Genomic DNA, 57671 nt, shown 5'->3' with positions numbered 1-57671 from the left:
GCTATTTATATTAATCTGTTCGATATATTGGGAAGAAAAATAGATACCGTCAAATCAAATTACACGTCGGCCATAATACTAAAAAATAACTTTAGTGCAGGAATATATCTTGCCGAAATATGCAATGGAACGAATACAAAAACCATTAAGCTTATAAAACAATAATGTAATTCTTATTTGAAAAAATTCATCTCATAAAAAAACTGCCCCAAAATAGTGTTTAGCTATCAGGGGCAGTTCCTATTATTAACTTATTACTTCTACTGTATTAAGCCTTTAAGTCAAATCTATCCAGATTCATCACTTTAGTCCATACAGCAATAAAATCATGAACAAATTTCTCATGTGCATCAGAAGCTGCATATACTTCTGCAATTGCTCTTAATTCTGAATTTGAACCAAAAACAAGATCAGCACGTGTTCCAATCCATTTAGGCTGCCCGGTGCTTCTATCGTTTCCTGCATAAAGTTCCTGATCATTAGAAACCGATTGCCATTGCGTGTTCATATCTAGCAGATTTACAAAGAAATCGTTTGTTAAGCGACCTGGTCGAGTGGTAAAAACACCATTTTTGCTTCCGTCAGCGTTGATATCCAAAACGCGAAGCCCTCCTAAAAGCACTGTTAATTCTGGTGCTGTAAGATTCAATAAATTTGCTTTATCTATAAGAAGTTCTTCTGTTAGAACAGATGATTTTGTTTTTCTATAATTTCTAAAACCATCCGCTTTCGGTTCAAGATATCCAAAAGATTCAACGTCTGTCTGCTCAGCAGAAGCATCCATACGTCCTGGAGAAAAAGGAACAGAAACTGAAGCTCCAGCATCTTTAGCCGCTTTTTCAACAGCTGCAGAACCTCCCAAAACAATTAAATCGGCTAATGAAACTTTTTTTCCATTCTGCGCATCATTAAATTCTTTTTGAATAGCTTCTAATTTATCTAAAACCACTTTTAATACAGCAGGATTATTTACTTCCCAGTCTTTTTGTGGTGCAAGTCTTATGCGTCCACCATTTGCACCGCCTCGTTTATCTGATCCTCTAAACGTAGACGCAGAAGCCCAAGCCGTTGAGACTAACTGAGAAATACTTAAACCTGAATTTAATATTTTCTCTTTCAGCTGAGCTACATCTTGATCATTAATTAGTGTATGATTTACTTCTGGAATAGGATCTTGCCATAGCAATTCTTCTGCAGGCACTTCAGATCCAAGATAAAGAGCTCTTGGCCCCATATCACGGTGTGTCAATTTAAACCATGCACGAGCGAAAGCATCTGCAAATTCATCAGGATTTTCAAAAAAGCGTCGTGAGATTTTCTCATATGCTGGATCCAGTCTTAATGATAAATCGGTTGTAAGCATTGTTGGCAAATGCTTTTTATTAGGATCGAAAGCATCAGGAATAATTGCCTCAGCATTTTTTGCGACCCATTGATGTGCACCTGCAGGGCTTTTAGAAAGTTCCCATTCAAAACCAAATAAGTTTTCAAAGAAGTTGTTGCTCCATTGTGTTGGTGTTTTTGTCCAAGTCACTTCAAGTCCACTCGTAATTGCATCTGGACCTTTTCCTGAACCATAACTGTTTTTCCATCCTAGACCTTGCAATTCTAAACCAGCAGCTTCTGGCTCTTTACCTACGTGGTCTGAAGAAGCTGCTCCGTGTGTTTTACCAAAAGTATGCCCACCAGCTATAAGTGCTACAGTTTCTTTATCATCCATTGCCATACGTCCAAAAGTATCTCTAATATCTTTGGCCGCAGCAATAGGATCAGGGTTTCCGTCTGGCCCCTCAGGATTTACATATATAAGTCCCATTTGCACTGCGGCAAGAGGTTTTTCAAGATTTCTGCTATGAATATTTCCATTTGCATCGTCATCTGATGAAACAACACCATGATCTTTCGGAACACCTTCAGAACCATCTTTATAACGTTCATCACCTCCAAGCCAAGTCGTTTCAGATCCCCAATAAACAGATTCATCTGCTTCCCATACATCGGCACGTCCTCCTGCAAAACCAAATGTTTTAAAGCCCATTGATTCTAAAGCAACATTCCCTGTTAGGATCATTAAATCGGCCCATGAAATTTTTTGCCCGTACTTTTGTTTTATTGGCCAAAGCAATCTTCTAGCTTTATCAAGGCTCACATTATCTGGCCAACTGTTAAGCGGTGCAAATCGCTGCTGTCCAGCTCCAGCTCCACCTCGACCATCATGTACTCTGTAAGTTCCCGCGCTGTGCCACGCCATTCTGATGAAAAGTCCGCCATAATGACCAAAATCAGCAGGCCACCAATCTTGTGAATCAGTCATAAGAGCATGTAAATCTTTCTTTACAGCTTCAAGATCCAGGCTTTTAAACGCCTCTGCGTAATTAAAATCCTTATCCAGCGGATTTGACAATACTGAATTTTGTCTCAGGATATTTACCTTTAACTGTTTAGGCCACCAGTCACGATTTTTTGTGCCTGATGCTGCTTGCTTGTCCATGCTCCCATTATGAAAAGGGCATTTGCTGATGTCATTTGATTGATTATCCATAGTTGAAAAATTTTATTTTTGACTAAATTACAAACTAATGAAAGAGAAAATTAAGGCTAAGGATTGTAAATACTACTTCCAAAATAGACAAAATCTATTTTAAAGCTTTTTTTATATTTAAAATCCTTATAACTCAGATAATTTTCTAAAAAAAGATTTCTCTTAAAAAAAGAACTTTTATTGTTATGAGATATTAACTACATAAATTTAATAAAAAGAATCTTTTCATTCATATAAAAATTTAGAGTACAGCGATTTGCAATAAATACTTTAAAGATCCGAGGTTTTTCAAAAGAAAATAAAGCTAAGAATTCTCTCAAAAACATAAGAAAAATACCGCCTGTATTTCTGTGTACGTAAAAACGTACTTTATTACTCCTTCCTAAAAATTATATTCTTCAATTTTACACTTTCGGTTCTCAAATACTACTAATCTATTATTACTAACTATTAATCGTTTACTAACCTTAAAACTAAAAAAATGAAGAATTTTTTAAAATTAACCAGCGTATTATTTATTACAGCATTGGTGCTAAATTCTTGTGAAAAAGAACAAGAAGATTTAAACGGAAAGCAAACTGCTAAAAAAGAAGCTCAACAGCTTGTGAGCAAAGATACTCTCGCATCTAATGCTGCAATTGAAGGCAGTACTACAGCAAAAGGAACTGCTGGAGCAAGAACCATTACCTTGCAGACTAATACATTATCTTGCCCTGGCGGTTTATGTACATCGTATGGCGTTTGGTCAACAGGCGTTTACACGGTTTGGTTCCAAATGAAATTTAATAACGGATTCTACTGGAGCCGAGGCGGAAAATGCGGATATGGTATCTTAATCGGTGACCAAAATACAGGTGGCGATGCGGCATGGGATGGAAATGGAGGAAGTGCCAGATTTATGTGGTACTGCCCAAATGGATCAAACACTGCAAAAGGAAGTGGCGCTTATCTTCAGCCTTATGTGTATTACAGAGATCAGCCAGGACAATATGGAAATGATTTTGGCAAAAAATACTATATTCAAGAAGGTGTGACTTACAACTGCCAAATATCTGTGAAATTGAATACAGGTTCTAATACAGATGGATACGTTAAATATTACGTAAATGGAACGGAAATATTGAATGAAAAAATTCGCTGGGTAACTAACGATGCTAAGCGAAATGTAAACGCTGTAAGTCTTCACACTTTCCGTGGTGGAAGTCAAGATTATTGGACAGCTCCGGTAACAAGTTCTATATATTATCCGAGCGCTTCTTGGGATGCGCTATAATTTATAGACTTTAAAAACAATTTGAGCCGGAAAAATTAAATTGACAACTTCGATGCTTTTTATTATTTGCTAATAACAACATCGAAGTTGTTTTTTATTTAATAATCAAAATAGCAATTCCTTTTTAAAACAAATACTGCTTTCGATTCCAGCATATTGTCCATAATTTTCAATAACTGCATAACCACTTTTATTATATAGCTCTACCGCTTCTACCTGCACATTGCTGGTTTCTAAAACGGTTGATGTATAACTTAATTCTTTTGCCCAATTTTCAAGTTCATTTAAAATTTTACGGGCAATGCCTCTTCCTCTAAATTCTTCGGAAACAAACATGCGTTTTACCTCAACAGATTCGGCATCAAATTGTTTTATAGCTCCACAACCTACTGCAATACCATTAACATAAGCAATAACAACATGTTTGATCGCATCAACCTTATTAAATTGATTAAAGTATTCCTGCATCTCACCATTTCTGCTTGCCAAATTTGCATCTAGTTTTACAATTAAATTTGAGAAATCTGTGTTTTGAGAAGTAGTTCTTTCGAGCTTCAAATCCTCTGTATATCCGTATATATTCATATCAACTAAATCTTTTTCTCTTTTTCTGTAATCTTTCTTTAAAAGTCCTTCATATACAAATCCAGAACGTTCAGCTACTTTAATGCTTGCTGTATTTTCTTCAGCGATTTTCATAAAAAGTCTACCAAACTTCTTTTCTGCAAAACACCAATTTTTAAACGCATTTAATGCCTCGGTTCCATAATTATTACCATTGTGTTGCTTAAAAATAAAATAAGCAAGTTCGCCTTTAGGTATTCTCCAGTCAATTTCTCTCACAGATACATGTCCTATAAGTTCATTGTTTTCTTTTTTAAATATACCACAGGCATAACTTTTATTCTCTTTCCAATCCAAATCTTTCTGCTCGAAATATTTTTTGGTTGATTCCAAACTGTCATTAACCTTTATCATATTAGCGAAATAATCATATAAATGATCGCGATTGTCAGTCAAAGCTTTTAAAAAGTTTTCTGCAACTCCCTTTTCATAGGGTTTCATTATAAGGCGTTTGGTCGTAATCATTATCGGTTTTTATAAATAAAAAAATATCAGATGCTATTTCAGAGGATAAAACTAAACAAAAACCTTATGCCTAAAAATGCTATTTTTTGATTTGTTAATGCTTTTTTCACATCACTATTCTTATGTCTTTTTTAATTTATCCTGTTAAAATAACTTATTAAATAGTTTCTATGCATAACGCGTTCTATTGACTTGGATTTGACTAGAGTTTTTTTTTTCACAAAACCTTATCTTCTTATAAAAAAGAACAATAAAAAGTAATCTGTATACAAAAGGTAAATAAGATTCTATTTAAAGCGTCACTTTCATTATAGTTTTGTTTGTAATTAAATAAAGAGTTGTTTTAAAAGAATCTCAATATGATTGAAAAACCGAAATATACATTAAGTGAATTAATACTATATTTTTTAAAACTTGGCACAATTGGCTTTGGCGGACCTGTAGCTTTGGTGGGTTATATGTACAAAGATTTAGTGGAAAACAAAAAATGGATTTCTGACAAAGAATACAAAGAAGGTTTAGCATTAGCTCAATTGGCTCCAGGCCCTTTGGCTGCACAGCTTGGAATATATGTAGGTTATGTTCATTATAATATTCTCGGGGCTACTTTAGCAGGTTTTGCCTTTATTACTCCGTCATTTCTTATGGTTTTACTTCTTGGAGTAATCTATCAAGCTTATGGAGGACTGTTATGGATTCAGTCCGTTTTTTATGGCGTAAGCGTGGCAGTTATCGGAATCATTACCCTAAGCTCTTATAAACTCACTATAAAATCCATAGGAAAATTGAATGTGAGTTCTTTTAAAGAAAAATGGATCTTATGGTTCTTCTTTGTCTCTGCCATCATAATAACTTACATCACAGAAAAAGAACATATTTTATTATTTGTAGCCACAGGACTCATTTATATGCTAATAAAGGCTCGTCCGCATTTTAAGATTGCCAAAACTACAAATGTATTACTAGTCATTTCGTCTAGCTTTTGGAATTATGAAAGTTCGACATTAATGAAAATTGCCCTTTTCTTTGCTAAAGCCGGTGCATTTGTATTTGGCAGCGGTCTTGCGATCGTTCCTTTTTTACATTCTGGAGTGGTAGTTGAAAATAAATGGCTTACAGAACAGCAATTTTTAGATTCGGTTGCCATAGCCATGATAACACCTGGCCCAGTTGTAATAACTGTTGGCTTTATAGGATATTTGGTAAATGGTCTTTTAGGCGCTATAACAGCGGCTTTAGCCACATTTTTGCCTTGCTATTTTTTTACCATTGCTTTGGCACCATTTTTTAAGAAAATTGTAAACAACAAACCTGTAAAAGCATTTGTTGAAGGAATAACGGCTGCAGTAGTCGGAGCTTTAGTTGGTTCTGTCATTATTATTGCCAAAAGAAGCATTGTAGATGTTTCGACAATACTGATAGCTCTTGCAAGCATCCTTTCTTTAATTTATATCAAGAAAATTCAAGAACCGTATATTATTTTAATCGCTGCTGTCTTGGGCATCTTAATTAAATTATCTTTTTGATAGATATAAAGATTCAATAAAAAAAGCCCTCGTTTCATCAACAGAGGGCTTTTCTTTCTTTATAAAAACTCATCGCCAACCCAAAGCAGGCGCAACGTGTTCTAATATAGAGGATAAAATATGTATATTATAATCTACGCCTAAAGTATTCGGAATAGTCAACAGCAAAGTATCTGCTTCTTGAATCGCTTCATCTTGGGCTAATTCTTCGATCAATTTATCAGGTTCAGCCGTGTAGCTTTTACCAAAAATTGCTCTTTTATCTTGCTCAATATAGCCAAAGCTATCATTGCCTTTTGCTTGTCCTCCAAAATAATATTTGTCTTGATCGTTGACTAAGGCAAAAATCGAACGGCTAACAGATACTCTCGCTTCACGCTGATGTCCTGCTTTTTTCCAAGCTTCTTTGTACAATCTTATCTGTTCTGCCTGCTGAACATGAAACGGCTTGCCATTTTCGTCATATTTAAGCGTAGAACTTTGAAGATGCATTCCGTTTTCAGCTGCCCAAATAGCAGTTGCATTTGATGCTGCTCCCCACCAGATTCGTTCTCTCAATCCTTCAGAGTGTGGTTCAATGCGCAACAATCCAGGCGGGTTTGGAAACATCGGGTATGGATTTGGTTCTGCAAATCCTTCTCCACTCAATTTATCCAAAAATTCTAAAGCTTTTTTACGCCCCATATCGGCATCGGTTTCACCTGCATCTGGTTCGTAGCCAAAATAACGCCAGCCATCAATAACTTGCTCTGGCGATCCTCTGCTTATTCCGAGCTGTAAACGTCCTTCTGATATCAAATCGGCAGCTCCGGCATCTTCAACCATATACATGGGATTTTCATACCGCATATCAATTACGCCTGTTCCTATTTCTATTTTACTAGTCTTAGCACCTACAGCCGAAAGTAGAGGAAAAGGTGAAGCTAACTGCTGTGCAAAATGATGCACACGAAAATAAGCTCCATCTATTCCTATTTCTTCAGCCGCAACTGCCAAATCGATAGATTGCAACAAGGTATCTGCTGCTGTACGAGTTTTGTATGATGGATGATTTGCCCAATGCCCAAATGATAAAAATCCTATTTTCTTCATAATGGCTTTTATTTTTTTATTCTCTCAAATATACACATAACTGAGAAGAAAAAGAAAACCATGTCTTTTTTTAAAAAGTACATGGTTTTGCTTATCTATAAAATTATTAAAGCAGATAATATTGCCTTCCTAATTTTTTAATTATTCTTTAGGATCTACACTCAAAGGAGGCAGCGATAGTTCTTTACTATTCAACAATTGTTTTGCTTGCTCAATCGTTCTGTATTTTCCAATCTCCATTGGTCCGCCATAGGCACCACTCTGCTGTGGTCTTGGAGGAGTTGCTGCATACGTTTTCATCAGCTCTAGAGTAACTTGATCAAAGATAATCATTGTCCAAGTTTTCTCTGTAAAACTATTCATGAATAAATCATAACGCTCTTGAGGATCTTGCCATAAATCATACACAGCAGGAACAGTTGCAATGTAAGTTTGATCGCCTCTCCAACCCAATTGCTGTCCTGGCGTATCGCTTCCAGCCTGAGCTCCATTATCACCACGAGTATTAAATACTGCTTTCCATTTTCCTATACGCACCGCTCCAGGAGATAACTCGTTTTCCGTAAAATAAAACCATCTGTCACGAAGTGGTTTTCCTTTTTTGAATAAAACATTAGACATATCATAACTGTCAAAAACCATAGGTTTACCTTCTCTATCGTTTTTAGGCAATTCAACACCTGCAAGTGCAGCAAATGTTGCCATCAAATCTAAACCTCCCACAATATCGTGGCTTACACTTCCCGCTTCAATTTGTCCTGGCCACCAAGCAATTGCGGGAACTCTACTTCCTCCCTCGCGATCTGTTCCTTTAGATCCTCTAAAAGGAGTATAACCTGAATCCGGATGCACATCTTGCCAAGCTCCATTGTCAACAGTGTAAATTACAATTGTATTATCTGCAATTCCAAGCTGACGAATTTTATCCATAATACGCCCAACATTATAATCCATTTCGACAACCGCATCAGCATATTTGCTTTTTGCAGGTGATTTTCCAACAAATTGTTTTGAAGGTAAATTTGGCTGGTGATTTTTAGCAAAATTAATGCACATAAAAAATGGATCTTTTGATTTACCATATTCGTCCAGCTGTTTAAGATTGTTATCAACCATATTGATATCCAGTTCGGCAATATTTTCTTCTGTTACCGGACTTACTTCTCTCGCTGGTTTTCCTACTTCTCCTTCTAAAATCCCTTTAGTCGATTTTTTGATGTAAGCACTAATCTCAGGAGCCATATCTGGATTCCAAGATGGGAAACAATACGTATAAGCATTTAAATGGTACAATACTACGTTTTGCATCTTATCAAATCCGTGCGCAATTGGCATAGCGTAATCTGCCTCTCCTAAGTGCCATTTTCCTGAAAAGTAAGTTTTATAATTTGCTTTTTTAAGTACAGATGCCAATGTCCACTCAGCAGCAGGAAGTCCTCCTCCTTGCCCCTGAAAAGCAACTGTAGTCATTCCGCTTCGATTTGGTATTCTACCTGTAATCATCGCGGCTCTTCCAGGAGTACAGCTTGGCTGTCCGTAAAAAGACCAGAACTGCATTCCTTCTTTTGCCATTTTGTCCAAGTTTGGTGTAGGCATTCCACGTCCAACTCCTCCACCGTAAACTCCTAAATCTCCCCAACCAGTATCATCTGAAATTACCATAATGATATTTGGTTTCTTTTTAGTTTGTCCATTTATGTTCCCTATCACAGTGCAACATAACAAACTTGCAAAAATTAATTTTAAGGCATTTTTTTTCATGGTTTAAAATTTTAATTAAATATGGTTTGTTTGAAATCTTATCAAAAAAGTTTAGCGAGAAATAGAGCTTTTTAACTTCTCCAAAAACTTTAGAATTGGTAAACTTTTTTGATATCGTAAATTACAACTAATAAGAGAGGAGGTATTTTTAAACTGGTTGCAAATTATAATATGCAACGAGAATACCGTTTTTTTCAAAGTTCATTCTTGAAACATAATTCTTAAAACTTCTAATTTATTTTATGAATTTTCACTTCAATATATTTTATCAAACTTCAGACTAATTTCTTTAAGACTCTAAAAAACCTTAACCATTTCATTCAAAATCCTTAATTATCAAAATGTTAAGTTGCAAGTTTTCTTGTTTCATATTATAACTTGGAACATGTCCACCTTCTATTTTATGCAATTATTCTCACTTTATGGTATATTTTTGAAAGACCTAACAAATCTGTTCTAAAAAACTTCCCCAGTCTTTTTCCTACTCTTACGATTTATATAGTCAATTATTAATAAATCTATACTAAAAACAAATACTTATGGATTGGATTATTACTACATTAAAAGATTATCCCGAATTGGCCGTTTTTCTAACCTTATCGTTAGGCTATTTTATTGGAAAATTTAAAATAGGAAGCTTTTCTTTAGGAACCGTTACTAGCGTTTTACTTGTCGGAGTGTTAGTAGGACAATTAGATATTGCCATTTCTCCCAACGTTAAATCAGTATTTTTTCTGATGTTTCTTTTCGCTGTCGGATACAGTGTTGGGCCTCAATTCTTTGGAGGTTTAAAAAAAGACGGACTTCCTCAAATGCTTTATGCTGCAATTGTTTGTGTGTTATGTTTGATATGTCCTTATGTTATCGGCAAAATTATGGGATACGATATGGGTTTAACTGCCGGAATGCTTGCGGGTTCTCAAACCATATCTGCTGTAATTGGTGTTGCATCCGACACAATCAATCAACTAAATATTCCTGCTGATCAAAAAACGGCTTTAATTAATAAAATTCCCGTTGCATACGCTGTTACTTATATTTTCGGAACTGCTGGATCTGCTTGGCTATTAGCTTCTATCGGGCCAAAATTACTAGGAGGCAATTTAGTAGAAAAAGCAAAAGAACTAGAGATTCAGCTTGGTGGAGATGCTATTGGCGATGATCCAAGTATTGCCTCTGCTTATGATCGTGTTATATACAATGCTTATCAAATTTCAGGATCCTCTTATGCTAACAAAAAAACAGTTACTGAGGTCGAAAATGAATTGGAAAGAAATAACAGACGTTTATTTATACAGCGAATCCGAAGAGGAAAAGAGATCATAGATGCTACTCCAGAATTTGTAATTCAGGAAAATGATGTCGTTGCCTTAGGTGGAAGAAGAGAATACATGATGAACTATGTTGCTGTAAATGAAAAAGAAGTGCTGGATATCGAGCTTCTTAATTTTCCAGTAGAAGTTTTAAGTGTATTAATCGTAAAAAAGGAAGTGATAGGCAAAACTCTTGCTGATTTACGACATGTAAAATATATGCACGGTGTTGTAATAAGATCATTAAAACGTTCAGGAATACAGATGCCTATATTACCCAATACGGTTATGCAAAAAGGAGACATGATCGAATTAGTGGGCATCAAACGAGATGTAGATCAAGTTGCGGTTCACATTGGTTATCCAGACCGTCCTACAAACTCAACTGATATGGCTTTTGTCGGTTTAGGAATAGTTCTTGGCGGATTGCTAGGTGCATTGACCGTTAAAATTAGTGGAGTGCCAATAAGCTTAAGTACCAGCGGAGGTGCCTTAATATCTGGACTTTTCTTTGGTTGGTTGAGAGGTCAGCATCCAACTTTTGGAAGAATTCCAGAACCTGCTCTGTGGATTATGAATAATGTTGGATTAAACATTTTCATAGCCGTTGTGGGTATTACAGCTGGACCAAGCTTTATTGTAGGGTTTCAAGAAGCTGGTTGGGGACTTTTTATAGCAGGCGCAGCAGCAACAGCGATTCCATTAATACTGGGACTTCTTATCGGAAGGTATATTTTCAAATTCCATCCTATCATCAACTTAGGATGCGCTGCTGGGGCAAGAACTACTACTGCCGCCCTTGGAGCTTTACAAGACGCTGTTAAGAGTAAAACCCCTGCATTGGGTTACACTGTGACCTATGCTGTTGGTAATACACTACTCATTATATGGGGCGTCGTCATTATTTTAATCATGAGTTAGTCGAATTTTTTATATAATCTCTAAACATTTTAGTTATGGCAATTGATATTTCAAAAATAAAAACATCAAGAGAGGTAGAAAAAACACTTCAGACCCTCAGCCCATTTGAAATTAAAAATGAATTAATTCATCTGGCAGAAGAAAGCGCGCTTAAATCGACAGCGATAACACTTAATGCAGGAAGAGGAAATCCAAACTGGATTGCTACAGTTCCTAGAGAAGCTTTTTTCCTTTTCGGACAATTTGCATTAGAAGAATGTCGTAATGTTATGGAAGAACAAGGCATTTTAGCAGGAATTGTACAGAACAAAAGTGGAGTGGCTTCTCGTTTTGAAGCATTTTTAGCGAAACATAAAGATACTCCTGCTGCATCGCTTTTAGAAAAAACATATCATTATGGTGTAGACAAACACGATTTTGATGGCGATGCATGGATTCGAGAATGGATCGAAGCTGTAATCGGATTTAACTATCCTGTTCCTGATCGTATGCTAAGTCAGATAGAAATTATTGTTCATGACTATTTGGTGCAGGAAATGTGCGGTATTGGAAACGACAAAGGCAAGTATGATATTTTTGCCGTTGAAGGTGGAACTGCTGCAATGTGTTATATTTTTGATTCTCTAATGCAAAACCATCTTACCGAAAGAGGTGATAAAATAGCGTTGCTTACTCCTACTTTTACGCCTTATATTGAAATTCCGGAATTAGATCGATACAAATTTGATGTCGTTTATGTAGAAGCAAGCGGAGTTGGCGAAAACGGATTCCATACTTGGCAATATCCAAATTCTGAATTGGACAAACTGAAAGATCCTGCTGTAAAAGTTGCCTTTGTTGTAAATCCAAGCAATCCGCCATCTTCTGCAATGAGTATCGATACACTCAATTACATTGCTGATATTGTAAAAAATCATAATCCAGGATTGATGATTATTACAGATGATGTTTATGGAACTTTCGTTAATAATTTTAGATCGTTAATGGCTATTATTCCGCAAAATACCATCACAGTATATTCATTCTCAAAATATTTTGGCTGTACAGGCTGGAGACTTGGAACAATCGCAGTTCATCAAGACAATATTTTCGATAAAAAAATTGCAAATTTAAGTCCAGAACTTAAAAAAGAACTACACGATCGCTATTCTTCTCTGACATTAGAGCCAGAAAAAATCAAGTTTATTGACAGACTTGTTGCAGATAGCCGTCAAGTAGCTTTAAACCACACAGCAGGATTATCGTTACCTCAGCAATTTCAAATGATGCTTTTCTCTGCATTTTGTCTATTAGATACTCAAGATGTTTATAAAACGCTTACACAGTCTATTATTCACAAACGTCTTGGCTTATTATGGGAAGGACTAGAAGTGCCAATTCTTGAAGACCCAATGCGTGCAGGATATTATTCTGAAATTGATGTGATGGTAGCGGCAAAACACTTTTATGGTGATGATTTTGCCAATTGGCTGAAAACGAATTTCGAACCTGTTGATGTTTTATTCCGCTTGGCAGAAAAAACAGCCATTGTACTTTTAAATGGTGGTGGTTTTGCTGGCCCAGAATGGAGTATCAGAGTTTCTCTTGCCAATCTTCCAACTGATAGTTATCTGATTCTTGGAAAAAACATCCGTAAAATTTTATTGGAATATGTAACCAGCTGGGAAAACTCAAAAAAATAGTAGTAATCTGAAATTAAACACATTTGATCTATGAAAAATTTATTTACATTATTATTATCGGTTTTATTAGTAACAGGTATTTATGCTCAAAAATTACCTAGAATCAAAATATTGGCAACAGGAGGAACAATTGCGGGACAAGGTGCATCGGCAGATCGTTCTGCTTATACCGCGGGGCAATTGCCAATTAAGGATTTAATTGCTGCCGTTCCAGGAATTGACAAAGTTGCAGAAATTTCAGGAGAACAGATTTCAAACGTAGGAAGTCAGGATATGACTGTAGATATCTGGATCAAGCTGAATAAAAGAATCAACGAGATTTATAAAAATAACGAAGCTGACGGAATCGTAATCACACACGGAACCGATACGCAAGAAGAAACGGCTTATTTTTTATCGCTAACCGTAAGATCTGACAAACCTGTAATCATTACTGGTTCTATGCGTCCTGCAACAGCCATCAGCGCAGATGGTCCAAAAAATTTATATGATGCAGTAACTCTTGCAGCTTCAAAACAAGCGGCGCATAGTGGTGTTTTATTGGTATTTAACGAATACATTTTTACCGGAAGAAGTGCCGTAAAAACCAGTACAACTCACTTAAATGCATTTACAGCGCCTAATAATGGTCCAATCGGACAGGTTTATGATGGAAAAGTTTCTCTTTATGAAACTCCGGTAAGAAAAGCCAATAAAAATACTCCTTTTGATATTACAGGTTTAACAACTTTACCAGACGTAGCTGTAGTAGAATTGTATGCCGATACGCCTGCAACTGCAATAAATGCGTATGTAGCTTCTGGAGTAAAAGGAATTGTTACGGGCGGTTTAGGTAACGGAAATTTAAATAAAGTAAACTCAGATGCTGCGGCAAGCGCAGTTAAAAAAGGTATTGCTGTTGCAAGAGCTTCTAGAGTTCCATCTGGAAGAGTTACTTTATTTGATGAAACCGATGATCAAAAGCTTGGCACTATAGTCGCAGATGATTTAATTCCGCAAAAAGCCAGAATTTTATTGATGCTTGGTCTTACCCAAACTACTGACAGCAAAAAACTGCAGGAGTATTTCTTTGAGTATTAATCAATTGAAATTGTAAATTATGCGTGTCTTAACTTTTATAATTTTGAGCGTTTTTCTCTCAGCAGGTGCTTATGCACAGCAGGAAAAACAGACCGATACGATTCTAAATCATAAAACTCCTTTAATAAAAGCAACCAAAGTTGATTTGCTTAACAATGTTGATTTAATTTTCAATACTCAAGTAGGTTTTAACACCTATTTTGATGACGGAAATTACACTGGCAGTAAATTTGAAGTAAACCAATTTAGATTGGAAGTAAAAGGTAGAGTATATAAGGATAAAGTCTTTTTTAGGTTTAGAGACCGATATACTAAAGAAACTGAACCACAATCTACAGATAATATCAGTAGTTCTACTGACTTGGCTTTTATTGGATATAAAATATCTGAAAGAACCAGTATTGCAATTGGAAAAATGACTGCCAATTGGGGTGGTTATGAGTTTGATATGAATCCGATTGATATTTATCAATACAATGATATTGTGGATAATTCGGATAACTTTTTAACGGGAGTTCAGGTGAACTGGAAACTAAATGCAAATCATGTTTTTTCTGGGCAGATTTTAAACTCCAGAACGAAAACTTTTTCTGAACTATATCAAAATGTGCCAAATGTTGAAGAAGCCAAATTTCCTGCCGCTTATGTTGGAAACTGGAATGGAAGTTTTTTAGACGGAAAATTTAAAACCATCTATAGTTTCAGTATTTTTCAGGAAGCCACAAAAAATGGAAGACCGGTAAATATGTATTATACAGCATTAGGGAATCAGTTTCGAAGCAAAAAATGGCTTTTTCAATATGATTTCAAATGGAGTAGCGAAGATTTAGACCGTACTGGAGTTGTGAGTACTATTATTCCGGATACTGTTTTAGATCACGCAGCAGAAAATGTATATTATCTGGAACATTGGCTTAGAACTGTATATTCTCTAAATGAACAATGGAAACTTACGATTATCGGAATGACAAGTAAGGCTTCGTGGAAAGATATTCCCGATCCTTCTATAAGCTCGAACCGAATTCGTACTGCATATGGTATTATTCCGACTGTGGAATTTTATCCTATCAAAAACTTCAATTTAAAGTTTTTTGCTACTTATGTGCAGCGATTCTATAATTACAGCGATTATGCTAAAACTGATTTGGGACAATCTAATACCACAAGCGGAAGAATTATGCTTGGTGTAATTTCTCCTTTGGTGGTATTGTAATAATTTAAGTAACTAACTCAATTGGAAATGCTGGGACAAATCGTAAACACGATTTATTCCAGCATTTTTTTATGAGTAGCCTCCAGCTTCAGCTGGAGGTTTTTAATCATCTTAAGAATAAGGCTTTAGCCAAATCACGCATGTTTGGCTAAAGCCATTTCGATTCCCTTTATTTAAACTCCAGCTAAAGCTGGAGCCAATTCAAACTAATAATTGTTTTGTACGTATATCATACGTATCCCCGTGGTTGAAACCACGGGCTATGTTTAAATATTTGTACAATGAATTAATTTGGCCACACTCACAATTCACAATTCACAATTCACAATTCACAATTCATAATTCATAACTCATAACTCTTTTTCAAATATTTTAAGCGAACAAAACAGATTGTACTATAAAAAGCAAAAAGCAGGATAAGATGCAATAAAACAGATGGATTATCCCATAAACTCGCACCTGATTGTACAATGGCAGTATACAGAACAATAAATGGCGTTGTAGGCAAAAGATTAGACAACCACTGCAATGCTAGCGGAAGCGATTCAAACGGCCAGCTGTATCCAGTAATCAAGAAAATTGGATAAGTGGAGAAAGCCATCATCTGCAAACAAAGCAATTGCGATTTGAACAAAGAGCCTATAAACTGCGCCATCGGAATTAAAGTCACGATAAACAAAAGCAATAATAAGCTTAATTCAAAACCGCTGCCTCGCATGGGCAAATTAAGCAGTTTGTAATTTACATTTAAAAAGAAAAAACCATACGAAGAAAAAAGTATCAAATAGAATAATCCTTTTCCCCAAATACCATTAGAAATACCAGAACCGAGCCATTCTCTTAATCGAGAACGCTGACGCTCACCTGCCACACTTTCGCATAAGCCAATTAATAAGGTTTGCTGTAAAATTAAGGCTAACAATCCTGGCAATAAAAATGCGCCATAACTAGATCTTTCATTAAACAAAGGGCGATAGTCCAAATTTACCGGCATCACATTTTCCATCGCAATGGTAGTGCTCATTCCTTCTTTCTTTTGATAATACTGAAGTCTCACTCCTGCTCCAACCGTCAGACATATTTGCTGTACATTTAATAATAGATCGCTCGAAGGCAGAAACCTTGCTGCATTGATCGCCAGTACTACATTGCTTTGTTTTAAACTCAATAAATTGGCTTCTGTTCCTTCTGGAATATAAAAATATCCTTGGCAATTGCCTTGATACATCTGTTCTTTTGCCTGTTCCAAATTAGAAAAATGAATCAATTCAACTATCGGAGAATCGTCTATATTTTGCTGCAGCAAACGCGATAATCTGGAACCATCATCATCAACAACAGCCAATTTTACATCAAATTCTTCTTTATTGATATAAATGCTTCCATAAAAAAAAGCATATAGCAAAGGAGCAATAAGAAGCGTGAGCAGCAAACTATGATCTTTTACTACTTGTGAAGCTTCTCTCATAAAGAGACTAATCAGTGATTGTTGCGGTTTCTTTTTCATCTTTAATCGAATTAAATTGACGCTTAAACAACAACATTGCAGTCGGATACATTACCAAACAAAACAACAAGAGTTTGGCAAATTCGCCTTGAGCATATCTTAAAGGCAAATTCATATAATAAACCTTAAAAAAGCCATCTAAAAAAGCGGTATAAGGCATAATAAGCGCATAATACTGATCGTACCAAGGCATCGCCCATCTCGGAAAAGTAAATCCGCTGAACACAAAAGCGGGTGAAGTATAGAAAAGCGCAACATCTCCCGAAAGCATCACATCTTTAAACAAAGCCGATATAAACATTCCGATGCCAATACATGCCAAAGAAAGCATCGTATATAGTACAAAAAACTTTCCAGTAGCCTCAGGAATGCCAATATCAAAAAAAGGAAAAATAATTCCTGTAATAATGATAAAATTAATCCAGCTAATAACGAGATGCGCAATTGTTTTGCCAATAATTGCAGTAACAACAGAACCTCTTGAAGTATAGTACAGTTCCTGCATCGTTCCCGTAATCCATTCATAATTTAAAGCCAGCATAGAACTGATAATCAGAATCATCTGCATTCCGACTGTTATCAATCCCGGAACCAAATATTCCTGATAATTGTAAGTTGGATTATAAAGCTGATAGGTTCTCAGACTAATCGGATTTGCAATCGCCATTGCCTGATCAGATTTCATTCCCGTTTTTACCAATTTCTGCAAAATTACACCTGTACTTCCTGTAATTACAACTTCGGCGACAGCCTTATAAACTAACTTAGCAGGAACAAGCGCCGCGGCATTGGTGTACAAAGTCACATTACTCGGATGGCGGCTGTAGATATTCTTCTGCAGATTGGCAGGAAAATGTACGGCACCCAGTATTTTTCCTTCTTGAATTAGTTTTTTAACTTCGGCTTCGCTACTTACTCTTCTTGTAATCTGTAAGGTTTCTTTTTGTTCTAATAAAAAAATCAGCTCTCGGCTTATGGCACTTTGATCTTCATCCCAAATTGCAAACGCTAAGTTCTTGGCATCTTGCTTTTGGTAAATAAAAGCATAAAAGAAAAACAAGGCAACAGGAACAACAAGCATTACCAAGTAAAAGACTTTTAAACTCAGAATGCGTTTCCATTCCCTAATAATTATGTTTAGCATCAAAATCATTGAGGAAGAATTAAAGAAGCAGTCATACCAGAACGAAGTCCTTTAATCTGCTCAAGATTCTCTGGTTTCACTTCTATCGTGAAAGTTCTAAGCTCAAATTCTCCTTTATCTTTTGACGGAACCCAATTGGCAAATTCTAATGTTGGCGCAATAGAATGTACAACAGCATCAAACGTTTCAGGTTCACAACCAGGAACTTTAACCGCTGTCTTGCTCCCTACTTTTAGCAGATTTGATTTATCTTGTCTGATATTAAACTTAATTATGGTGGAGTTTTTCTTCTCTATGGTCATAATCGGATATCCTATTGAAATAATTTCTCCCTGATGTGTAACCAAATTAGAAATTACGCCATCTGCCGGAGCATAAACTCTCGTATTATCGCCAAGCGCTTTGGTTAATTCATACGCTTGTTCTGCTTGTTTTACAATAGCGTTTGCGGTTTTTAGCAATTCGGGTCTTGTGCCATTTTTTAGCATCTGAAGATTTAATTGAGCGGTTTCCATTTCCTTTTTCGCCGCTTGAAACTTAAAATAGAAAACATCTTTTTCCTGTCCTGATATAACATCTTCATTATACAATCGTTCCATGCGATCATAAGTCGTGCTAAACAATTTATATTGTTCCTGACTAATTTGATACAGTTTAGAAGTTGCTTCTATCAATTCTGGTCTTGCTCCTTGTGTAAGCAGTTCCTGTTGTCCTTTTGCAGCGTCAATTGCCGATAATGCCTGCGCTTTTATGGCGTTTATTTCGTTAGATCGAAGTACGGCCAACAGTTGTCCTGTTTTTACAGTATCGCCTTGTTTTACAAGCAATGAATCTAATCTTCCTGGAAATTCGGCCGCTACGTCAACACTTGTCGCGTCAACCATTCCTATAAAATTGTTGTCTTCTTTGTTATTGTCTTTTAAGAAAAAAATCAGTCCTGCTATTACTACAAAGATTGGAATGATCAGCGCCCAGTAGTTTTTAAATATATCTTTCATCTATTTAATAAATTGCGTTATTTGACTTGGATTTCCTAAACTATTAAAATATTCAGCTAATGCTAGATAGTATCCTAAAACAGCGGTATAATATCCTTTTTCTATTTCAGTTTCTACCAATAGCGCATCATTAACGTCTTTTGGCGATGATAGCTGATTATTCATTCTCTTGGTAATTAAACTGCTTGTCGTGTTGGCTTCTTTTCTCGCGGCATCCATAGCCATAACATCATTTTGTAGCGAACTCATTTTATTCTTTGCCACTCTTGACTGCACTTGAAGCATTAAACTGGAATTTTCTTCACCTAACTTGGCTTCTTCAATAAGTTGTTTTGCTGCTAAAGTTTTTTTACTTGTCTGTCCGTTGTACAAAGTCCATTGCAATTCCAGTCCTACAAACCAATCTGGAATAGAAACCGGCAAATCTTTTTGATATAAATTGTAATTTCCAATAGCAAAAACATTCGGCAAAGCCATTGATTTACTAATTTTTTCGGCAGTTTCTGCGTAAGAAATTTTATTATTTGCAATTCTATAAACTGGATTGGTAAGCCAATACTCTTTCATAGGTTTCTCTAGATTGATTTCGGCATATCTTAAAGTATCTGAAATCACTATTGTGGTATCAAGATCAACTCCCATCAGTTTATTCAGTTCAAGATGGGCATTTTGTTTATCCATCTTAATATTGTTATACTGACTCTGCGCTTGAATTAAAACCACATTCGTCCAATTTTTTTGGTATGGCGGAAGAATTTTGTTCTTCACAAGTTCTTCGGCATAATTTTTATTTTTATCTAAAGCGTTTACAATCTGCTCTTGTTTTTTTATTAAAGAGTTGAGATATAATATTCTGAGATATTGCACTGCAATTAAAAAATCAACTTCTTTGCCTGCAATCTCAACACCAATTCCCGCCGAATTGGCAACTGATTGAGCCAAATCTATACTTGAATTTATTTTGTTTCCAAGAAAAATTGGCTGGCGAACTCCCACTCCTGCTATAAAATAGGACTGCTTGCTTAAACTAGGATTGTAATCGGGATAAATACCACCTATCACAGTTTTTGACGCATTATAAATACGATCCTGCGCTGCCTGTGATAAATTGTTTCCTGTAATTTCATGATAAATTTCGTTTGCCGTATTCACACTTTGCTTTGATGAACCTTCAACAACTCCGTCTTTAACAGTCTGCAGATTTATCGTAAGCGGATTGCTCAAATAAGAATAACTTGATAAAAGATCTACCTTAGGAAGATAACCTTTCTTTTCGGCCTGAAGATTATACTCTCCTGTCTTTAATGCAGATTTTGCCTGTTTTATGGTAATATTATTTTGCTGTGCTATAGAAAAACATTCTTCCAGAGAAGTGGTCTGCGCTTTTGTTTCCAGACCGAACAAAAAGCAAAACAAAATAAATGGCTTTAGAAAATTTAGTTTTATGTGCATCTATATAATATTCTTATGATTTGAAATTACTTTTAACTAGCGACTTCTTTGCTGTTTAATTAAAAACTGCAGGATAAAATAGAAATGAGATAAAAACTTATTATTCAGATAAATTCTGAAATTGTTTGAATGTATTTAAAATATACTGTTTACGAAAATTTGGGGTTCTTAACTTAAACAGTAACAAAAGCATATAAACTGATATACCAACTAGTTAAAGATAAAGATTTTATTTTATAAGTGCTATTTTAATCTATGGAAAATATAATGCTTTTGGTTTTTATGAAAACAGAAATATGAAACATTTTGGTGTCGCTCCTCTGGAGCTTTTTGTCGCCAAAGAATTGAATTTGCTATAAATATTTTGCTCCGCTGGAGCATTAAATCAATTGCCTCTAACTTTATCTGGTGTTTTTTTATTATTGTAAAATTTAATCTGCTCCCAATAATTTGCTCCGCTGGAACAACAAATCAATTGCCTCCAGCTTTAGTTGGAGGTTTACAGGAATTTCAGCAGATAGGGCTTTAGCCAAATTTAAATTCTTCATCGATATTTTGCTTCGCTGGTGCGCTCAAAGACAACTCTTCTTAATTTTTACTTTTATAGCGCTCTTCTCCATTGGCATATTTCTTGGGAAAACATTCTTCATTATTAACTGATTTAAAACTATTTACCATGAAAGTTACTTACTACGGTCATTCGTGTTTTTCTGTTTATGCCAACGGAAAACATATTCTTTTTGATCCTTTTATTACGCCAAACGAATTAGCCAAAGAGGTTGATGTTGATGCCATAAAAGCAGATTATATTTTTATTTCTCATGCGCATTATGATCATATTTTGGACGTTGAACGCATCGCAAAAAACACGGGAGCAAAAGTTCTTGGGAATTTTGAAATCTATAATTGGCTATTGAAAAACGGAATCGAAAATGCGCATCCCATCAATCCGGGCGGTAAATTTGATTTTGATTTTGGAACCGTAAAATGTGTGGTAGCTCAACATCCAAGCAGTTTTATGGATGGTTCTTATGGAGGAATTGCCTGTGGTTTTGTACTCACAACTTCTGATGGAAATTTCTATTACAGTGGCGATACTGCTCTGACTTTAGACATGCAGCTGATCCCTAAATTTACTAAACTTGACTTTGCGGTTTTCCCAATCGGCGACGGTCTCACAATGGGAATTGAAGAAGCTATTGAAGCCTCAAAACTTGTTGGAGTAAACAAAATATTAGGCGTTCATTATGATACATTCGGTTTTATTGTTATGGATCATCAAAAAGCTTTGGATGCTTTTAAAAATGCCTCTCTACAATTATTTCTTCCTAAAATAAACAGCACAATCGATATATAAATTGGTAATTTTCTTTGCTATATTTCGCTAAAAGCTGTCTTTTAGCGAAATATCATATGTAATTAAAGAATGGTTTATATAAAAAAAGGAATAGCTGCTGACACTATTCCTTTTTGCATATAATTAAGTACTACTGATTGAACTTAAATTATATGTATTCTACAAAATTAATGATATACTGTGCTGTAAGTTCTGGATATTGATGCTGAGGTCCGTGCCCTGTTGCAGAATACACAATCATTTGAGCGTTTGTCATTTGATTGATAATCGGATACCAATTGTCTACGGCAAAACTGATATCATGATCTCCAGAAATTATCAGAATTGGCGTTTTTATCTTCTTAAGCTGTTCTCTGAAATTAAGTGCATCTTCTCTAAAAGTATCTCCGCCGCCAAAATACAACTGAAAAACATCCATTGTAGAAGGAATTTTTTCTACTTCTATTCTCTTATGAATTCTGTCGTGCGAAGCTTTTGCGGCCAATCGGCTAGATTCTGATTTTGGTTCAAAAAATAACACAATTTCATCTTCAAAATCGTTTAATGGTTTTAGCGCGGCATCATAAAATACTTGTTCAATCGGAACCTCATTTTTCCCAGGCGGATTTGTTCCGACTAAAACAGCATGCGTCACTAGATTAGGATACAATAAAGTTGCCGTCTGCGCCACCAATCCACCATAAGACCATCCTAAAACAATAACTGAATCTAGTTTTAAGAAATCGGCTAGATCTTTGACATCTTTGGCTACAATAGTAATATCTGGAGCCAGACTTCCTGTAGAAGAACCAATTCCGGAATAGTCAAATACGATAACGTTGAATTTTTCTGCCATTTTTGCCACAAACAGCGGATCCCAAGTATCGAGCGTTCCTCTAAAACGGTTCACAAAAATTATTGCCTTTCCTTTTCCATATGAGCGATAAGCAATCGTACGATCGCCTAAATCGGCGAAACTTGTTTCTGTGTCATAAATTTTTTCCATAATTATAATTTAAAGATTGAAACCATATTGTTTTTTTGAGGAAGACAAAGATTAAACCAAAACACAGAACCTTTAAAATAAAGGATTTACAAGATTTTTTTTGTTTGGAATTATGATATTTCAAGAATCAAAACTTGTTTTTAACGATATATAATAATTCTGCAAATATCTGCTTCAACAAAGCTTTTATAATCAATGCTTTACAAAAAAGGCACTCCTTTTGTTTTTCAAACTGCATGCCTTTTCTGAAATTAACCTAATAGCTTCGATATGATGTATTTATCTAATAAAAAAACCATTATGTTTATTACTGGAGCTTTTGTAAGCCATACTTGCTGGAAAGAATGGATCGTTTTTTTTGAAAATAAAGGCTATAAAACTGTAGCACCGCCCTGGCCCCACAAAAATGAACTACCTGCCACTTTAAGACAAACACATCCTAATTCAAAAATTGCCTTAAACCGTTTGAATACAGTATTGGATTATTATATCGAAATTATAGACAAACTTCCTGAAAAGCCCATTTTAATCGGCCATTCCTATGGCGGTTTATTGACTCAATTATTGATTCAGCAAGAGCTGGGTTCGGCGGGAATCTGCATGAATTCTACTCCTCCTGGCAATGTGCTTCATTTTGATTTTTCTTTTTATAAAACCATTTTAGATACCTCAGACATTTTCAGTTCAAAAAGCAAAACGTATTTAATGCCTTTTAAAAAATGGCAGTACTATTTTAGCAGTCAAATGGCTTTTGAAGAACAAAAAGAAACTTACGAAACATTCTTAATTCCAGAATCAAAATTAATTATGCTCGATATTTTTAAGAAAACAGGAAAAATCGATTTTAAAAAGAAACACGAACCGCTTCTGTTTATATCGGGTTCTAAAGATGTTTTTACGCCAGCATCTTTAAATTATTTAAACTTCAAAAAGTATAAAAACCATCATTCGATTACTTGTTACAAAGAATTTACCGATTGCAATCATCTTGCTTTCATTGAGAAAAACTGGGAGACTATTGCTGAATTTATAGCAAATTGGCTAACGAAAATTACTTAATACATTGCTAATCATTTTAAACACATAGAAACATAGTTTAAATAAACTTAAAAAAGGCGTTTCACTAATTTAAATGCACATAGCAAACTATGTGAAAGAAATATGTTTCTCTTTGCCAACTTTTTATGCATCAAAATATATAATCTATGTTTCTATGTGTTTATTTTTTGAGATAAGGCTTAAATAATCCCTTTCTTAATTTCTAGCTTTTTAATTTTAGAATTCAATGTAGAAGGATGAATATCTAAAATTTCGGCCGCGCCTCCAGCTCCAGAAATCTTTCCGTTGCATTTTTTAAGGATGTAAAGGATGTAATCCCTTTCGTTTTCTAATATTGTTTTTATCGAAAATGATTCCGTTGGCTGTTCAGGATGCATTTTTGAAGACATCGAAAGTTCAATTTCTTTAATTGTGTTTCCTTCTGTCAATAGAATAGCGCGTTGCATAACATGTTCCAGTTCACGAATATTTCCTGGCCAATTATAATTCATAATCTGCTGTAAAGCTGCATCAGAAAGAATTGGCGCTTTTCTGCCCATTTTATCACTGTAAATACCAATAAAATGATTGGCCAAATCGGGAATGTCTTCTTTTCTCTTTTTTAATGGCGGAACCATAATTGGGAAAACGTGCAGACGATAATACAAATCCATTCTAAACCTTCCTGCTGCCACCTCTTCTTCAAGATTTTTATTGGTTGCCGCAATGATTCTAACATCAACTTTCATAGGAGAAGTACCGCCAACGCGTTCAATTTCTCTTTCCTGCAAAACACGCAGCAATTTTACCTGAAGTTCAAGAGACATCTCTCCTACTTCATCTAGAAAAATGGTTCCTCCATCAGCCAACTCAAACTTTCCGATACGTTTATCCAATGCCCCTGTAAAAGCCCCTTTTTCATGTCCAAAAAGAAGCGATTCTGCAAGATTCTCAGGAATTGCACCACAGTTGATAATAACCAGAGGCTTGTCTTTTCTTGGAGATAAAGCATGAATGCTTTGAGCAATTTTCTCTTTTCCTGTACCACTTTCTCCTAAAACCAAAACCGAAGTATCTGAAGGCGCTACTTTTCGGATATAATTAAAAACAGAATTCATTTGCGAACTATTGCCGATAATACCTCCGAAATCTTCTTCGGTATTGACAGGCTTTGCGTTTTTTATTTCAACTGTTTTCTGTGGCAGATTTAAATTTTCTTTCGAATAGATTTTAGCCACAAACTGGCAGAAAACAGGTTCAAGCGAATTCAAAATGCGCAAATGCTCCGGAGAATAAACATTCAGGTTACGGCTGTAAAAAGTAAAATGATAACGCTGCATTTCAGAAATCAAAAGCGGAAAAACCAAATACGATTTTATTCCGAAATTATGAGCAATTAAAGCTTTCATCGGAGCTTCTTGAAGATTATTTATCAGTGTTTCTGCACTATAAATAATAGGTTCTTTATCTGTTTTAGATTTTTTGTAGGTTTCATTTATTTCTTTCTCAGACAATTCTGTTATCTGAGTCAGTTTCTGCAGGTTAATAATCTGATACTGATCTATATTTCTACGTACAATGCCAAGATTATCATATTGTGCTGTTGTTACAAAACCCGTTTCTAAATAATCAAAAGGAATAAAAGTCTGAACCGCTTTTGCAAAAGCCAATAAAGCTTCTTCTTTTTTTACATCTGAATTTATAATTTCTGAAATTGATTTCTGAAGCTGAAATTGCTGTCTCAACTGGCTTTCTAAACTATATTGCTGACGATAAAAAGCAATTTCAAGAGTTGTGAGAACATCTTGAGCTCTAAATGGTTTTACAATAAATCCGTATGGCTGTGTGGTTTTTGCTTCGTCTAAAACACTTTTGCTGGAATTGGCCGAAATAAATATAAATCCAATATGTTTTTCTTTAAGAATATGTGCTAATTCTATACCATCTCGCTTGCCTTTTAGCATGATATCCAAAAAAACAAGATCAGGTTTTTCAATCTCAATCTGTTCTAAAGCCTGCTCTACCGATCTCGCAATTCCTGTAACTTCATAATTGGCTTTTTCAAGAATAAGCTGTAAATCATGTGCTTCAATAAACTGATCTTCAACAATTAAAATTCGTTTTTTTAATGCTGAAATTGCAGCTTCATATCCGTTATCGGCAGACTTTTTCATAAGTGATTAAATTTTGTCTTACATTACACTTAACTCATTGATACAAAAATAGTTAATTATCACAATTAAAATTAAGCGTTTCCAAATTTAGCTAAATAAAAATCACATTTTACCATAATTTTGGCGTTATTTTGCAATCCAAACCAAATTGTTTCTCTTTATATTTGTTAATTAAACACTTACTAAAATTTAATTCTAAATAAATCTATGAAGCTACTGTACTCTTTTTGTCTGCTGTTCTTTATAACCCTGAATTCTAAAGCGCAAAATCATCCAGCAACAGTAGGTTATGATTTAAAAAAGAAGCGTTTATTAATACAAACCTGCTCTTCTTATTTATACAATTCAAATCAAGGATCAATAGATGCCGACAGTGCTGTGGTTTTAGCCTGCAAAGCCTACAAATTGCCAGTTTCTTTAGCTTACAATGAAGGCTTTAATGATGGTTCTTATCTAATTGGAAATGATTTAATTGAAAAAGGAAATATTGAGGCTGCTAAAAAACTTTATCATAAATCAAAAGACGTCGATAGAATAAAACTAGCTCTGCAATTGGGAATTTTTTATTTGTTTAAACCTTTTACCAAACCAGATGACATTAAAAATGCAAATTTTTATATCACAGAAGCTGTAAAAATTAGTAATGAGCTAAAAATTCAAAAATGGCAACATCAGAGTTTAATGCTTTTGGGGAAGTTTTATTTCCAGATCAACAATTATCCTGAAAGCAAAAAATGCTTTTCGCAAGTAGTAAATGAGTGCCGAAAACAAAATGACAAAGCCGCACTGGCTGATGCGTTATTCTATCAGGCAACAAATCAGTACGATTTAGATCCCGAAAAAGAAAAAATTCTAAAGGAAGCCGAAGCTTTATACAAAACCCTAGGCTCTGAAGAGAAAAGAATAATCACAAAAGCAAGAATTTGCACCATCTATTTCTGGCATGGAAAAATAAACGATGCCAAGAAAATACTGTATCAAAACACTGCCGATATGCGAAAAATTGGTTTCAGGCAGCAGCAATACATTGAAACTACAATTGCTTATATTGAGGGCGTGCAATTTAATATTAAAAGTGCACTTTATTATGCTTTAAAGAGTGTAGAAAGCATGGAGTCTACAAATGATTACACTTTTGCTGATATTTTTTATATGCGCTTGGGATTGGTGTATTTACAAATGGGACATACAGACGAAGCTATAAAAATGTCTGAAAAAAGCATAAGGTATGGGCAGAATATTTTTAGCAGCGGCTCATGGTACAAAAGTTTTATGACCGCAACAGCCTCTTTGTCAATGAAAGGAAAAAACAAAGAAGCCATAGAATACATGAATTCTATTACGAGCCATTATCCCCCGCCGAATAAGTTTGATAATATGCTTATGAATTATGGTTACGGAAACTGTTATTGGCGAATTAAAAATTATAGCATGGCCGAAAAGTTTTTTATAAAGGCTGGAGAAGCTGCAGATGCCTTAGATTCACCTCAAACCTATAGAGATATCTGCAACACATATTCGTCGATTGCTTTGTTTTATGCGAACCGTAATAACCTACAGAAAACAAAGTTTTATACAGATAAAATTGAAGCCATTTCAAAAAAATATAAAAAGAACTACAATTCAGAAGCACTGCAGATGTCTTTGTATAAACTAGATTCGCTAAGTGGCGATTTCAGATCGGCATTGGAGCATCATAAACAATACAAAATACTGAGTGATTCTCTTTTAGATTATTCAAAAAACAAACAGATTGAAGAGCTTAAATTTCAGTACGAAACAGAAAATAAAGAACAGAAAATCAAATCATTAAACCAAGAAACTCAATTACAAGAAACGGCATTAAAAAAATCAAAACTATTAAACACCGTTTCCATCTCAAGTTTGGTTTTATTGGTTCTTTTAATTGCGTTATTGTACAATCGATATCGTTTAAAACAGAGAACTAATGCTGAACTTGAATTGAAAGAAAAGGAAATCAATCAAAAAAATATCAATTTGAGACATTTGCTTGATGAGAAAGAATGGCTTTTGAAAGAAATTCATCATCGCGTAAAAAATAATCTTCAAACCGTGATCAGTCTTCTCAATTCGCAATCGGCTTATTTGGAAAATGATATGGCGCTGTCGGCCATTAAAAATAGCCAGCATCGTATTCATTCTATGTCTCTGATACATCAGAAATTGTACAATTCGGATAATATTTCGACGATTAATATGCCGAATTACATCAAAGAATTGGTGGAATATTTGAGAGAATCTTTTTCGCTTGGGCAGAAAATCCGTTTTGAACTTAAAATCGAACCTTTAGAATTAGACGTTGCACAGGCCGTTCCGCTTGGACTTATTTTAAACGAATCGATTACCAATTCCATAAAATATGCTTTTCCAGATAATCGAACTGGGATGATATATGTGACGTTGCAAGCTAAATCTGAAAACAAATATCTTCTCACTATTGCAGATAACGGAGTTGGTTTTGACATGAATATTAGCGATAAGAAAATCAATTCATTCGGATTGAGTCTTATAAAAGGTTTAAGCGATGACTTGGATGCGACTTTTTCTATGGAAAACAATAACGGAACAATTCTTAAAATTGAATTCTCAAAAGAGTTTCCAATCAATGACAAAAGAGGATAATTTTAAATTGATTTATAGCGAAATCTCACTAATCTAAATTTATTTAGCGATATATAACATTTAAAAATCAACAAGTTGCACTAAGAAACCTTATTATTAAACCATACTTTGGCGTGGCATATAAATTGTTTTTTTGAGGGAAGGTTAATTTTTTAAAAAATTCCAAAAGAGAAATTTTCAAAGAGATTCTAACATTAATCAAATAAAATCATGTCAAAATCAAAAACGATTGTGCTTATTCACGGAAATTTTGTCAATGACAAAACTTGGGCCGATTGGAAAAAGTACTATGAACAGAAAGGTTATACTGTTTATTCTCCCGCAAATCCTGGACACGATGGAAATCCTGCTGATTTAAGAGCAAAAGTTCATCCAGATTTAACTAAAACCGGATTTATAGATATTGTCAATAATATCAGTAAATTAATAGATACTTTACCCGAAAAGCCTTTGGTAATTGGGCATTCAATGGCTGGTATGGCTACATTAAAATTGGTCGAATTGGGCAAAGCAGCGGCTGGAGTAAGTATTGATGGTGCGCCTCCAAAAAATGTGTTTCCGCCATTTCAAACTTTAAAAACGGTAATTCCAGCTTTTGGCTTTTTCTCTTCGGCTAAATATTTTATGGGAAGCCGAAAATGGTACGATTATGCCTTTTTTAATACCATTCCTGAAGCACAAAAAAGTATTGCTTTTGAGAAATTTGCTGTACCAGAAAGTTATAAGGTAAGCCGCGAATTGGTTTTAAATTCATTCTCTAATATTGATTTCAAAAAACCGCATGAACCAATTCTATTTGTTGGCGGTGGCAGTGATCATATTTTTCCTCCTAGCTTAACAGAAACAATTGCCAGCAGATACAAAGAAAATGCAGGACGTGTAGATCTTAAAATATTTGATGGTAAAAGCCATTTTATTTGTGGAGAACCTGGCTGGGAAACTGTTGCAGATTATATTTTGGATTGGTATGAAAAACTATAAAAAAATGTAAAAAACATTCCGTAGGAATGTCTCATTGGTAAAATTGAGGTTAGACGTTCCTTAGGAACGTTTGATTAATTGTCGGACATATTTCATTCGCAAAAAAACAGGTGTCCCTACGGGACACATGCCTAATGACATCATTTTTTTTCTACCGATCAGATATTCCTACGGAATATTAATGAAAATTAATATTGTTCCTTTTTAATCTGTTCAATTCCGTTTTTATAGTTTGTCACCTCAAAATCTGGAAAACGCTTTCTAAATTTTGAGTCATCAAAAATATTATCGTGTTCATATCTTGGAAGCAGTTCTCGTAATTCTTTTGCTTGTTTATTAAAAAGTGCTCCTATTGCAAAAACAAATTTTGGCATAACCTTATATTTTAACTCTTTCCCATATATTTCAGAAGCCAAGGCAACAAACTCTTTATAATTAATGTGGCTTTCATCAACAGGCAAATGCCAAGTTTGGCCAAAAGCATCTGGCGTATTGCCTATTAATGCTGTTGCACGACTTGCATCAGGTGTCCAAATTAGGCTTCGTTTTTTAGTATCGCTCAAAGGTACTTTCAGCTTTTTGTTTTCTTTAATAGCATTGAATATTAAAGTATTGGTAATGCTCTGCGTTTTGGCAGGGCCATAAAATTCTGGTGCACGGCAAATTACCGCTTCCAACTGACCTGATTTTATTTCGTTTAAAACCATCTCAGCCATTTCTTTTCTAACTATTCCTTTCCTACCGACAGGTTCAAAAGCAGTTTCTTCAGAAAGAACTCTGCCATCTTGGGGATACATATAGGTATTGTCAAAAAACACCAATTTCGTTTTATTTATTTTACAGGCTTCAATGACATTTCTTAAAATAAGCAGAAATTGCTTTTCCCATAAATCAGAGTCCATAGGAAGTCCTAAGGTAAAATATGCAATTTCAGAGCCTTTAACAGCTTCTATTGCTTTTTCTTTAATAGCTAAATCTGCTGAAAAAACAGTATCTGTATCATTTATTTTTTGTGCTTTGCGACTTACAATTCGAATATCTGAAGTATAATTTCTTTTTAGTTCTCTCGCCAATTCTTCGCCAATCTGCCCGTTTGCTCCTAATATTGTCTGCATATTTTAGCTTATTTCTATTAATCCGCTATTCGTTTTGTTTCTCTTGTGAGCTTCTAAATTATGGAAAATTGTAACAATATCTCCAAAACTTTAGTTCGTTTATATTGTAATTATTGCTAATTTAGAACTTGCTATAAATCAGTTAATTTACTTCTAAATTACAACAAAAAACGATATGCAGATTTTGCCATCCGCCAATTTAGCGCCTTTTATCAAGAATTACACTGTTGTGACAATTGAAAAAGATCTCAACAATGAAGTATTTTATCCTAGCGGATATGTCGATTTGATTGTAAATATTTCTGGAGGATTTGCAGCTACTATTATCAACGGAAAACAAAAAGATACTCCTGCAATAGAATTACTGGGACATCTCACGCTTCCAACACGTCTTTCTGTAGCAAAAGGAACATCTGTACTTATAGCAAGAATTTATCCGCATGCCAGCGCATTGTTTTTTTCAGATCCATTATCAGAATTTACCAATTATGCTACTGATATGTATGATGTAGCATTGGGAGAGAATAGGGATTTATATGACCAGATTATGGAAAAGGACGATTTATTGTCTAAAATCAGTGTTTTAGAAACGTATTTTCTTCAAAAATTAAAGAAGAATGAAACTCGTCTAAAGAAAGTTTCAATAGTACAGAATCTAAGCCAGGAGCTTTTTCGCAATCATCAGCAATTGGACTTACCTTTCCTTGCCCGCAATTCAGGTTTATCAGAAAGGTATATCCAAAAACTTTATTTGTCTAATATTGGCATCAGTCCTGCTGCCTTTACTTCTGTAATCCGATTTAACAAAAGTTTGGATTTAGTGCTCAATACAACAGAATCATTGACTACCATAGCTTACGATAATGGCTATTATGACCAAGCTCATTTTATTAAAGAGTTTAAGAAATTTACAGGCATTACGCCATCGGCATCCAGAAATTCGATGCTAAAAAACGATACCGATTTACAGCAGGCTGTCAACATTGGTTTTTAGCCTTGTTTTGCAGGATGATTGCTGCTAAACATATCGCGATGCATCTTCCAGCCTTCTTTGGTTTTCTTCCAGATTACGATTACTTTTCCGTCATCTAGTTTTTTGCCATTCATATCAGTCATTTCATAAAAACTCTCTTCTGTAACGGCTGTTTTTGCGTCGCCGTAAAGATGCTGAATTGTGAATACAACATGCACTTGAGGTCCGCCTCTAAAAAAGGAATCAATTTGTTTTGCTCCGCATTTTGGCTCTCCATTTGGCGGAAATAGACAAGCATCATCCGTATATCTTGCAACAATAGAACCGTCGTTCTTGTTGGTAAAATCGGAGAACGTTTTGTTGCTGGCTTCAATAACTTTTTTTACCTCTTTTAAAGCAGGATCTGTCGTTTGGGCATTACACCAAAAAGTAAGCATCAAAAATGTGCTTAAAATGATTTTTGTTTTCATGGTTTATATATTTTTTTACAAAGGAAATTATTCATACAAGGCAAAAATTGTAAAATAACGAACAACTTTTTCTAATTCCTTTTACCTTTGAATACAATTCAATCTAAAATGAACCTAAATCACATTGAAATACATCGGGATGAAATGAAAACCATCGGGATTGATATTATTCCGATTGGAGCATTTTCAGAGAAAGCGCAGGCGCCTCATCGTGATGACCATTATATGTTTATTGTGCTGACTCAGGGTATTTTTGAATTGGAACTGGATTTTAAACACATTACAATGTCCAACCATTGTGCTTATTATGTTGCGCCAGGACAAGTGCATTCTTACCTCAATCAGAACAATTGCAAAGGATGGTATATTTTTATGGATTCGCTTTTGATTTCTGAGAAATACACTCAAATCTTAAATACGCATTTAAACAGCAGACAAGGAATACAGCTGACATCTGATAATTTAATTCTTTCTACTATTCCGATACTTGAAAATCTGCTAGAACAAAAGAAAGAATTCTTTCAAGATCAAACCGAATATTCACTGGCTGATGCTTTTTTGGGATTTTTTATCGGAGCACTTATACAAGAAGATTCTGCTAAAGAACTTATTGGCGGACAAAAGTATCAGACCGTTAATGCATTTAAACAACTTGTGCAATCAAAATTTAGAGAATGCAAGCAAGTTAAAGATTATGCTGCTTTACTAAATATAACACCATTGTATTTAAATGAAATTGTAAAACAAGTTACGGGTTTCACTGTAAGTTATTGGATACAACAAACAATTGCACTAGAAGCCAAACGTTTATTGTATTATACAGAACTAGATATTAAACAAATCGCTTTTGAATTAGGTTATGAGGATCATGCATATTTTTCGCGTTTTATGAAAAAAAATATCGGAATGACTGCATCTGAATTCAGATTAAAAAACCATGATTTGTCCAACAACATCCCTGCTATAGACAACCATTAAAACGTAGCGCAGGCATAATTTTGCCTTTGTAAAATTATTAATATACAAAGTAAAATTATGACAGAAAGTACAACTACAAACAGTACTCCCAAATTAAACTCTGAATCGAATACCAAACTTTTAATTCCTATTGTGATAACGGTTTTGGCCGTTTATACCACAATTGGCATTTCTCTAGGCATACTTCCAAAATTCATAAAACAAGAATTAGGATTTGGCAATCTAGCTGTTGGTTTAGTTATAGGTTTACAGGCATTCGCAACACTAATTACACGCGCTTATGCAGGAAAGACAACTGATGTTTTAGGTTCAAAAATCAGTACAACACGAGGCATTTTACTGGTTCTATTGGCTGGTGTTTTATATATGTTCGCTTGTTCATCAGTTTCAGTTCCTTTATTATCGCTTTCTTTATTGCTATTGTCCAGAATCGTTCACGGAATAGCCGAAAGTTTTCTGGTAACAGGAATGCTTACTTGGGGAATTGGACTTTTAGGACAGCAGAATTCGGGCAAAGTTATGACGTGGAACGGAATCGCCATGTATGCCGGAATTGCAATTGGCGCTCCTTTTAGCCTGTGGATTGTCCAATTTGGAACTACTCTAGCTTTTTCCTCAATTATCGTTCTGGCATTTATCAGCTGGACAGCTTCTAAAGGATTGCCAATAGTTCCTATACACAAAGGATATTTAAGAACTCCTTTTTATAAAGTAATCGGAAAAGTGTTTCCGCAAGGAATTGCGCTTGCCTTCTCTTCTATTGCTTTTGCTTGCATTGCATCGTTTATCGCTTTATTGTTCAGCCAGAAAAATTGGGATGGAGCTTCTCTTGGATTTCTGTTCTTTGGAGGCTCATATATTTTGACCCGCGTATTTTTCTCTTCTTATCCTGATCGTTTTGGTGGGTTTAAAGTTGCTATGATTTCCTTTTTGATTGAAATTGCTGGGCAGTTATGCATAGGTTTATCCACTAACGGCTGGACAGCCATTTTAGGATGCGCTCTTACAGGCATTGGATTTTCGCTTGTTTTTCCATCTTTAGGGGTATTGGCAATACAAAAAATAACGCCTCAAATGAGAGGAACTGCGTTAGGAGCTTATGCCGCATTTTTGATCTTTCGCTAGGAATTGCAGGGCCAACGGCAGGTTTAATTGCGGGATGGTTCAGTTACCAATCCATCTACTTTTTCGGGGCATTAAGCTGTGTTATTGCCATTGCAAGTCTTCTTCAATCTGAAAGAAAAGAAATTCAGGCAATTGTAAACTAAAACATTAAACGAATTATGGATAAACCAATACGAAATACGGCACGTTCTCTTTTTGTAGTAAAAGAAAAAGTGTTCATTACTCCACATTACATCAGAATAACTTTTATAATGTCTGACGAACAAGTAAATCTATTTCAGAATATGCGTTCTGGAAGCAATAATAAAATTTACATTCCTTCTGAAACCGCCATGTATTGCAACGATTATGAAGAATCCATCTGGAACTCTGACTTTTTTATAGCGATGCGAACGTATACTACACGAAACATTGATTTAATTAATAAAACTCTCCAAATCGATTTTGTCGCGCATGGCGATAACGGCCCTGCTTCTAAATGGGCAGAAAATGCTAAATCCGGAGATTTTCTTGGAATTGCAATGAAGGAAAGCCAAAAACCGCTTGTTCCTTCATCTGAAAATTATTTTATTGTTGGAGACAGTACTGCAATTCCTGTTATTTCAGTTATTTTAGAAAGTCTGACTTCAACTTCAAATGTTATGCTTCTGCTTGAAGTGAGTTCTTACAGAGATGTATTTGTTCTAAATACCAAAGCCCATCTCAATGTAAAATGGATCTATAATCCTTCACCATTAGACGGAAGTAAACTAGCTGAAGAATGTATAGCTTTATTAGATAAAGAAAAACAGCAATATGCATTTGCCGCAGCAGAATTTGAAACAATTCAGAAAATAAAAAAACATCTGAAAGAGGAGCTTCAATTGGAACGTGACTGTTTTTATGCTGTTTCATACTGGAAACGCGGAAGTTCTGAAGAAGAATCAAATCAGGAAAGACAAAAACAGCGAATGGAATAATACAAAAAGCCCTGTATCAAAAACTATACAGGGCTTTTTTGCTCAAAAAAACAACACATTGTTTATTTCACATCAAACCATAATTTGGTTGTCAGTAAATCTTTTCCTTGATCGGCAACAGCAGCTTGATAACTAGCACCGTTAAGAGATTGTTCTGTACCAGGATAGAAAAGACGCGAAGGAATTTTTCCGTCTAAAACAGTAGCTGGACCAGCTTTTAATACTGGATAATCCAATCTTCTCCATTCTGTAAAAGCATCAAGACCTTGTCCGAAGAAAGCAATCCATTTTTGCGTACCTATTGATTTAGCATAGTTTGAAGCATCATATTTTACACTTGCCTGATTCAGATAAGTTGAAATAGTTGTTGGATTGTTAACTCCAAACTGAATCAATGATGCTGTAATAGCATTTTTGTAATACTGCTCTGCATCTCCAGAAATATATCCTCTTGCTGCAGCTTCTGCCAAATTAAATAAAGTTTCAGAATATGAAGCAATTACCGCAGGTGAAGCTGATGTAAGAAAATAGGTTCCAGGTTTTGATGTTTTTGCAAAACCTTGGCTGTTTGCCTCACTGTTTGATAATCCGTTTGCACCTCCAACATATTTTCCAACGCTTGCGTCTGATGGCAATTGAGCAAAAATCGGCAAACGCGGATCTGATAATGCATATAATTGATCCACCATAGTTTTTGAAATACGGAAATCGTCTCTCGTTTCAAACCAAGCCGAAGCAGGGTTTTGCTGTGGCGAACTTGTATAAGTAAACTTAAATGTTTCACTTTCGCTACTGATTACTCCTGCTGCATCAGTTGTTGCGTCAATTGCAGCTTGTTTCGCTAATGCAGGTTCTCTGTCTGAGATTCTTAAAGCAATACGTAAACGAAGCGAATTCACAAATTTTTTCCATTTTGCTATATCGCCTTTATAAACTAAATCTCCAGTAATAGAACCGTTTGCAGTATTTAATAAAGATTGCGCCTGTTTCAAATCTTCAAGCAAACCTGTGTAAACTTCTTTCTGCGTATTATATGCAGGCGTTACATTTTGACCTGCTTCTTTGTATGGAATACTTCCGTAAGCGTCTGTAAGCAACAAGAATGTCCAAGAACGTAGCGTTAAAGCAATACCTTTATAATTAGAGTTTGCCTGCGCTTCTGGAAATTTTATAATCGTATTCAAATCTGTAATCAGAGTCGCATATCCTGTATTCCACAATGAAGTAAACGAAGTGTTTGAAACATCATATCGATCTGGTTCTGTATATTGGATTTTTGCCCAATGCTGCGCAAATAACAAAGTCGAGTTAAAGTTATTTGCGTCTCCCCAATACAAATCTGCACCTTGTTTTAAAGTTCCCGTTAGCAAATAAGGCGCTAAAGGAGTTTCAGTTGCATTTGGGTTTTTATTTATATCGTCTAAAGTATCACTGCAAGAGCTCAGTGCCAATGCAAACAGTATTGTATATGATAGTTTTTTTAGCATGATTCCGAGTTTTTAAAATTTAACATTAAGGTTAAGACTGTAGTTTCTTGTTGTTGGCAACGCTAAACTCTCTAATCCTTGTGCATTTCCTGTATTGAAAGCCGTTTCGGGGTCAATATTTGGTGCATCTTTGTAGATAAAGAATAAGTTACGACCAGCAGCAGTAATGCTTGCTCCTTCTAATCCTAGTTTTTTAACCAGCTTTTTATTGAAATTATAAGTAAGCTTGATTTCTCTCATTTTTACAAAAGTTGAACTGTAGATATATGCTTCGCTAATGTTGTATGACGCTTTATAATATTCCTGCGCACTAATTACTTTATTATTAGGCGTTCCGTCTGCAAATACACCTCCGAAAATCATTCCGTCATCATAAACTGTCACACCGTTTGGAGCGGTTCCGCCAGTTACCAAAATTTTTGGATTAGCAGTATTATCTCCTGGATAATAGTAACTTAAACCACCGTTTTCAGCACCACGCCCTGGAAGAGTCTGTGCTAAAACTCCTGTATAGTTTCCTGTTCTGTTTGTTCCAGAGAAAAGTTCTCCACCAACGCTAGCATCAACAAGGAATGAAAGTTCAAGATTTTTATAAGTCAACGTATTTGTAAGACCTGCTAAATAATCTGGCGTATAATGTCCTAAAACTCTTTTTGTCGGATCAGCTTTTGGAAGTCCGTTTGCTCCTACTACAATGTTACCGCTTGCATCACGCTCATAAGCTGTTCCATAAAGTGCTCCGTAAGCTTGTCCTACAGAAGCCAATACATCTACACCTCCAGAAGAACCAATTGTATAGTTTTTAATATCTCCTGCGTAATCTAGAATTTCTACTTTACTCTTATTTTTTGAATAATTTAAAGCCACATTCCATTTGAAGTTTTCAGTTTGAACTGGATTTCCATCCAATTGTACCTCTATACCTTGATTGTTTATTTTACCTGCATTGATTAACTGCGAATTGTAACCGCTTGATGCTGTAGTTTTAATTTCCAAAATCTGGTCGAAACTATTGGTGTTGTAATACGCTACATCAAAATGAAGTCTGTTTTTCCAGAAAGAAGCTTCAAGACCTACCTCTGTAGAACGAGTCGTTTCTGGTTTTAAGTTTTCATTTAATTTCTTTTGAGAAGAAGTCTGGATTGGATTTCCGTCAAAAGCAGTTTGGAAATTGTAAACCGTAGCCAATTGGTACGGATCTGCATCATTACCAACTTCAGACCATCCACCTCTAACTTTTAAGAAATCAAGTGTACTACTCTTAATATTCAATGCATCTGTTAAGATTACACTTCCGTTAAAAGAAGGATAGAAATAAGAACGATTGCTGCTTGGCAATGTCGAAGACCAGTCATTACGCGCTGTAACGTTTAAGAAAGCATAGTTTCTAAATCCTACCTGAGCAGATGCGTACAAACTATATACTCTTAATCTTGACAATGAGTTTGATGATGTCAACGGATCTCTAGAATTGGTTAAAGTATACAAATCTGGAACTGCTAAACGTGGCGCTTTCTGATAATTGTTAGCATCGCTATGGTTACGGATATTGAAACCTGCAAGTGCATCTAAACTGAAATCATCATTAAGCTGTTTGGTGTATTGAAATATACCCTCAGTATTTTGCTCATTTACAGTGTAAGCATCTTCTGCATACGATCCGAAAGGAGTTCCGTTTGTACCATACTTAATAGTATATTTTCTGCGGTCATTATAATAATCAACACCTGTACGGAATCTGAAATTCAATCCTTCTGCCAATTTCGCATCTAAGTGAACATCTCCAATTATACGGTTACGCTGTTGGCTTGTTGTATTGTAATACGCATTCCAATACGGGTTGCTATAGTAACTATTGTTCCAGTTAGTTGTCCAGTCTTTATCAAGCTGATTGATATCAACCTGACGTCCGAACCAAAGAAACTGAAGCATTACACCCGCCGCACGTCCACCAGATGGACCTCCTGGCAATTGTGGAGCATTTGTTACAATATAATTCGCATTAACCCCAACTTTTACATTCTCAGAAATCTGATAATTGGTATTAACTGTAAAGTTTGTTTTGTTTATTTCGCTGTTAGGTACAGTTCCAAGCTGTTTTTGATTGTTTACACCTAAACGGAAATCTGATTTTTCGTTAGATTTTGCAATAGAAACACTATTGTCGTAAGTAAGTCCGGTGTTAAAGAAATCTTTCACATTATTAGGGTGTGCAACAAAAGGAACTGCTTCGCCTTTAGAGTAAAACTGCGGAATAAGACGACCATCCAATCTTGGTCCCCAGCTTTCATCAACACCATCATTCACTCCTCCTCCTTTTCCGTCTACGTAACTGAATCTTCCATTAGAACCTTGTCCGAAACTATTTTGGAACGAAGGCAAAGTAGCTACTTGAGAAACGGTTATACCAGTATTAAAAGTAACCCCATATCCTGATTTTTGCCCTTTTCCAGATTTTGTTGTAATAAGAACCACACCATGCGCAGCACGCGATCCGTAAAGCGCGGCAGCATTTGGCCCTTTCAAAACAGTCAAAGTTTCAATATCCTGCGGATTTAAATCGGCAATTGCATTTCTAAAATCACGTGTAGCTCCTCCATAGTTCAATTGTGAGTTATCTACAGGAACTCCGTCTACTACAAAAAGCGGCTGGTTGTTTCCTGCAATAGAAGTTTCTCCACGAATAATAATACGCGAAGATCCCATATCTCCTTGTGAATTGGTAATACGAACACCCGCCAATTTACCCGAAAGTCCATTCAAAAAGTTGGTTTCTTTTGTAGTCGCCAATTCTTTTCCTTTTAATGCCTGAGTCGTATATCCTAGAGATTTCTTTTCTTTAGAAATTCCAAGTGCCGTAACCACTACTTCAGATAACGCATTCTGTTCTTCGCTAAGAGTAATAGTTATAGCGTTTTTATTTACTACAACTTCTTCTTTTTTATATCCTAAATAACTAATTAAAAGTGTATAAGGGAATTTTTGTCCTGTTTGGAAGAAAAATTTTCCATCTGTATCTGTGATAACACCATGTGTCGTTCCTTTAATGGTTACTGAAGCCCCGATAATTGGCTCTTTTGTAATGGCATCTACTACTGTTCCTTCCAGTTTTGACTGAATTAAAGGCTTAGTATCTTGAGCTTTAACTCCTATGGAAATCAATAAAATACATAGCCAAGCATATCTTTTTAATTTTATTTTCATTACTTTGTTTTAGTTTAATAAATAAGGCGAGCCTGGAACAGTTTTATACTATTCTTGCTTTCCTTTTAGAGATGACAATTTCTTTAAACTCAGACCATTTCTGCTGCAACAGAAATGGTTTTTCTTTTTATCTGCAGCACATTCGTTTTTTCATTTTTACTTTTTTTAGATTATTATTTTATTTGGCCTATACAATTTTTATCCTTGTTCAGGATAGTGTTATTAAAAATTTATAAATGAATTTAAAAAGAGGAATTTTAACCGTAGTAATGCATAAAGTGTAAATGTCTTATGCTTTTATATTTCTGAAAATGAAATGGTAAGGTTTTAATCTCTGTATTTCTAATTAAATTTTAAACTCTACTAATTTGATAGAACAAAAGTATGTTAAAATTTTTAGTTCCCAAATTTTAATTAAACTTTTTGCAAAAAAAATGTTAATCTGTTTAAGCAAAAAACCTTAAACAATTAAAAATAAAATAGTTATAAAGAATACAGTTTTTTACCGTTTTATAAGAATTGTACTAAAAGCAGAATATTTCCCAACGATTTAGTTCAAGTATATAAATAAAATAGGATAACTTTAATCTGCATAAATCTGATGAAATCTGCGAGAAATATTTTAATACAAATGATGGAAATAGACAAAAATAGTAGAGTTTTATCTATTGCCCCTAGTTTCAACTAGCGGATTTTTTGAAGGATTGCCAGTTTATGGCTTTAGCCAAAATCGCTTTTCTTTGCATTTCTCTGGTTGAAACCAAAGGATATGTTTTAAACTTTGAGAAATTTGGCTAAAGCCATTTCAGGCTTATTTTTTCTACCTCCATCTAAAGATGGAGGCAAATTAATTTTTTATAAAAAAAAACTCCAAGATCATAAGACCTTGGAGCTTCTATATTTAAATTGTTGAAATATTACAATTCGTTGAACTCGTGTAAAGATTTCAATGTAGTTTCGTAAAACAAGATGGCTGCGATAAGATTACCTTTGTCAGAATATGGCATCATTTTTCTTTGAAAATCTACTGTAGTATCTAAGAAAACAGTTGTTCCCTCAGCTTGTCCATCTAAGATTTTTTTATTCTCGCCAGTGTCTGGAATACCTAAATCTGCCATTGTTACACCAGGTTTAGTAACCAAAGCAATATAAGGAAGTGTTTTTACTAAAACTTTAATACGTTCAATGTACAATTCTAAAAGCTCTCCTTTTTGCATACCACTTAATTCTTTTTGATCATGGTATTTACGAATTAAAGCTGTTGTACTAATGATACTTCTTGGTGCATTTTTTGCCTGTGCAGAAACGGCAGCAGTCGTCAAGAAGAAAAGGACACATAATAAAATAATCTTGCTCTTCATTTTCTTAATAGATTTGGTTCTTGAATAAAAACAAAAATATATAAATTATGTTAAATTGCAACTTTTATAATTTCTTTTTCACAATAAAATTATAATTGTTACGTTGCGATAAGGAAAAGGTTACTGTAAAACCACTGTTTTAGGCTATTTCAGCGCATTTTACCAAAAGTTAATTTTACTGTTTTATGACTTAATTATTCTGAAACGACTTGGATATTTAATCCACAAGCTCTTTTTGTTTCCATAATAGTCCATAAATTCTCCGCAGACAAAAACAGCATGCACTTTTGACCAAGCCACAACACCGCAATAGTCTGTTCCTGATTCTTTTTTAAGCTTTTGAATCTGTTTTCCTAAAGCAAATCCTAGGTATTTGTAGATAGTTGGAGTATAAACTGTACCGTCTTCTAAATCTTCCAATGCTTTATCAAAAGTAGATTCTTTATCAATTATTTGCTTGTACTTTGCCATTACAGCATAAGTCAATTCTGCATAATCGGTAATTTTTTCGCTATCGCAATTGTCTTTAATATAAACAAAACCCGCTGATTGTTTTGCCTTATTTATTTCACTGCTATTCAAATTGAATGAAGCGTTGTTTTTTAAAGTAATTCTATATAAATCTTCGTTTAGCTTTTCGCTTATAAAAAGATTATCTAATCCGTAAACATTTAAAGAAGCTTTGATAAAAGCAATAGATGAACAATTGGTGCGTTCACCTTGTTTAAAACTTTCGAATATTTTATCAGAACTCAATTGAGAGTAAGCGTTTGAACAGATAAATATTAAAAGTAAAAAAACTGAAGTAACCGATTTCATGCCTTGTATTATATATTGTTTCTCAATTACTATTTGAGAGATTATATTAGATTTTTACAAATCTATAAAAATCAAGTCATATTTTTTACTTCTTCAGCTTTATCTCTTGAAAAAAGTCATTATAAAAGCATAAAATGAATCTTCAGAGAAGAAAGTAGCACAAAAAAACGCCTCAAACAAACTTGAGACGTTCTCACATTATTTTTTTCTTCATTATTCAATTTATCATCAAGTTTAGGTTCTTCTCCTTTGAACTTTTTGGTATCGACATCATAATTTTTTTATCATTTGTCAAAACTTCATATCCAATAAAACTCTGGAAGTCACACCTTATAAAGATTAACGTTTTATTCTGACATCATTTAGTTATTTTTGCACTTTTAAAACAAGCTACAACAAAATATGTGGACTATATGCCATGAATGCCAAGGACAGGGCAAAATAAATCGCGGACTCAGTAAAAAAGCGCAACGCCTTTATAAAACGGAATTGGCTGCATACGAGAGCAAGCAGAGTAACATTGCTCCAATACGTCCGAAGGCGCATCTGCATCTGTGCACAAATTGTTCAGGATCAGGATTAATTCAATCGGAAAAGTATCTTAAACCAGATCTCACAAAACCGCATGTTGCCATTATTGGCGCTGGTATAGGCGGTGTTGCCTTAGCGGTGGCTTGTTTACACCGTGGAATTCCTTTTACAATTTATGAAAGAGATAGCGATTTTGATGCAAGATCTCAAGGTTACGGACTTACCTTACAGCAAGCCAGTAAAGCTATGAAAGGTTTGGGAATTACTTCTCTAGACGGCGTAATTTCGACAAAACATATCGTACACAATACCGAGGGAAAAATATTAGGCGAATGGGGAACTAGAAAATGGTTGGAAACCGCCATTAAATCTCCCACAAAACGTACCAACATACATATCGCAAGACAATTACTTCGATTGGCTCTTTTGGAACAGCTTGGAGGAAACAATGCTGTAAAATGGGGACATCAATTAGTAAATCTAAGAGAATCTGAAGACGGTGTAGAACTAAACTTTCAGACAAATGAAAATATAAAAACAGTAAAAGCCGATCTTGTTGTAGGTGCAGATGGCATTCGCAGTGCTGTTAGAAGACTCATAATTGGCGAAGAGACCACACCACTCCGTTACTTAGATTGCATTGTAATCTTAGGAATTTGTCCTTTAAGTGCTCTAGAAGGACTTTCTAATGATTTGCTAGATAGTAAAACAATATTTCAGACTGCCAACGGGAATGAACGTATTTATGTAATGCCCTATACGGCAGATTCTGTGATGTGGCAGCTTAGTTTTCCGATGTCTGAAGAAGAAGCCAAAGAATTGAGTTCAAAAGGGCCACAAGCCTTGAAAGAAGAAGCTTACCGAAGAACGCAATGGCACACTCCTATCCCTCAGATCTTGGAAGCAACGCAAGAAAATTTAATTTCTGGATATCCTGTTTACGATCGTGAATTATTGAGTGCAGCATTATTAGAAAAGAATCAAAATATCACTTTAATTGGCGATGCGGCACATCCGATGAGTCCGTTTAAGGGACAAGGTGCTAATCAAGCTTTATTAGATGCCTTAAAATTAGCTAGAAAAATTTCGAAAGGTTGCAACGTTAAATCAAAATGGAAAGAAAGAGGATTGAGAGAATGCGTATTAAACGAATTTGAAGCTGAAATGCTCGAACGAAGTGCAGCAAAAGTACAAGGTTCTGCAGATGCCGCACAGTTCTTACATTCTGAAATTATACTTCAAGAAGGCGATGAACCCCGAGGAAGATGCCTCAAAAGAAAAAACAAAAAGCATTAAATGCAAAAAAGTTGCCTCAAAAATACACCCATTTTGAGTTAACAGGATATCTATAAAATTATTATATCTGCAAACTCCAGCAGGGTAAAATATTTATAGAATTTCAATAAGACAAATAAAAAAGCTCCAGAGGAGCGACATATATTGGATTGTGAAAAATATGTCGCTCCTCTGGAGCTTTTTATATTGTAAAATAACCCCTTGGCTATAAATATTTAACTTCTTCGAAGCTTAAAAAAATAAAGAGTTGTACTTTGACAGCTTTTTTATAGAGTTAGTTTTCAATCAAATACATGCAAATTAAACAATAATTTAATATTATTTTATAATTAATTCTCATTGGTTATTTCTACTTTTATAATCTCATTTACAAACAATTACAAATAATCACATCATGAAAAATTTACAAATAAATTTCAGTCCAAACAATGAAACCTGTACAGACCGAACTTTGGTTTGTAATGGTGATAATAACGAATTAATATTCCGTAAAACTTATGTAGGAGATTGGGGAGATTGGGACGAGAAACCAGCTGATGCTATAGAAGACAAGCCTCTTTATCTGGATCAAAATACAAGTTTTACAAGTGCAATTTAAATCTGCGATATTAAGCACTACAATTGTACAGTTCTATCAAATTATGCTAGAACACTAATTGTATTGCTTAAATTTTCTTTGTTTATAAAATCTAAAATAAATTCTTTTACTTCATTGCTTGCTTCTGTTTTGGTTGCAAACGAATTAATGTAAAATTCATCGTCCTTATCGCTAATATGGATAATTTCTGTGTAGCCTTTGGTAATTAAACTGCCTTTGAGCTTAATTACATTTACTTGCTGCTTCCCGTCAAGCTCCTTGCGAACCTGTAATTTTATAGCTCTTTCCATATTCAAATAATTTTAAATAACTAACTATCATTCAGTTACTAAATTTAAAACATTTAATCTATCGAAATCAGATTTTAACACAATCAGCAACGTATTATTTATCAACATATTATAAACATTTCTTCTTTTTTATAAAAGAAATGCCAAATGCCAGTAAATTCAAGCGTTTCGAGATTAGTTTCCTGTAAATTCTTTGTCGCTCAGGGTTTTCATAAATGCAAGAAGATTCTCTTTTTCTTGTTCGGTAAGCGGAATTCTATTTCCATTATTTTTAAAAATAGGATCTAGATTTTCTGCTGCCAAAACACCATTATCAAAATAATCCAAAACAGATTTTAGAGTCTCGAACTGACCAAAACTTCCGTAAGGTGCTGTATATTCGACATTACGCAAACTTGGAACTCTAAAGCTCATAAAATCAGACGGAATTCCTGTTACTCTTCCTCTTCCCGCCTCGTTAGAATCTGTGTTTAGCGGAAAACCAATATTTCTAAAACTCTGGTCTGTAAACAATTCTGTGCTATGACAGCTGGCGCATTTCTGCTGAAATGTTGCATAACCTGCCGCTTCGCTTTCTGTAAACGACTGACCTTCTTTTCGTTTTACTTTATCGTATTTACTATTAGCAGAAATTAAAGTGTATTCAAACTGAGCAATACTTTTATAAATTCTATCAGCTGTAATTTCCTGATCTCCAAAAGTTTTTTTAAATAAGTCTTTATAAGAAGCGTAGTCTTTAATTTTTCCGATCACTTCCAGAATTGAAGAATCCATTTCTTCGTGGGTAATAATTGGAACGAGTGGCTGCGTTTCCAACTGGAGTCTGCTTCCATCCCAATTAAAGAACTTTAAAAACATCAAATTCTGAAGCGGTGGTGCATTTCTAAGTCCGACTCTTCCTTCAATGCCAATTGCTCGCGCATTATGATCGGCAAAAGCATTTCCTTGAATATGACAGGTTGAACACGAAATCGTATTGTCTTTACTAAATCTTTTATCAGAGAACAGTTTTTCTCCCAATTCAGCTCCGTATTTTGTAGGCTTGTTCAAACTCACATAACTGTTTACCTCAGGAAAATCAGTCGGAATATGCAATGAAAGCTCAGGATTATCAAAATAAGTTTCATCAGAATCGCTACTGCTGCAAGAAGCGAAAATGATTACGATTATGATAAAGCCAAATATTTTTTTCATTTTAATGAATTTTAAAATAGAGTCATCTTTTAATTTCAGACGGCTCTGATATATGATTTAAATCAATAGGTTCGATTTAGTTTTTCAATAGCCCCTAGTTTTAACTAGGGGATTTAAAAAATGTAAATGAACTAGGCTTTAGCCAAATTAACGCGTTTAGGCTAAAGCCCTAATTTTGCTAATTTATATACCTCCATCTAAAGATGGAGGCAATTAATTTTGTAAATCAAAGTTTAATTTAGTTTTCTACACTAGTTACAGAAAACATTCCTGAAATATCATTTGTTCCGTTTCCTCCCAGATTGTCCACAAATTTTACCATCTGAGCAGCAGTATGGACATTTGGAGTCGCGTTATCGCTCATTCCTGTTCCTGTTGATAATGTAATTGTATTGATTTTTCCGCTCAATAATTTGTCAAAATCAGCTTTAATTTTGATTTTCGGAGCCTTATTTCCTACGATTGCATTTGTCGTAAGGCTTAACGTAATATCTCTATAAGCATTTACACCTTGCGTATAAGCACCTTCTGTTCCAGCAACCGTACTTCCGGTATGAATAGACATTACTTTATTATCCGTATCATAAAAGCCTTCTACTTTTGTAAAACGGTATCCAGTTCCCCATTCCCACATCATTGCTGTATCATTCGCTCCAGCTGCGGCATAAAATTTAGGAAACCTTGTTTGGTCTAATGTATTTTGCTCCGTTTTAATTCCTAAACCAAATTTAATTTGCTTGTATGTTGCAGATGGCACATTACTCAAAACATAGCTTAATGATGCTGTTTTTGCCTGATCGATTACAGCTGCACCTTTATCTAAATCATTTACATTGTAAGGCACTTCGCTCCCATCATCTTTTATTAGACGAATGTTACTGATTACATATTTTACTTCAGAAAAATGATGAATTTGTCCTGCTGCAGAAGTGTTTGTAGTTGCAGAAGCTGATGTTGCATCTCCTAAAACAATTGTTTTGTCTTTAAATGTATTGTTGAATTCCAACGTTAGATTGTTTGCTGCGGGACTATTATCATCATTTGAACATGATGCAAATGTTAGTGCCGCGGCCGATAATAAAAGGTATTTTTTTAAAGTTTCCATATTGTGATTTTAATTTATTGTGTTTAAATTTAATTTTGATGTTTTTCTAATTAGAAATTCAATTTTAAAGACGTGAAAATATTGCGTCCCATTCTTGGAATATTTCCCCAATCGGCATACGTGCTGTAATATTCGTTTAATAAATTCTCTGCGCCAATCTGTATCGTGCTTCTTACTTTATTGATTTTAAAAGAATAATCGGCAGAAATATTCCAAATGGCATAAGCCGCAGTCAAATCTTCTCCATATTCCGGACTATAATTAATCTGTTCAAAATCGCCATTTACAGAAGTCTGGATTCCGAAATTTTTATACATATAATGCAATGAAGTCAAGTAACTTAACGGACGTATGAAAGGCAGATTTCCTCCTTTATTGTCCATTCCGCGAGCATAAGTCAGCGTACCTTTCCAATGCAGATGTTCCAAAATATCGTAACTCACATTGGCAGACATATTCAAAAGTGTTGCATAATCTAGCGAAGTATATCCTTTTACCCCAACCGATTGATAATTCATTGGACTTCCTAAACTCAAGATTTTACCAATAATATAATTATCAATGTAGAAATAGTTTATTTTTCCTTGAATGCTTAATCTTTCGTTTTTAAAACCTGCACTAGCATTTCCTTCATACGAAATTTCATTTTTCAGATTTGGATCTCCGATATAATCGTAACGGTCAAAACTATTATAAATATAATATCCGTAACCTTCAGAAACAGAAGGCGCTCTATGACCGTAACCTGTTCCTACAGAGAAATTAAACTGATCTATATTTAATTGGTAACTAGCATTTACACTTGGCAGAAATCTCGTTTTCTCTTGAGGCGCTCCCGGATGAAAAATCCAGTTGAACTCTATATATTTAGAATAATTGTAATTCACTCCTAAAGAACCTCCCAAATTCACAGTGCTTTTCTCAGAAAGTTCCCAAGAATTATTCATAGAAAGTCCAGCAAAACGAGTAGTTACCCAAGGCCAGCTATAAGCAAACATCGTTCTTTTACTTCTGTCTTGCGGATACATACGCATTTCTGCAATCGACAAATTATCGTAAGCATTCAGCTGAATTTCAGACGAATAACTATTCTTTCTCAAATTAGCCTTAGAAACCAATCCGTAAGTTGTACTCCAACCTGGCATATCCATGTGAACCAAATTTTCAGGACGTGTAGTGTCATCCATATAATGCTCAATAGCATTAAAATATACTTTTGTGTCAACCACTCTTACCAATCCTTCTTCAAACAATTGTTTATACGAAGTCGAAGTAATCAGCGCACGCGAAAGCCACAAATCCATTGGCAGAGCAGGATAACCTACATCTTTTGCCACATCAAAAATCGCGTCTAATCGCAATGATGATAAATCGCTAGTTTTATAAGCTAATCCTAATGAAGTGTTGAATTTATTGTATTGCGAATGCTTTACTTCATTGTTATTTCCGTCAGAATAATTATCGGCAGTTCGGTACGAAATGCTTCCGTCTGCCACAAATTTAGCTCCCGAATAAGAGACATTTCCTAAATTGAAAAACTGCTTATTATTAAACTCAAATCCTGTCTGATAAGCTCCATTCCATTTCTTTTGAAGACCAAACGGCGTGCTTTTTCTTTTTAAATCAATGCTTCCCGCAATGGTTGATCCGTGAAGACTTCCCTCCTGTCCCGATTTAATATCGATTGCCGAAAGATTATTGCTTTCTACATAAGACGTAATTGGGTCCATTTTATCAGTACAAGCGCCAAAAACATGCATTCCATCAATAGTAACTGTAGAACGTTCTGTGCTCATGTTGTTCAACAAAGGTTCCCACGCATAAGCTCCACGCTTTATAAAACTGATATTCTCCGATGATGACAAAAATTCATCAACAGAAACGGCCATTTTCATTTCTGTCTCAATTTTCTTTTTCGTCCTATTTTTTACGGTTACTTCTTCTAAGTTTTTAATACTGTCGTGATGTGCATGCTGATTTTGAGCTGTTACTGACATTCCCAAAAAAAGCAGCATTATAATATATTTCATGTAATTAGAATAAAGTATCAATATATAGTTCGCTTTTTACGCCTTCTACTCCTGGCGTATGATCAGTTGGAACTACGGTTCCTTTTACGATTAAACCGTTTTGGTTCATCATAATTAAATTTAATGTCCAATTTCCTGTCATTGTATAATTAACCACGCCGTGATATAAACCGTTATTTCCTTGTGTCAAATCCTTGTTATTTGGAGAAGAATGATTTCCCATAGAAGGTTCAGGCATTCTAGGATCTAGCTTTAAAGTATAACCCACCACTTCTGAGTACGAAAACTGAGTTGGATCTGGAAAAGTTCCAGCAGGAGTTGTTGGTTTATTGTATTTGTAAACCCCAGCCACAAGCGGATTTTCTGAAACTGTAGGCTTTTGAGGTGAAACGAGTGCGATTACATATTGTTCTCCATCACTTCCTGCAAAAGCTGTCATATTAAGATTCTTATTGGTTTGTTTTTCAACTGCTACGTCTTTATTGATCTCATATTTTTGGTTATCAGCCGTAAAACTGATGTACAATTTCCAGCTTGCCGTAGTAGAGCTTTCGCCAGTAAAAACAGAATATCCAGCGTAGTATTTATTTGCAGAATCGTATGCTACATTATATTCATGTGGACATGAACTTTTGCTTCCGTCGGCATTACTTAGAATAGGCAAAAAAGTTACAGCAGATGAAGTCAGCTCTTGATTGTTTTGAGTATTGACAATTTTCAAGTGAAGCTGATTATATCCTTTATAAAATGTTCCGTTTAAGGCATCTATAGTTATTTTATAGTTACCTTTGGTAAACGAAATCGCTTCTTTAAAAATTTGATTTTCAGGAACCTCAGAACCGGTTTCGGCTTCGTAATCTGTTTTATCAATTGTACAGGAAGTAACCGCAAACAATAGTGTGACTATCCAAAAATTAAAAGATTTCATTTGATGATGTGATAAAAAAAAGTTTAAACTGTAGCATTTTGCTATAATTTTTTGAATATCAAAAGAGAGTCAAAATGCTGTGAATACCCCAAAAGAATGGCAACGTAACTGAAAACAGAAGAGTTTTCTTTTTCAATTACAAAAGAAGGTCAAAATCAGTTTTAAAAGAAAAAACAGATTGTAAAAAGCCAATCCAAAACTAGAATTTGGAACTTGGCGTTTAAAATATTAGAATTTAAAAACTAAATGACCTCTACACTGTATAGAGCGGAGGATGAAAAGTAAGATTAGAAGCCCCGATTGGTTTCTTTTCAAATAATATAGAAGTATTCTCTTTTGATTCAATAACAGAAATTACGCTAAGATTAATTTCAGCAGTATTTTGAACATACACAAGCTCTAACTTATCTTTTAGAGTATCCTGCATTTTTCGTTCGTTATCTGAATATTTTTTAATGCTTTTTTGAAGTTCACAACGACCATTACAGCTATTAAAAGCTTGTTTGCGCTGAACACAAATGTTTTTTGCTATTTCTTTCTGATTGATTTTAAAAGAAGCATAAACAAACAAGCTGCCAAAAGATGGCGACAAAATTAAAATAGAAAGCGCTATGATTATTACTCTTTTCAATTGCTTGTTCAATAGTTGCTGGCAAAAATACATACTATTTTGTATTTATTTTAAAGCATTTATCATTTTTTATTTGATAAAAACTATTCAATCCAGTTTGTTGAAAAATGAACTCTTCATGAATTAACGAAATATCGTAAATAAAAAACTCCCTCTTTTTCGATAAAGCCTTTAAAATAAAGACATTGCAAATAAGGCACGTTAATTGGCTAAAGTCTGGCATTATTAACAAATATAAAAATACGAAATATGCCAACTAATAAAAATCCTCCAGTATACAAGCGTCAGCGTATGTTAGACACAAAAAAAATCACTTCTTAATCTAGATTAACCAATTCAGATTTCACTCTGCAATACATTTGCAGTGTAATCATAACAAAACAAAACTCAATACCATATATAAGTTTAAATTTTAAACCTATAAATCCATTTAAATTAAAAATACAAACAAATATTAATCTTAAAATCGAAAACCATGAGCACATTTACAGTAAAAGACGGAGCAGAAATTTATTACAAAGATTGGGGAAAAGGACAGCCAATTGTTTTTCACCACGGATGGCCTTTATCAAGCGATGATTGGGACGCACAGATGATGTTTTTTCTTCAAAAAGGATACAGAGTTATTGCCCATGATCGCCGCGGACACGGACGTTCAAGCCAAACTTCTGAAGGAAACAACATGGAAACTTACGCGTCAGACATTGCACAATTAGTTGAGGCTCTTGACTTAAAAGATGCAATTCACGTTGGTCACTCAACAGGAGGCGGTGAAGTAATTCGTTATGCAGCAAAATACGGAAAAGGGCGTATCTCAAAAGCTGTAATCATTAGTGCTGTACCGCCGATTATGGTTCAAAGCGAATCAAATCCTGAAGGTGTACCTTTGTCTGTTTTTGACGAAATTAGAAAAGGAACAGCTTTTACTAGATCACAATATTTTTATGATTTTCCAATTCCTTTTTATGGATGGAACCGTGAAGGCCAAACAGTTCAAGAAGGAATTAAACAAAATTGGTGGCGTCAAGGAATGATGGGTTCTGTTTTGGCTCATTATGAAGGAATTAAAGCTTTCTCTGAAACCGATTTTAGAGAAGATCTTAAAAGTTTGGATATTCCGGTTCTTGTTTTGCACGGAGAAGATGACCAAATAGTTCCTTATCATCAAGCACCAAAATCGGCTGCGTTGCTGAAAAACGGAAAATTGATTTCTTACCCAGGATTTCCTCATGGAATGCCAACTACAGAAGCAGAAACAATCAATAATGATATTCTAGCTTTCATAAAATAACTCTTAAAACATAGCTGTCTGCAAAAATTCTTTGCAGACAGTTTATAAACTCTCTAAACCATGAGTTCACTACAACAACCCTATTTTGAGACCGTTACAGAAGCTTTGCAATGGCTGAATGGACAAGGTTTTACAGAAAACTTTAATCTCGATTCAGATTGCATACGGTACAATAACAATACGCTTAGTATGTCTCCTGAAGATTTCAAAATCGAATATTTATTTCGTTTTGAAGGCGATACTGATCCTGGCGATGAAGACATTGTGTACGGCATAATCTCTGACGTCTACAATGTAAAAGGTGTTCTAACCAGTGCCTTTGGAATTTATGCAGATTCTATTTCTGCCGAAATGATTAAAAAGCTGTCTACACATTAATATAAAAATAACAGCATATCGCAAGAATAACGATATATCGCTAGTTCTCTCAGAAACTAAAAAAATCCTTTACCTAATTATAAATCTAAAAAATAATAAACATCATGAAACCATCATCTAACTTATTAACTCCAGATAATCACGCTTTAGTCTTAATCGATTTTGAAGGTCAAATGGCTTTTGCTACAAGCAATCTTCCTATAAACGAATTACGCACAAATGTGGCCATCGTTTCTGGAGCATCAAAAATCTTTGATGTGGCAACAGTTGTAACTACAGTTGCAGAAGAAAGTTTCTCAGGCCCTGTTTTTCCTGAAGTTGAAGAATTTTATCCAATTGCAACTTCTGGATATATTGACAGAACGACAATGAATACTTGGGAGGATGAAAATGCTTATAAAGCTATTGTAGCCAAAAACAAAAAGAAACTCGTTCTAGCAGGCTTATGGACAGGAGTTTGTATCGTTGGTCCAGCTTTGTCTGCTATCGAAGAAGGTTACGAAGTTTACATTATTACAGACGCTTGCGGTGATGTAAGCAAAGAAGCTCATGAACGTTCTGTACAGAGAATGGTACAAGCCGGTGCAATTCCGATCACTTCTATTCAATATTTGTTAGAACTTCAAAGAGACTGGGCGCGCGAAGCTACATATGGTCCTGTAACTTCTTTAATGAAAAAATATGGCGGTTCTTACGGTTTAGGCATTCAGTACGCACACACGATGCTAAAACACTAATCAGAAAATCCAAATTTAATATCAATCTCTTACGCTTCATTATGTTGGAATCATCAAAATCCATATCGCCAAAATTCCTCTTGTTTGTTATTATCTCTTTTCTTTTAATGGGAAACATATCATCATCTCAAAATTTTAAACTCTTGCGTTATGATGAAAATTACGAATTCTTAAAAGATTCAAATCGAAACTTTTATGAACGATTAAAATACATTCCTTTAAATCAGAAGAAAGACATTTATATGTCAATTGGCGGAGAAGCTCGATATGAATACGTTGATTTCAATAATGAAGATTGGGGAAGATTTAATGTCGGACATAACAATTTCCTACTCCAACGCTACGATCTTCATGCAGATATTCATTTAGGAAAAAACTTTAGAATATTTGCCCAATTAAGAAGTGCCTTAGAAGATGGCCGTACAAATGGAGCACGCGGGATAGACGAAGATCAGCTGAATGTTCAGAATTTATTTTTGGATGTGAATGTCTGGCAGCAAAAGGACAAAAAAGTAACGATTCGTGTTGGAAGACAAGAACTAGATTATGGCTCTGGAAGATTGATTTCTGTTCGAGAAGGTCCAAATACAAGACTTTATTTCACTGGAGGAAAACTAATGTATACTTCGTCAAGAGTATCTGTTGATGCTTTTGCGATGATGGCAGATACTGTTTATACAGGCGTTTTTGATAACAAAATGTCTAAACAGCTTAATCTTTGGGGAGCTTATTCTAAAATAATATTTCCAAAAGCAGGAAATCTCGATCTGTATTATCTCGGGTTCAGAAGAGATGCTTCTGTTTTTGAAGAAGGAATTGCTCCCGAAAGACGCCATACAATAGGTACCAGATTATGGAAATATGGCGGTGGTTTTATTTACAATCTCGAAGCAGCTTATCAGTTTGGAACATTCGGATCTGGAAATATCAACGCTTGGACAGGATCTATTGATATTGGATACATGTTTGAAAATGTAAAATTCAAACCGACCATAAACCTTCGAAATGATTATATCTCAGGAGATAAAAATCAAGGCAACGGAAATCTCCAAACTTTTAATCCGCTATATCCAAAAGGAGGTTATTTTGGTTTTAGTCCGCAAGTTGGCCCAGTAAACCTAATCGATATTCATCCGTATGCCACATTTGATTTACTTTCAAATTTAAAGATGCAGGTCGATGTGGTTTTAAACTGGAGATATTCAACACAAGATGGAGTTTATAGACCAAGCGGAATACTAAACCTTCGCGGAAGCGATTCTGACGAAAAATATATAGGAACGGCTTATCTCGCCAATTTTACATACGGCATAAACAAATACATTTCGGTGGTCAGCGGTATTCAGTACTTCAAAACAGGTGCTTTTATCAATGATGTGATTCCGAATTCTAAAGACGGTGTTTTCTTTAATGCCAGATTAACATTTAAATTTTAATAAAAAATATACTGACGCTAAATTAGGACACTGATAACGCGGATTTGCTATCGCAAAGACGTTGAAAAAAACGGATTATTAAATAAAATCATAAAAAAATCTGTGTAAATCCGCGCTTTTGCGATAGCAAATCCGTTATATCCGCGTCAAAATTTGTGCACATAAAAAAATAAAAACAACACTAAACCCTTAACCATGAAAACAAACACTTCAACATACAGAATTAGATTTTCGCATCTACTTCTTTTACTTATAACATTTGCAGGCTCTCTTTGTAACAACGCATTTGCACAAACCGCTTCGATTGGTTCTACAGTAACTTGGGGGAAAGTAGACGGAATTGCAGTAAACGGATTGGTTCAGGGACCATCTGCAGCAAAAGCTGACTTACAAGTTGCCTGCGTTTTTGAATATACAGAAGGTGATATTTTTAATCCTCCTGCCCTTCCTGCAAACCTAAACGGAATGGTGCATTTAGATGATGCGTTGAAAGGTATTATTACAGAATTACGCAAAAGCGGTAAATTTACAGGCCATACTCTAGAAACCTTATTGATTACGCCACCAAAAGGCACTTTAGCATCAAAACAATTATTATTAATCGGATTAGGAGACCGCAATAAATTTACTCCCGATTTAATGATTAGCGTTGGAAGCACTGCCATGCGTGAAGCTTTACGTTTAGGCGTTTCAAATTATTCTTTTGCAAGCGATATTAAAGATGCGGGAATCGATTCTCCAACTGCTTTAGTTGCCGAAAATGTAGTTTTAGGTTCATTTGAAGCCTATAGAACTCAATCTTATTTAAAAGAAAAAAAGTTAACGGATTATAAGCCTTTAACAAAAATTATTCTTCTTGCAGGCCCTGCATATTATACTGTTGCAGGAGAAGGAATTAAAGAAGCAATTGCAAAATTAAACTCTAAATAATTTAATTATGAAAGCAGATTTAATTTTATTCAACGGAAAAATTCATAGTTTCAATCCAGAAACTCCAAATGTTACAGCAGTTGCGATCAAGGACGGAAAATTTATTGCCGTTGGAAATGACAGCGACATTATGAGTTTTGCTTCTGAAGAAACCAAAATAATAGATCTTCAGAATAAAAGAGCTGTTCCTGGAATCAACGATTCTCATATTCATCTTATTCGCGGCGGATTAAATTATAATTTGGAATTGCGTTGGGATGGCGTTCCTTCCCTAGCCGATGCGCTTCGAATGCTAAAAGAACAAGTAGATCGTACTCCAAATCCGCAATGGGTTCGTGTAGTTGGCGGTTGGTCAGAATTTCAATTTGCCGAACGCAGAATGCCGACTTTAGAAGAAATCAATGCGATTGCGCCAGATACTCCAGTTTTTATTCTGCATCTGTACGACAGAGCCATTATGAACAGAGCCGCGTTGAGAGCAGTTGGATACAACAAAAATACTCCTGCTCCACCGGGCGGACAAATAGAACGCGATTCTAACGGAGAACCGACAGGGCTTATTATTGCAACACCAAATGCGATGATTTTGTACTCGACTTTGGCTAAAGGTCCAACGCTTTCGTATGAACATCAAATCAATTCGACTCGTCATTTTATGAAAGAATTGAACCGCTTCGGAATCACAAGCGTAATTGATGCTGGTGGCGGATTTCAGAATTTTCCAGACGATTACAAAGTGGTGAATGAATTAAATGAAAAGAACCAATTAACAGTAAGAATTGCGTACAATCTTTTCACTCAAAAACCAAAACACGAATTTGAAGATTTTTCAGATTGGATTGATACAGTAAAACTATATCAGGGAAATGATATGTACCGCCACAATGGTGCTGGTGAAATGCTAGTTTTTTCTGCCGCCGATTTTGAAGATTTTCTGCAGCCAAGACCAGATCTTCCAGAAAACATGGAAGCAGATCTAGAAAAAGTAGTTCGCCTTCTGGTAGAAAATCGTTGGCCTTTTAGATTGCATGCAACTTACAACGAAAGTATTACTAGATTTCTGAATGTCTTTGAAAAGATTAATCAAGATATTCCTTTCAACGGACTTCCTTGGATATTTGATCACGCAGAAACTATTGATGAAAGAAACATTGAACGCGTAAAAGCTTTAGGAGGTGGAATCGCGGTTCAAAGCAGAATGGCTTATCAAGGTGAATATTTTACAGATCGATATGGTGCAAAAGCAGCAGAAAACACACCGCCAATTAAAAAGATGCTTGAAATGGAAGTTCCTGTCGGCGCGGGTTCAGACGCTACACGTGTGAGCAGTTACAATCCGTGGGTTTCTATGTATTGGATGACGGTTGGAAAAACGGTTGGAGGATTGCAATTGTACAACGAAACCAGATTGAACAGACAAACTGCTTTAGAATTGTATACCAGAGGAAGCGCTTGGTTTTCGCAGGAACAAAATAAAAAAGGAGATATCAAAGTTGGAATGTTTGCTGATTTAGTGGTTTTAGATCGAGATTATTTTACGATTGACGACGAAGACATTAAAAAAATCGAAGCAGACTTGACTATTGTGGACGGAAAAATTGTGTATGCAAATGGAGATTTTTCTTCATTCTCCCCTCCCCATATTCCGATTTTACCAGATTGGTCGCCAACGAATATTTATAACGGATATCCTGTTAGAAGCGGTCTGCAAAGTGCTATTGAAAAAAATGCAAAAGCAGATGCAAAACCAAAACTGACTTCGCAAATTCATAGCTGTTCAGGAAGTTGCGATGTTCATTTACACAATCATGACGCTGCACGATTGAGCAATGTTCCAGTTAATAATTATAATGCATTCTGGGGAGCTTTGGGCTGTTCTTGTTTCGCATTTTAAATCTCAAAAAATGATTGATATTATAAAACAAATCCTTTATTCCGATTTAGGAACATCATTCAACAATGCAGCACTTTTGTTTTTTAGAGTTCTGCTTGCTATTGAATTATTCAGAGTACACGGAATGAAGAAATTCAGAG

General features: G+C 35.0%; 46 protein-coding genes (2 of these 46 cut by a window edge). 24 read left to right on the top strand and 22 right to left on the bottom strand.

Annotated features, from left to right (window positions below):
* On the top strand, positions 1-165 hold the final stretch of the coding sequence (locus tag DMA14_RS11190) for a heparin lyase I family protein (RefSeq protein WP_111424756.1). It extends 3426 nt beyond the left edge of the window; only the last 165 of its 3591 coding nucleotides appear in the window; its start codon lies beyond the left edge, outside the window; its stop codon occupies positions 163-165.
* 103 nt (positions 166-268) lie between these two features.
* Here the strand turns inward: DMA14_RS11190 and katG are convergent, their stop codons facing one another.
* Positions 269-2542, bottom strand: a complete 2274-nt coding sequence (gene katG, locus DMA14_RS11185) for a catalase/peroxidase HPI (protein ID WP_111424755.1) — start codon at positions 2540-2542, stop codon at positions 269-271.
* 481 nt (positions 2543-3023) lie between these two features.
* On the opposite strand from katG, the gene DMA14_RS11180 reads away from it, so the two are divergent.
* Positions 3024-3815 carry a polysaccharide lyase gene (locus DMA14_RS11180; protein ID WP_111424754.1) on the top strand — a complete coding sequence of 264 codons (792 nt, stop codon included), beginning with the start codon at positions 3024-3026 and terminating at the stop codon, positions 3813-3815.
* Between the two features lie 105 nt (positions 3816-3920).
* Here the strand turns inward: DMA14_RS11180 and DMA14_RS23105 are convergent, their stop codons facing one another.
* Positions 3921-4880 carry a GNAT family N-acetyltransferase gene (locus DMA14_RS23105; RefSeq protein WP_162536287.1) on the bottom strand — a complete coding sequence of 320 codons (960 nt, stop codon included), beginning with the start codon at positions 4878-4880 and terminating at the stop codon, positions 3921-3923.
* Positions 4881-5263: 383 nt separating this feature from the next.
* On the opposite strand from DMA14_RS23105, the gene DMA14_RS11170 reads away from it, so the two are divergent.
* On the top strand, positions 5264-6430 hold the full coding sequence (locus DMA14_RS11170; RefSeq protein ID WP_111424752.1) for a chromate transporter: 1167 nt from the start codon (positions 5264-5266) through the stop codon (positions 6428-6430).
* 69 nt (positions 6431-6499) lie between these two features.
* Here DMA14_RS11170 and DMA14_RS11165 read toward each other — a convergent pair whose 3' ends face one another.
* Together DMA14_RS11165 and DMA14_RS11160 are read right to left on the bottom strand one after the other, a co-directional pair.
* Positions 6500-7522: an LLM class flavin-dependent oxidoreductase gene (locus DMA14_RS11165; RefSeq protein ID WP_111424751.1), complete on the bottom strand. Its 1023-nt coding sequence runs from the start codon at positions 7520-7522 to the stop codon at positions 6500-6502.
* Between the two features lie 141 nt (positions 7523-7663).
* Positions 7664-9283, bottom strand: a complete 1620-nt coding sequence (locus DMA14_RS11160) for an arylsulfatase (RefSeq protein ID WP_111424750.1) — start codon at positions 9281-9283, stop codon at positions 7664-7666.
* Positions 9284-9822: 539 nt separating this feature from the next.
* On the opposite strand from DMA14_RS11160, the gene aspT reads away from it, so the two are divergent.
* The 4 genes from aspT to DMA14_RS11140 are packed head-to-tail and all read left to right on the top strand — an operon-like array spanning position 9823 to position 15492.
* On the top strand, positions 9823-11517 hold the full coding sequence (gene aspT / locus DMA14_RS11155) for an aspartate-alanine antiporter (protein WP_111424749.1): 1695 nt from the start codon (positions 9823-9825) through the stop codon (positions 11515-11517).
* A 35-nt stretch (positions 11518-11552) separates the two neighbouring features.
* On the top strand, positions 11553-13199 hold the full coding sequence (aspD, locus tag DMA14_RS11150) for an aspartate 4-decarboxylase (protein WP_111424748.1): 1647 nt from the start codon (positions 11553-11555) through the stop codon (positions 13197-13199).
* A gap of 30 nt (positions 13200-13229) precedes the next feature.
* Complete coding sequence (locus DMA14_RS11145) at positions 13230-14279, top strand: type II asparaginase (protein ID WP_111424747.1); 1050 nt, start codon at positions 13230-13232, stop codon at positions 14277-14279.
* A 43-nt stretch (positions 14280-14322) separates the two neighbouring features.
* Positions 14323-15492 carry a porin gene (locus tag DMA14_RS11140; protein WP_238989955.1) on the top strand — a complete coding sequence of 390 codons (1170 nt, stop codon included), beginning with the start codon at positions 14323-14325 and terminating at the stop codon, positions 15490-15492.
* A 343-nt stretch (positions 15493-15835) separates the two neighbouring features.
* Here the strand turns inward: DMA14_RS11140 and DMA14_RS11135 are convergent, their stop codons facing one another.
* The 4 genes from DMA14_RS11135 to DMA14_RS11120 are packed head-to-tail and all read right to left on the bottom strand — an operon-like array spanning position 15836 to position 20593.
* Entirely contained in the window at positions 15836-16999 is a 1164-nt protein-coding gene (locus DMA14_RS11135) for an ABC transporter permease (protein WP_111424745.1), read from the bottom strand.
* Positions 16968-18143 carry an ABC transporter permease gene (locus DMA14_RS11130; protein ID WP_238989954.1) on the bottom strand — a complete coding sequence of 392 codons (1176 nt, stop codon included), beginning with the start codon at positions 18141-18143 and terminating at the stop codon, positions 16968-16970. The genes DMA14_RS11135 and DMA14_RS11130 overlap by 32 nt, the downstream gene beginning before the upstream one ends.
* A 5-nt stretch (positions 18144-18148) precedes the next feature.
* Entirely contained in the window at positions 18149-19141 is a 993-nt protein-coding gene (locus DMA14_RS11125; RefSeq protein ID WP_111424743.1) for an HlyD family secretion protein, read from the bottom strand.
* Complete coding sequence (locus DMA14_RS11120; protein WP_111424742.1) at positions 19142-20593, bottom strand: TolC family protein; 1452 nt, start codon at positions 20591-20593, stop codon at positions 19142-19144. It lies immediately after the preceding gene.
* Positions 20594-21269: 676 nt separating this feature from the next.
* On the opposite strand from DMA14_RS11120, the gene DMA14_RS11115 reads away from it, so the two are divergent.
* Positions 21270-21950, top strand: coding sequence for a metal-dependent hydrolase (locus DMA14_RS11115; protein ID WP_111425034.1), 681 nt, complete (start codon positions 21270-21272; stop codon positions 21948-21950).
* A 148-nt stretch (positions 21951-22098) separates the two neighbouring features.
* Here the strand turns inward: DMA14_RS11115 and DMA14_RS11110 are convergent, their stop codons facing one another.
* Positions 22099-22935, bottom strand: coding sequence for an alpha/beta fold hydrolase (locus tag DMA14_RS11110; RefSeq protein WP_111424741.1), 837 nt, complete (start codon positions 22933-22935; stop codon positions 22099-22101).
* A gap of 270 nt (positions 22936-23205) precedes the next feature.
* Between DMA14_RS11110 and DMA14_RS11105 the strand changes: the two genes are divergently transcribed.
* Positions 23206-23994 carry an alpha/beta hydrolase gene (locus DMA14_RS11105; protein WP_238989953.1) on the top strand — a complete coding sequence of 263 codons (789 nt, stop codon included), beginning with the start codon at positions 23206-23208 and terminating at the stop codon, positions 23992-23994.
* A gap of 179 nt (positions 23995-24173) precedes the next feature.
* Here the strand turns inward: DMA14_RS11105 and DMA14_RS11100 are convergent, their stop codons facing one another.
* Positions 24174-26147 (bottom strand): sigma 54-interacting response regulator, encoded by a 1974-nt coding sequence (locus DMA14_RS11100; RefSeq protein ID WP_111424740.1) that lies wholly within the window; start codon positions 26145-26147, stop codon positions 24174-24176.
* Positions 26148-26354: 207 nt separating this feature from the next.
* Here DMA14_RS11100 and DMA14_RS11095 point away from each other — a divergent pair, with 207 nt between their 5' ends.
* Positions 26355-28790 (top strand): sensor histidine kinase, encoded by a 2436-nt coding sequence (locus DMA14_RS11095; protein ID WP_111424739.1) that lies wholly within the window; start codon positions 26355-26357, stop codon positions 28788-28790.
* A 210-nt stretch (positions 28791-29000) separates the two neighbouring features.
* On the top strand, positions 29001-29771 hold the full coding sequence (locus DMA14_RS11090) for an alpha/beta hydrolase (RefSeq protein ID WP_111424738.1): 771 nt from the start codon (positions 29001-29003) through the stop codon (positions 29769-29771).
* A gap of 188 nt (positions 29772-29959) precedes the next feature.
* Here the strand turns inward: DMA14_RS11090 and DMA14_RS11085 are convergent, their stop codons facing one another.
* Positions 29960-30886, bottom strand: coding sequence for an NAD-dependent epimerase/dehydratase family protein (locus DMA14_RS11085; RefSeq protein WP_111424737.1), 927 nt, complete (start codon positions 30884-30886; stop codon positions 29960-29962).
* 175 nt (positions 30887-31061) lie between these two features.
* Between DMA14_RS11085 and DMA14_RS11080 the strand changes: the two genes are divergently transcribed.
* Entirely contained in the window at positions 31062-31880 is an 819-nt protein-coding gene (locus DMA14_RS11080; protein WP_111424736.1) for a helix-turn-helix transcriptional regulator, read from the top strand.
* Here DMA14_RS11080 and DMA14_RS11075 read toward each other — a convergent pair.
* Positions 31877-32329 carry a YybH family protein gene (locus DMA14_RS11075; RefSeq protein WP_238989952.1) on the bottom strand — a complete coding sequence of 151 codons (453 nt, stop codon included), beginning with the start codon at positions 32327-32329 and terminating at the stop codon, positions 31877-31879. The two genes, DMA14_RS11080 and DMA14_RS11075, sit on opposite strands and share 4 nt — an antisense overlap.
* 108 nt (positions 32330-32437) lie before the next feature.
* On the opposite strand from DMA14_RS11075, the gene DMA14_RS11070 reads away from it, so the two are divergent.
* From DMA14_RS11070 to DMA14_RS11055, 3 genes are all read left to right on the top strand, one after another.
* The gene (locus DMA14_RS11070) at positions 32438-33307 is read left to right on the top strand and encodes a helix-turn-helix domain-containing protein (RefSeq protein WP_111424735.1); all 870 of its coding nucleotides are present in this window, start codon (positions 32438-32440) and stop codon (positions 33305-33307) included.
* 57 nt (positions 33308-33364) lie between these two features.
* Positions 33365-34432, top strand: a complete 1068-nt coding sequence (locus DMA14_RS11065; protein ID WP_111424734.1) for an MFS transporter — start codon at positions 33365-33367, stop codon at positions 34430-34432.
* Between the two features lie 158 nt (positions 34433-34590).
* Positions 34591-35391, top strand: coding sequence for a siderophore-interacting protein (locus DMA14_RS11055; RefSeq protein ID WP_111424733.1), 801 nt, complete (start codon positions 34591-34593; stop codon positions 35389-35391).
* Positions 35392-35453: 62 nt separating this feature from the next.
* On the opposite strand, the gene DMA14_RS11050 is transcribed toward DMA14_RS11055, so the two are convergent.
* From DMA14_RS11050 to DMA14_RS11035, 4 genes are all read right to left on the bottom strand, one after another.
* Positions 35454-36878 (bottom strand): SusD/RagB family nutrient-binding outer membrane lipoprotein, encoded by a 1425-nt coding sequence (locus tag DMA14_RS11050; protein WP_111424732.1) that lies wholly within the window; start codon positions 36876-36878, stop codon positions 35454-35456.
* Positions 36879-36890: 12 nt separating this feature from the next.
* The gene (locus DMA14_RS11045; RefSeq protein WP_111424731.1) at positions 36891-40082 is read right to left on the bottom strand and encodes a SusC/RagA family TonB-linked outer membrane protein; all 3192 of its coding nucleotides are present in this window, start codon (positions 40080-40082) and stop codon (positions 36891-36893) included.
* 917 nt (positions 40083-40999) lie between these two features.
* Positions 41000-41443 (bottom strand): hypothetical protein, encoded by a 444-nt coding sequence (locus DMA14_RS11040; protein WP_111375968.1) that lies wholly within the window; start codon positions 41441-41443, stop codon positions 41000-41002.
* Positions 41444-41626: 183 nt separating this feature from the next.
* A complete protein-coding gene (locus DMA14_RS11035; RefSeq protein ID WP_111424730.1) occupies positions 41627-42262 on the bottom strand; it encodes a hypothetical protein in 636 nt (211 codons plus the stop codon).
* Positions 42263-42664: 402 nt separating this feature from the next.
* Here DMA14_RS11035 and DMA14_RS11030 point away from each other — a divergent pair, with 402 nt between their 5' ends.
* Together DMA14_RS11030 and DMA14_RS11025 are read left to right on the top strand one after the other, a co-directional pair.
* Positions 42665-44089 carry an FAD-dependent oxidoreductase gene (locus DMA14_RS11030; protein ID WP_111424729.1) on the top strand — a complete coding sequence of 475 codons (1425 nt, stop codon included), beginning with the start codon at positions 42665-42667 and terminating at the stop codon, positions 44087-44089.
* 394 nt (positions 44090-44483) lie between these two features.
* Entirely contained in the window at positions 44484-44687 is a 204-nt protein-coding gene (locus DMA14_RS11025; RefSeq protein ID WP_111424728.1) for a hypothetical protein, read from the top strand.
* A 41-nt stretch (positions 44688-44728) separates the two neighbouring features.
* On the opposite strand, the gene DMA14_RS11020 is transcribed toward DMA14_RS11025, so the two are convergent.
* From DMA14_RS11020 to DMA14_RS10995, 6 genes are all read right to left on the bottom strand, one after another.
* Complete coding sequence (locus DMA14_RS11020) at positions 44729-44977, bottom strand: hypothetical protein (RefSeq protein ID WP_111369468.1); 249 nt, start codon at positions 44975-44977, stop codon at positions 44729-44731.
* 174 nt (positions 44978-45151) lie between these two features.
* A complete protein-coding gene (locus tag DMA14_RS11015) occupies positions 45152-46171 on the bottom strand; it encodes a cytochrome-c peroxidase (RefSeq protein ID WP_111424727.1) in 1020 nt (339 codons plus the stop codon).
* Positions 46172-46409: 238 nt separating this feature from the next.
* Complete coding sequence (locus DMA14_RS11010; protein WP_111424726.1) at positions 46410-47276, bottom strand: MbnP family protein; 867 nt, start codon at positions 47274-47276, stop codon at positions 46410-46412.
* Positions 47277-47326: 50 nt separating this feature from the next.
* Positions 47327-49306, bottom strand: a complete 1980-nt coding sequence (locus DMA14_RS11005; RefSeq protein WP_111424725.1) for a TonB-dependent receptor plug domain-containing protein — start codon at positions 49304-49306, stop codon at positions 47327-47329.
* Between the two features lie 4 nt (positions 49307-49310).
* Positions 49311-50234 carry a hypothetical protein gene (locus tag DMA14_RS11000; RefSeq protein ID WP_111424724.1) on the bottom strand — a complete coding sequence of 308 codons (924 nt, stop codon included), beginning with the start codon at positions 50232-50234 and terminating at the stop codon, positions 49311-49313.
* A 253-nt stretch (positions 50235-50487) separates the two neighbouring features.
* The gene (locus DMA14_RS10995) at positions 50488-50865 is read right to left on the bottom strand and encodes a hypothetical protein (protein WP_238989951.1); all 378 of its coding nucleotides are present in this window, start codon (positions 50863-50865) and stop codon (positions 50488-50490) included.
* 475 nt (positions 50866-51340) lie between these two features.
* Here DMA14_RS10995 and DMA14_RS10985 point away from each other — a divergent pair, with 475 nt between their 5' ends.
* The 7 genes from DMA14_RS10985 to DMA14_RS10955 all read left to right on the top strand — a co-directional run.
* Complete coding sequence (locus tag DMA14_RS10985) at positions 51341-52156, top strand: alpha/beta fold hydrolase (protein ID WP_111424722.1); 816 nt, start codon at positions 51341-51343, stop codon at positions 52154-52156.
* 60 nt (positions 52157-52216) lie between these two features.
* Complete coding sequence (locus DMA14_RS10980; RefSeq protein WP_111424721.1) at positions 52217-52534, top strand: phosphoribosylpyrophosphate synthetase; 318 nt, start codon at positions 52217-52219, stop codon at positions 52532-52534.
* Positions 52535-52638: 104 nt separating this feature from the next.
* Positions 52639-53271, top strand: a complete 633-nt coding sequence (locus DMA14_RS10975) for a hydrolase (RefSeq protein ID WP_111424720.1) — start codon at positions 52639-52641, stop codon at positions 53269-53271.
* Positions 53272-53378: 107 nt separating this feature from the next.
* Positions 53379-54707 carry an alginate export family protein gene (locus DMA14_RS10970; RefSeq protein WP_238989950.1) on the top strand — a complete coding sequence of 443 codons (1329 nt, stop codon included), beginning with the start codon at positions 53379-53381 and terminating at the stop codon, positions 54705-54707.
* A gap of 195 nt (positions 54708-54902) precedes the next feature.
* Positions 54903-55637 carry a M17 family peptidase N-terminal domain-containing protein gene (locus DMA14_RS10965; protein WP_111424718.1) on the top strand — a complete coding sequence of 245 codons (735 nt, stop codon included), beginning with the start codon at positions 54903-54905 and terminating at the stop codon, positions 55635-55637.
* Between the two features lie 7 nt (positions 55638-55644).
* Positions 55645-57531, top strand: a complete 1887-nt coding sequence (locus DMA14_RS10960) for an amidohydrolase (RefSeq protein WP_111424717.1) — start codon at positions 55645-55647, stop codon at positions 57529-57531.
* Between the two features lie 10 nt (positions 57532-57541).
* On the top strand, positions 57542-57671 hold the start of the coding sequence (locus DMA14_RS10955) for a DoxX family protein (protein ID WP_238989949.1). 305 nt of this gene lie beyond the right edge of the window; 130 of the gene's 435 nt are visible here — the first part of the coding sequence; its start codon is at positions 57542-57544; the stop codon falls past the right edge of the window.

The sequence above is a fragment of the Flavobacterium sharifuzzamanii genome (assembly GCF_003254585.1).
Taxonomy (GTDB): domain Bacteria; phylum Bacteroidota; class Bacteroidia; order Flavobacteriales; family Flavobacteriaceae; genus Flavobacterium; species Flavobacterium sharifuzzamanii.
This window is presented reverse-complemented; position numbering and strand designations above follow the sequence as displayed.

Excerpts from the sequence above, each read along its gene's own strand:
- DMA14_RS10970 (WP_238989950.1), top strand. The coding sequence starts at position 53,379 with ATGGGAAACATATCATCATCTCAAAATTTTAAACTCTTGCGTTATGAT.
- DMA14_RS11160 (WP_111424750.1), bottom strand. The coding sequence starts at position 9,283 with ATGAAAAAAAATGCCTTAAAATTAATTTTTGCAAGTTTGTTATGTTGC.
- DMA14_RS10960 (WP_111424717.1), top strand. The coding sequence starts at position 55,645 with ATGAAAGCAGATTTAATTTTATTCAACGGAAAAATTCATAGTTTCAAT.
- DMA14_RS11005 (WP_111424725.1), bottom strand. The coding sequence starts at position 49,306 with ATGAAATATATTATAATGCTGCTTTTTTTGGGAATGTCAGTAACAGCT.
- DMA14_RS11125 (WP_111424743.1), bottom strand. The coding sequence starts at position 19,141 with ATGAAAGATATATTTAAAAACTACTGGGCGCTGATCATTCCAATCTTT.
- DMA14_RS11050 (WP_111424732.1), bottom strand. The coding sequence starts at position 36,878 with ATGCTAAAAAAACTATCATATACAATACTGTTTGCATTGGCACTGAGC.
- DMA14_RS10980 (WP_111424721.1), top strand. The coding sequence starts at position 52,217 with ATGAGTTCACTACAACAACCCTATTTTGAGACCGTTACAGAAGCTTTG.
- DMA14_RS11040 (WP_111375968.1), bottom strand. The coding sequence starts at position 41,443 with ATGAAGAGCAAGATTATTTTATTATGTGTCCTTTTCTTCTTGACGACT.
- DMA14_RS11135 (WP_111424745.1), bottom strand. The coding sequence starts at position 16,999 with ATGAAAAAGAAACCGCAACAATCACTGATTAGTCTCTTTATGAGAGAA.
- DMA14_RS10975 (WP_111424720.1), top strand. The coding sequence starts at position 52,639 with ATGAAACCATCATCTAACTTATTAACTCCAGATAATCACGCTTTAGTC.
- DMA14_RS11045 (WP_111424731.1), bottom strand. The coding sequence starts at position 40,082 with ATGAAAATAAAATTAAAAAGATATGCTTGGCTATGTATTTTATTGATT.
- DMA14_RS11065 (WP_111424734.1), top strand. The coding sequence starts at position 33,365 with ATGACAGAAAGTACAACTACAAACAGTACTCCCAAATTAAACTCTGAA.
- DMA14_RS11085 (WP_111424737.1), bottom strand. The coding sequence starts at position 30,886 with ATGCAGACAATATTAGGAGCAAACGGGCAGATTGGCGAAGAATTGGCG.
- DMA14_RS11115 (WP_111425034.1), top strand. The coding sequence starts at position 21,270 with ATGAAAGTTACTTACTACGGTCATTCGTGTTTTTCTGTTTATGCCAAC.
- DMA14_RS23105 (WP_162536287.1), bottom strand. The coding sequence starts at position 4,880 with ATGAAACCCTATGAAAAGGGAGTTGCAGAAAACTTTTTAAAAGCTTTG.
- DMA14_RS11090 (WP_111424738.1), top strand. The coding sequence starts at position 29,001 with ATGTCAAAATCAAAAACGATTGTGCTTATTCACGGAAATTTTGTCAAT.
- DMA14_RS11130 (WP_238989954.1), bottom strand. The coding sequence starts at position 18,143 with ATGCTAAACATAATTATTAGGGAATGGAAACGCATTCTGAGTTTAAAA.
- DMA14_RS11080 (WP_111424736.1), top strand. The coding sequence starts at position 31,062 with ATGCAGATTTTGCCATCCGCCAATTTAGCGCCTTTTATCAAGAATTAC.
- DMA14_RS11105 (WP_238989953.1), top strand. The coding sequence starts at position 23,206 with ATGATGTATTTATCTAATAAAAAAACCATTATGTTTATTACTGGAGCT.
- katG (WP_111424755.1), bottom strand. The coding sequence starts at position 2,542 with ATGGATAATCAATCAAATGACATCAGCAAATGCCCTTTTCATAATGGG.
- DMA14_RS11015 (WP_111424727.1), bottom strand. The coding sequence starts at position 46,171 with ATGAAAAAAATATTTGGCTTTATCATAATCGTAATCATTTTCGCTTCT.
- DMA14_RS11165 (WP_111424751.1), bottom strand. The coding sequence starts at position 7,522 with ATGAAGAAAATAGGATTTTTATCATTTGGGCATTGGGCAAATCATCCA.
- DMA14_RS11170 (WP_111424752.1), top strand. The coding sequence starts at position 5,264 with ATGATTGAAAAACCGAAATATACATTAAGTGAATTAATACTATATTTT.
- DMA14_RS11055 (WP_111424733.1), top strand. The coding sequence starts at position 34,591 with ATGGATAAACCAATACGAAATACGGCACGTTCTCTTTTTGTAGTAAAA.
- DMA14_RS11025 (WP_111424728.1), top strand. The coding sequence starts at position 44,484 with ATGAAAAATTTACAAATAAATTTCAGTCCAAACAATGAAACCTGTACA.
- DMA14_RS11000 (WP_111424724.1), bottom strand. The coding sequence starts at position 50,234 with ATGAAATCTTTTAATTTTTGGATAGTCACACTATTGTTTGCGGTTACT.
- DMA14_RS11010 (WP_111424726.1), bottom strand. The coding sequence starts at position 47,276 with ATGGAAACTTTAAAAAAATACCTTTTATTATCGGCCGCGGCACTAACA.
- DMA14_RS10985 (WP_111424722.1), top strand. The coding sequence starts at position 51,341 with ATGAGCACATTTACAGTAAAAGACGGAGCAGAAATTTATTACAAAGAT.
- DMA14_RS11145 (WP_111424747.1), top strand. The coding sequence starts at position 13,230 with ATGAAAAATTTATTTACATTATTATTATCGGTTTTATTAGTAACAGGT.
- DMA14_RS11020 (WP_111369468.1), bottom strand. The coding sequence starts at position 44,977 with ATGGAAAGAGCTATAAAATTACAGGTTCGCAAGGAGCTTGACGGGAAG.
- DMA14_RS11180 (WP_111424754.1), top strand. The coding sequence starts at position 3,024 with ATGAAGAATTTTTTAAAATTAACCAGCGTATTATTTATTACAGCATTG.
- DMA14_RS11100 (WP_111424740.1), bottom strand. The coding sequence starts at position 26,147 with ATGAAAAAGTCTGCCGATAACGGATATGAAGCTGCAATTTCAGCATTA.
- DMA14_RS11030 (WP_111424729.1), top strand. The coding sequence starts at position 42,665 with ATGTGGACTATATGCCATGAATGCCAAGGACAGGGCAAAATAAATCGC.
- aspT (WP_111424749.1), top strand. The coding sequence starts at position 9,823 with ATGGATTGGATTATTACTACATTAAAAGATTATCCCGAATTGGCCGTT.
- aspD (WP_111424748.1), top strand. The coding sequence starts at position 11,553 with ATGGCAATTGATATTTCAAAAATAAAAACATCAAGAGAGGTAGAAAAA.
- DMA14_RS11035 (WP_111424730.1), bottom strand. The coding sequence starts at position 42,262 with ATGAAATCGGTTACTTCAGTTTTTTTACTTTTAATATTTATCTGTTCA.
- DMA14_RS10965 (WP_111424718.1), top strand. The coding sequence starts at position 54,903 with ATGAAAACAAACACTTCAACATACAGAATTAGATTTTCGCATCTACTT.
- DMA14_RS11110 (WP_111424741.1), bottom strand. The coding sequence starts at position 22,935 with ATGGAAAAAATTTATGACACAGAAACAAGTTTCGCCGATTTAGGCGAT.
- DMA14_RS11070 (WP_111424735.1), top strand. The coding sequence starts at position 32,438 with ATGAACCTAAATCACATTGAAATACATCGGGATGAAATGAAAACCATC.
- DMA14_RS11095 (WP_111424739.1), top strand. The coding sequence starts at position 26,355 with ATGAAGCTACTGTACTCTTTTTGTCTGCTGTTCTTTATAACCCTGAAT.
- DMA14_RS11075 (WP_238989952.1), bottom strand. The coding sequence starts at position 32,329 with ATGAAAACAAAAATCATTTTAAGCACATTTTTGATGCTTACTTTTTGG.
- DMA14_RS11120 (WP_111424742.1), bottom strand. The coding sequence starts at position 20,593 with ATGCACATAAAACTAAATTTTCTAAAGCCATTTATTTTGTTTTGCTTT.